Consider the following 56,552-nt stretch of genomic DNA (forward strand, 5'->3'; position numbering starts at 1 on the left):
CGCGGCCCGGAAGCCTTTCCGGAGCCTCGTCCGTGACCGGCCGCGGCCCGGAAGCCCTGCCCGCGCCCCGTGACTGACCGGTCCCTCACGGAGGGGACTCGGCCCAGACCGCGGGGCCGCCGCCCCGCCACTCGATCAGGGGGGAGGCCACGACCTCGTCCGGTCCCAGCTCGAGCCCCACGGAGGCGAGCAGGTCCGCCACGTCGGCCACGCTCTCCGCCAGCCCGAGGATCCTTCCGTCCGCGTGGACGCGACGGCCGCCGGTCGGGGACGGTGGATGGACGACGACGGGCGCGTGGCTGCTCATGGGTCCACTGTGGATCCGTACCGACTCACCCGCATCAGGCTTACTCCGGTCGGCGCAGGGCACACGGGAGGGGCCCCAGCTCCGCACGTCGGCCGAGCTGGGGCGACCCGACCGGCCTACGGTGGCACCATGCGGCTGCTTCTCATGTCCGACACGCATCTGCCGGCCCGCGCCAAGCGCCTGCCCGACGCCTTGTTGGCGGAGGTCGACGAGGCCGACGCCGTCGTCCACGCGGGGGACTGGATCGACGAGGCCACCCTCGACCTGCTGGAGTCCCGGGCCCGGCGGCTCATCGGCGTGTACGGCAACAACGACGGTCCGCCGCTGCGGCGTCGGCTGCCCGAGGTCGCCCGCGCCGAGCTGGGCGGACTGCGGTTCGGTGTCGTCCACGAGACCGGAGCCGCCGCGGGGCGCGAACAGCGCTGTGCCCGGACCTTCCCCGACCTGGACGTCCTCGTCTTCGGGCACAGCCACATCCCGTGGGACTCCACGGCCCCCGGCGGTCTGCGTCTGCTGAACCCCGGCTCCCCGACGGACCGCAGGCGCCAGCCCTTCTGCACGTACATGACGCTGACCGTCGCGGCCGGCGCGTTGGGGGACGTCACCCTGCACCGGCTTCCCCCGAGATCCTGACGCCCGCGCCTGCGCCACGAGGACGTGCTCACCGGCCCGTGACGGGCCGGTGAGCACGGTGAAGGAGCAGGGCGGGGCGGGGGCGGGCCGGGCAGGCGGGACTCTCGCAACCCGCCTTACGGGACCCAGTGGTTGCCGGACGCCGTGATCATGACCTGGAGCTGGATGCTCGCGGAGAAGTAGCTGCCGGTGTCGACGGGGGTGGCCAGCATCTTGTTCCACAGGGCGTCGAGCCACGCCTGGCTGCCCGCGTCGGTCATCGCCGCGACGGCGAACGGGGCGAAGAAGGCGGCCTCGCTGCCCGCCGAGATCTGGGTGCCGTCGAGGCGGTAGCCCATGGCGATCCTGTTCGGGTCGCCGCCGGTCTTCGTCTTGATCCAGTTGTTCAGCTTCCGCGCCGCCGCGAGGGACTTGGCGTCGCCGCTGGTCACCGCGTCGTCCGCGATCCGCCACGGGGTGCGGCAGGCGTTCCACCAGTACGCGCCGTCGTTCGGGTCCTCCAGGACCTGCCCGGGTGCCGGCTTCGGTGAGGTGTCGGTGTTGACGACGAAGTCGGGCAGCAGACCGGTGTTCGGGGCGTACATGGACTGCAGGGAGGCGATCTGCGTCTGGTGCGCGGTGCGGATGGTGTCCCAGGCCGCGTCACCGGTCGCCGCGCGGAAGGCCCGGAAGTGGTCCACCATCCAGTCCGAGGTGCGGGTGATGTAGAAGTACTGGTCGCCGGAGCTGCTCCAGTCGCCCAGCTTCAGCAGGTGGGTCGTCGGGTTGACCTCGTCCTTCTTGATCGCCGCGATGTGCTTGATCGCGAGGTCCTTGTAGTTGTACGTCCCCGCGCTGCCCCACTGCCTGTCCGCGAGCAGCAGGCCGTACGCGACGTCCATGTCGCCGTCGGTCGCCCCGTCGCCGCCGTTGACGCTTCGGCAGTTCACGTCCTGCTCGGCCGCCAGCAGGTTCGGGTTGACGGCGGAGGGGTGGTCGATCTTCCACTTGACCAGACCGTCGAAGATCTTCTTCGCGTCGGGGTCGGCGCCGGCCATCGTCGCGGCGATCACCATGCCGTAGCCCTGCGCCTCGGCGACGTACGGGTGGTCGGCGTCGGGGGAGATGACCTGGTACCAGCCGTTGCCGCAGTTCTGGCGGACGAAGGCCGACTTCCAGCTCCTGTAGTAGTCGACGACCTTCTGGTCGACGGCCGCCTGGCCGCCCGACGGCTTCAGCATGCCGGAGACGTACGGCCTGAGGTGGCTGCCGAAGGGAACGGCGGGGCCCGCGCCGGTCGCGGGCGTGGTGACGGTGAGGGTGCTGCTCGCGGCCGACCGGTTACCGGCCGCGTCGCGGGCCTTCACGGTGTAGCCGTACGGCGTCGAGGCGGTGAGGCCGGTGTCGGTGTGGGACGTTCCGGTGGTGGAGCCGACGAGGGCGCCGCCCCGGTAGACGTCGTAGCCGGTGACGGCGACGTTGTCGGTGGCCGCGTTCCAGGCGAGGGAGACGCTCGTGGAGGACGAGGCGGTCGTGCGGAGGCCGCCCGGAGCGCTCGGCGCGACGGTGTCGGCGCCGCCCGCCGGCGAGCCGTAGACCCCGAACTCCCAGAGGGAGTAGCCGTACGGGGTGCCTCGGCTCGTTCCGTACATCCGTACGTACCGTCCGGTACCGGCCACGGCGAGGTCGTCGGTCGCCCCGTCGCCCGCGCTGGTGGAGTACACGTCGGTCCAGGTCGAACCGTCGGGTGAGGTCTGGATCTTGTACGTCCTGGCGTACGCGGCCTCCCAGTCGAGCTTCACCCGGGAGATCGTGTGGCTGGAGCCGAGGTCGATCCGCACCCACTGCGGGTCGACGCCCTCGGCACTCGCCCACCGGGTGGCGGTGTTCGCGTCGACGGCGAGACCCGCTTCGAATCCGGCCCCTTCGACCGACGAGGTCGCCGTGGCCTTGCCGACCGACACCAGGGTGTCGGCGGCGGCGGCCTGGGGGGCGCCGACCAGCGGCAGGGCCAGGAGGCCCGTCGCGACGAGGAGGGATATGCCTCTTCGGCTCATGGCGAGGGTCGTTCCTTTCCGGACATCTCGAGTCATGACATCTCCAGTGGATCGGGAACTCGGTGAGGATGGGCGGGGCGGACGGGTGCGGGCGTCCGATCGCGTCGGCCGGTGACGCAGGCGGCGTGCTGGTGGGCTTGAGGGGCGCGGACGCGGTGTCGAGGGTTGAGGAGTAGACGGGTGCGACGAGGGGTAGGCCCCGGGGCGACTCAATGGTTAGGAAATCTTCCTAACCATTGGCTCGGGAGCGTAGAGAGAGGCCCGACGTTCGCGCAAGGCCACGGAGAGGGAATTCACGCACCGCGTGCGGCACCCCTCGTCGCGGCCGACGCCCGTCCTTCCTAGGAGACTTGATGCAACGACGCACGTTCCTCGCCGGGGCCCTGTCCGGCGCGGCGATCTCCGCCGTACCCCTCACCGCCCGGCCGGCGGTCGGCGCCGCGGCGGCCACCACGACGGTGACCACCCTGGACGACCTGCGCAGGGCGATCGACCGGGCGGTACCGGGCGACCGGATCGTCGTCGCCGACGGCACCTACACCGTCCCGTCGGGCCAGGCCATCAACGTCTCCGGCAGGCACGGCACCAGCAGCGCGCCGATCACCATCGTCGCGCAGTCGCGCGGCGGGGCCGTGCTCCAGGGCGGCCGGAGCTTCGTCTTCTCCGACTCGAGCGACATCACGGTCAGCGGCTTCGCCTTCCGGCAGAGCACCACCCTGGAGATACCGGCGGGCTGCCCGCGTATCCGGCTGACCCGCAACGACTTCCGGTTCGCCGACACCGCCGGGCTCGACTGGGTGGTCGTGCGCGGCGACGACGCCAAGATCGACCGGAACCACTTCCACGACAAGACCACCGAGGGCATCTTCCTCGTCGTGGACGGCCCCGGCTCGACCGCCATGGCCCAGCGCCTCCACGTCTACAAGAACCACTTCTCCCGCCACAGCTTCGGCGGTGAGAACGGCGGCGAGCCGATCCGGCTCGGCGTCAGCGCCCGGGCCCTGTCCAGCGCCCACGCGCTCGTGGAGGCCAATCTGTTCGAGCGGTGCGACGGCGACCCCGAGGCCATCTCGGTGAAGTCGTCGGACAACACCATCCGGTACAACACGGTCCGCGACAGCCGGGGAGGGATCGTGCTGCGCCACGGCAACCGCTCCACGGTGGACGGCAACCACCTGCTCGACGGCGCCGAGGGCCTGCGTCTCTACGGCAACGACCACGTGGTCGTCAACAACCATCTCGCCGGTCTCACGGGACGGGCCCTGGTGATCGGGAGCGGGACCACCCGCGACCACCACGCCGGCGAGACCGCGGAGGAGCGACGGGGCAACGACGCCTGCGACCGTGCGGTGATCGCGCACAACACCCTGGTGGGCAACGCCCGCACGCTCACGGGCGAGACCAGGACCTACGCGCCGCAGGGCGTGGTCGTCGCCGACAACCTGCTGGTCGGCGACACCGGAAGCCTGGTGGAGATGGAGACGACGACCGGCTTCACCTGGCAGGGCAACATCCTGTGGGGCGCGGCATCGGCCGGCACCATCCCGTCCGGCGGCTACCGGAGGGTCGACCCTCTCCTGCGGCGCGGGACCGACGGGGTGTTCCGGCTGTCGGCCGGCAGCCCGGCGATCGGCGCGGCGACGCTGGTGACCCCGGCCGTTCCGTACGACGCCGACGGGCACGAGCGGGGCGGCTCCCGTGACGTGGGGGCGGACGAGTACGCCACGGCGGCGCCGCTGCGCCGCCCGCTGACCCCGGTGGACGTGGGCCCGAACGCGGTGTGAGGAACCGGCCGTTCACCCCGGGGGACGTGGGCCCGAACGCGGCGTGAGTACACCTGGCCGGCGTCGGCCCCGGCGGGGAGGAGCCGAACGCGGCATCGGCGGGTCGTCGGTGAGCGCCGGCCGGCGCCTTTCCGGGAAGGAGTCCGGGGGCCCGAATCCGACGGGCCCCCGGCGCGTCAGGGGGCGACCGTCTCGCTGGTGATCAGTTCCGCGAGGGCCGCCGGGCCGCCCTCGGCCAGCGCGCGCAGCTGCCGGTCCGCAGGGGTGCCCTCCTGGAGCAGCCGGTGCACCAGCGAGGTCACCTCGCGGGTGTCCCCGGCCTCGTCGAGGGCGTGCGTGACGTGGTCGAGCAGCATGACGAGGACGTCGCCCGCCCGGCGCGCCCGGCCGGCCGGGTCGACCAGCAGACCGCTCAGCCCGTGCCGGGCGGCGTGCCAGTTGGACGCCTGCAGCAGCTCGGGCGAGCACATGGGGAGCGGGGCCCCGGCCTTCTCCTCGCGGATGGCGGTGGCGATCAGGGCGCGGACGAGTCCGGCGAACATGACGGCCGCGTCGGCGCGCAGCTGCACGTCGGCGCAGCGCACCTCGACCGTCGGGTACCGGTCGGACAGGCGGGCCTGCCAGTACAGCTGCCCGGTGTCGGTGATGATGCCGGTGTCGAGCAGCGACTGGACGCGCCTCTCGTGGTCCTCGAGCGAGGTGAAGAGGGGCGGAGGGCCGCTGACCGGCCAGCGGCCGAAGACCACCGTGCGCCAGCTCGCGAACCCCGTGTCGTTGCCGTCCCACAGGGGCGAGTTCGCGGACATCGCCACCAGGACGGGAAGCCAGACCCGGATACGGCTCAGGACGGCGACGCCCGTCTCCCGGTCGGGCACGGCCGCGTGGACGTGCATGCCGTTGACGAGCTGCTCGGCCACCAGCTGCGGGGCCTGGGAGGACATCGCCAGATAGCGGGCCTTGCGGGTGACCGGCACGGGCGCGGTCTCGCGGTAGGGGGCCGTCGCGCAGGCGGCGAGCCGGCACCCGTTCTTCTCCGCCGCCGTGCCGACCGCGTGCCGCAGCCGCAGCAGGTGGCCGCCGACCTCGCCGAGGTCCGCGCAGACGGGCGTGGCGACCTCGACCTGCGCCTGCAACAGCTCCGACTGCACCTCGGCGTCCTCGACGATCGGCTGCAGTCCGGCCGCCGCGCGCACCTCGTCCGCGAGCGGCACCGGCAGGCACGTGTCCGGATCGAGCAGCAGGTACTCTTCCTCGACCCCAATGGTGATCATGTCCCTCCGGTACCCCGTATCGGCGGAGGGAATCGGTCCTGGTCAGGTCGCCGTCCGTGCGTGGCCGCCGGACGGAGGCAGCCGCGGGCGACCGGCTCCCGCCGAGGACCCAGGACGCCGCTCAGGCGCCCAGATGGCGCTGCATCCAGTCGGCGGCGGTGCGGCGGAAGAGCCGCCGGTTGTCCGCCCGCCGGAAGTCGTGGCCCTCGTCGAGCAGCGTGAGCAGCTCGGCCGCCAGCCCCCTGTCCCGGGCGGCCCGCACCATCTGCTCGGACTCGCCGGGCGGCACATTGGTGTCGTGCTCGCCGTGCACCGCGAGGAGCGGTACGCGCAGCTCGTCGACCCGGCTCATCGGGGACAGCGCGCGCAGCAGGTCCCGGTCGCGCACGGGATGGCCGTACTTGTGCGCCGCCGACTCGGCGATCCACGGCTCGGTGCCCTCGAAGAACGTCGCGAAGTCCGACATCCCGCACACCGCCACGCCCGTGCGGAACAGCTGCGGATGCCATACGAGGGAGGCCAGCGTCAGGTACCCGCCGTACGAGCGGCCCATCACCGCGAGCCGCGTCGGGTCGGCGCGGCCGGTCAGCACCACGTGCGCCGCGCAGTCGGCGACGTCGTCGATCGCGGCGAACCGACCCGTGCCCAGGTCGGCGTCCACGAACGACCGGCCCCAGCCGGACGAACCGCGGACGTCGGGTGCGAACACGTCCAGGCCCCGGCCCAGCAGCTCGTGGTACAGCGGGTCGAACACCGGCCGTTCCTGCTCCTCGGGGCCGCCGTGCAGATGGATCACGCACGGGGCCGGCCGGCCGGCGTCGCGGCCCGGGGCGCGGTAGTACCAGCCGCCCAGGTGCAGTCCGTCGCGGGCCACCGGACGCAGGGGCACCGGTCGCACCGGCGGCCTGCCCGGCGGCACGGCGTCCTCGTCCCGCGAGGACCAGGGCGTGCGCGCCGACAGCGCTCCCGGAGGCACCCGCCACACCCCGGGGCGCCGCTGGGAACCCGACAGCGCCAGCACGATTCCGCCGGGCCCCGCCCGGGTGATCCGGGTGACCACCTCGTGCGGCAGCGGCACGTCCCGGGGCGGCGTGGTCCCGGTGGCCGCTCCGCCGGGCACGGCCCCTTCCGGGGGAAGGCGCAGGGTCTGCAGCTCCGTCGCGCCCCGCACGTTCCAGGCGAGCGCGGCCGTGCGGCCGTCCTCGGCGAACGCGAGCAGCTCCAGGTCGCAGTCCTCCCGCTCGGCCAGCACGGACAGCCCGAGGCGGCCGCCGTCCTCGCCGAGCCCCGCGGCGAGCAGGGCGGCGAACTGCCGCTCGTGATCGCTCCGCAGCCACAGGGTGCGGCCGTCCGGCGAGAAACGGCCGATCCACGGGTCACCGTCGCCGACCCGCAGGACGGATCCGGTCCCGAGGTCGGCGGTGCGCACCACCACCGCCTCGCGCCGGCCCCGAGGCCCCCTGCGTACCAGCGCGAACCGCCCGTCCTCGCTGACGTCGCAGACGCGCAGTGTCGCCGCCCCCGACTCGGCGGCGACGAGCACGGGCGACCGGAGTCCGTCGGGATCGACCAGGTAGGCGGTGAGCCGGTCGCGGGGAGCGCCGTCCAGGCCGCTCGCCCCCTGGCCGGCCGGACCGTCCGTCGTCTCACCGGCCGGACCGTCGCCGTCCGGGCTCCACCGCGCCGCCGCCCCGTCCGGTGCGCCCACGGGGAGGACGAACCCGTCCCTCGGGAACAGCCCGCTTCCCCTCCCGTCCGGCCCGGCCGGGGGCACACCGGAGACGGAGGGGCCGACATCGCCCCGGCGGGCGCCGCCGAGCAGGGTGGCCGGGCCGTCGCGTTCCGCCCAGCCGGCGGGGAGGTCCGCGAACACCGCCTCGTGGTCCGGAGCGACGGCCGGGTCCTGCCGGACGGCGGAGTGGCCCGGCACAGGCGGTGGGGGCTCGGCGACCGTGACCGCCACGGCGGATCCGTCGCGCGTCCAGCAGCCGAGATAGGCCGAACTGCCGGCGTCCGCGCCCGCCACGATCCGGCGGCCGGTGCCGTCCGGGCGTACGCACAGGACCCGGGTGAGCTCACCGCCCCCGGGGGCGACCGTGTAGGCGATCCACCGCCCGTCCGGGGACCAGGCCACTTCGGTGACCGGGTCCGGGTCCGCGTCGAGCAGGTGGATCTCCGTGCCGCCCACCGGCCCCGTCCACAACTGCGGAACGCCCGTCCGGTCGCAGATGAACGCCACCTGCTCGCCCGTCGGGTCCGCGGACGGGTACCAGCAACCGTGCGAGATCAACGGCTGGGGCGTGTCACGCAGGCCCGCCGCATCGGCCAGCGGCACCGGCACCGGTGCCGCCGACGTGACTCCGCTCAGTTGATCCCGTGCGTCTGCAGCCATATCTCCAGCAACGCTACGTGCCACAGGGCGTTCGCCCCTCGCTTGGTCCGGTGGTGGTCGGGGGCCGAGAGCAGCTCGGCGACGTACTCGTCGCGGAAGACGCCCCGGGCCCGGGCCTCGGGCGCGGACAGGGCCTGGCGCACCCGTTCGAGGACAGGCCCCGCCATGTGGCGGATCGCCGGCACCGGGAAGTAGCCCTTGGGCCGGTCGACGATCTCACGGGGCAGCAGCGCGCGGCCGGCGTCCTTGACGACGCCCTTGCCGCCCTGCGCCAGCTTCAGCTCCGGAGGGCAGGCGGCGGCCAGCTCGACCAGCTCGTGGTCCAGGAACGGCGTCCGGGCCTCCAGGCCCCAGTCCATGGTCATGTTGTCCACGCGCTTGACCGGGTCGTCGACCAGCATGACGTGCGTGTCGAGCCGCAGCGCCGCGTCCAGCGCGGTCTCGGCGCCCGGCGCGGCCATGTGCTCGCGCACGAACCGGCCGGACTCGTCGTGCCCGGTCAGGAGGTCCGGCTGGAGGATCCGGGCGAAGTCGGCGTGCGGCCGGTCGAAGTACACCTCCGCGTACGTCTCCGGCTCCCGCTCGCGCTCCACGGCGGCCATCTGCGGATACCAGCGGTACCCGGCGAACACCTCGTCGGCGCCCTGGCCGCTCTGGACGACGCTCACCTCCTTGGAGACGAGCTCCGACAGCAGGTGGAACGCGACCACGTCATGGCTGATCATCGGCTCGCTCATGGCCAGGACCGCCCCGTCGAGGGCGGTCGACACCCGGTCCGAGGGAACCATCAGCTGGTGGTGCTCGGTGTCGTAGCGGCGCGCGATCAGGTCGGAGTACGCGAACTCGTCGCCCTCCTCGCCGCCCTCCGCCTCGAAGCCGACGCTGAACGTCGCCAGGTCCCGCTGCCCCTCCTCGGCCAGCAGGGCCACGATCAGCGACGAGTCGAGCCCGCCGGACAGCAGCACGCCGACCGGCACGTCGGCGACCATGCGGCGGCGCACGGCGGTCCGCAGCGCGTCCAGGACGGCGTCGCGCCAGTCGGCCGCGTCCATGCCGGCGTCCTCCGGGCGGCGGGTGTACGACGGCTGCCAGTAGCACCGGTCGCGGTAGGAGCCGTCCGGCTCCACCACGCGGACCGTGGCGGGCGGCAGCTTGCGCACGCCGTTGAGCACGGTCCGCGGCGCGGCCACCGTGGCGTGCCAGCTCAGGTACTGGTGCAGCGCGACGGGGTCGAGCGAGGTGTCGACGCCGCCGCCCGCGAGCAGCGCCGGAAGCGTCGAGGCGAACCGGAGCCGGCCGGGACCGTGCGCCAGGTACAGCGGCTTGATGCCGAGCCGGTCACGGGCCAGGACCACGCGGCCGCTGTCGTTCTCGACGATGACGAAGACGAACATGCCGACGAAGCGGTCGACGCAGTCCGTGCCCCACTGGCGATAGGCCTTGAGGATGACCTCGGTGTCCGAGGTGGAGACGAACCGGTGTCCGAGGGACTGCAGCTCGCGCCGCAGCTCCCGGTAGTTGTAGACACATCCGTTGAAGACGCCCGTCAGCTGGGCCTCGGTGTCGGACATCGGCTGCGCACCGCGCTCGGACAGGTCGATGATCTTCAGCCGGCGGTGTCCCAGTGCCACGGGCCCCTGGGCCCAGATGCCCCGGCCGTCGGGCCCGCGGGGGGCCAGGCGGTCGGTCATGCGCTCCACAGCGGCCACGTCGGGCCGCCGGTCGTCGAAACGTATCTCACCGCTCAAACCGCACATGTCGCACCTGCCAGCCGTGCCACACCCACCCCCGGCACACCGGGAATCTCGCTGTCCTCCTCGACCCCACGCGTATCAATCACGACCACTCCTTGAAGACGGGGAGCGGACGCCCGTGCGCCGTCCTGTTCCTCGGCTCACGGCGACCCGCTCCGCTTCGCGGGTTCCCCGTTGATCGTGGGGCATGCCTCACGAGCGCGCCACCGGCGCGCGGGCCCGGCCGACGGCCCGGCACATGGCGTCCGGCCGGCCCCGGGGCCGGGCCGGTCCCCCGGCCGGTCCCCGGGCCGGCCCGGCGGAGTCCGCGGCCTCCACCATGATCATCCGAGGTTGTTTTTGCCCTGTTCCGCAGGGAACCCGCAGTGCCATGGACCACTCACAGGCACCCGTGCTCGACGCGCTGGCCGCGTACCACACAGAGAACCAGACCCCCTTCACACCGCCCGGGCACAAGCAGGGGCGGGGCGCGGACCCCCGGGTCCGCGCGATCCTCGGCGACGACGTCTTCCACTCCGACGTGCTCGCCACCAGCGGCCTCGACGACCGGACCTCGTCCCACGGGGTGATCACCAGGGCCCAGGAGCTGATGGCCGACGCCGTCGGCGCGGACCACACCTTCTTCTCGACCTGCGGCAGCTCCCTGTCGGTCAAGGCGGCCATGCTGTCCGTCGCCGGGCCGCACGAGAAGCTGCTCGTGGGCCGGGACGCGCACAAATCCGTCGTCTCCGGCCTCGTCCTCGCCGGGATCGTGCCGATCTGGGTGGACCCCCAGTGGGACCCCGAACGGCACCTCGCCCATCCGCCGTCCGCCGACGCCTTCCGCGCCGCCTTCGCCGATCACCCCGATGCCCGGGGCGCCCTGGTGACCACGCCGACGCCGTACGGCACCTGCTCCGACCTGCGCGCCATCGCCGAGACGTGCCATGACCACGGCGTGCCCCTCATCGTCGACGAGGCGTGGGGAGCCCACCTGCCGTTCCACCCGGACCTGCCGACCTGGGCCATGGACGCCGGTGCGGACGTGTGTGTGACCTCGGTCCACAAGATGGGCTCCGGCCTGGAACAGGGGTCCGTCTTCCACCTCCAGGGCGACCTGATCGCACCGGAGGTACTCAAGAACCGCGAGGACCTGCTCGGCACCACCAGCCCCTCCGTGCTCGTCTACGCGGCCCTCGACGGCTGGCGCCGCCAGATGGTCCAGCACGGCCACGCCCTGTACGACGACGCCCTCACCCTGGCCAAGACGGTACGGGCGCAGATCGCCGAGATCGACGGCATGCACGTCCACGGCCGGGACGACTTCTGCGGCCCCGGCCGCGCGGCCGACCTCGACCCCCTGCAGGTCATCGTCGACATCACCGGCCTCGACACCACCGGCTACCGCGTCGCCGACTGGATCCGCGCCCACCATCGCATCAACCTGCACCTGTCCGACCACCGCCGCACCAGCGCCCAGCTCACCCACGCCGACGACACCCGCAGCGCCCGCGCCCTGGTCGCCGCCCTGCGCGACGCGGCCGCCCACGCCGACGAGCTGCGGCCCGCGGCGCGGGTGGAGGTCCCCGACCCGGCCGACCTGCGCCTGGAGCAGGTCATGCTCCCGCGCGACGCCTTCTTCGGGCGCGTCGAGCAGGTGCCGTGGGAGAAGGCGGCCGGCCGGGTCACCGCCGAGATGCTCACGCCCTACCCGCCGGGCATCCCGGCCGCGGTGCCGGGTGAGAGGCTCAACGCCGAGGTCCTCAGCTATCTGCGCAGCGGCGTCGAGGCGGGCATGGTCGTGCCGGACGCCGCCGACACCGAGGTGAAGACCATCCGCGTGACCGTCGAGGACTGACGCCCGGCGCCGCCGGCGGCGGGAACGCCGTCACAGGCCCACGGCGGCCTTCTCACGGAGGCGGGTCCAGGCCCGCTCCGTCACGTCCGGGCGCAGCAGGACGTCCACCGCCGTGCAGGCGAGCGCCTCCGCCGCCGCCAGCATCACCTCCCGGGCCCGGGGCCCGGCGGCCGCCTCCGCGAACGGGGGCGTGTGGTCGGCGCCCTCCGAACCCATGATGGCGACGAACGGGTGGATCGCGGGCACCCGCGTACTGACGTTGCCGATGTCCGACGAACCGAGGTACACGCCCGGCACCGGCTCCGACAGCCGGATCCCCGCGCGGTCCATGTGCCGGGCGAAGAGGCCGGACAGCACGTCGTTGTCCCGGAAGTGCTCGTAGCGCCCGCCCACGCCGGTCACCTCCACCGTCGTACGGGTGGCCAGCGCCACGCCCTGCGCGCAGCTGCGCAACTCCTCCACCAGCTCCTCCAGCGCGGACGTGGTCGACCCGCGCAGGCCGAACATCCCCTCCGCGTACTCGGGGACGATGTTCGTGGCCCGCCCCCCGTCGGTCACGATGCCCTGGATGTGCGAGCCGGGGGCCAGCCGCTTGTGCAGGACGCCCAGCGCGTTGAACAGCTGGATCAGGGCCCCCAGCGCGTCGATCCCCTCCGTGGGGCTGCCGGTCGGGTGCGCGGCCCGGCCGTGGTATCCCACCCGGACCTGCGCGCTGGCCGTCAGCGGCGCCCACGACCAGTCGTAGACGCCCGGGTGGAACATCAGCGCCGCGTCCACCCCTTCGAACAGGCCCGCCTCCACCTCGGCCACCTTGCCGCCCCCGCGTTCCTCCGCCGGAGCCCCGACGGCCAGCAGCGTTCCCCCCACCTCCCCGAGCGCCGCCCGCACGGCGAGGGACGCGCCGAGCCCGGCCGACGCGATCAGGTTGTGCCCGCACGCGTGGCCGAGCAGGGGCAGCGCGTCGTACTCCATCAGCAGGGCCGCACAGGGACCGTCGCCCGGCGTGGCCGCCGTGCCCGTACGCGCGACGAAGGCGGTGGGCAGGCCGGCCACCCCGCGCTCCACGCGGAAGCCCTCCCGTTCGAGCTCGTCCGCGAGCAGACGGGAGGCCCGCCGCTCCTCGTAGGCCGTCTCGGGGTCGCGGTGCAGCGCCAGGCTCACGTCCCAGAGGCGGTCCGCCCGGGCGGCCACCTCCTCCCTGACGCGGGCGTACACGGATTCCGGGGTCTGCGACACGGGGCCTCCTCCGACGTGGGCGGGTGCTTCCATCCCCCTCGTGTTCCACGGACGCGGCGCGCGATGCCCGCGGCGGCCGGCCCCTCCCACCGGAACACGCCGCCCCCGCCCCCGCCACCCCCGGCCGGAGGACGGACACGTACATGTCCGCGTGAGGGGTACGCGGCGAACACGGAAGCGACGAAGGACGGGAGATCCGTGTCCGACAGGACGTCCCAGGCCGCCACCTGGTGGGGGCGCCGCCGACGCTCGGCGTGCGCGTTCGTGAAGGACGCCGTCCGAGGGCCGGGCGAGGCACGCGACGGTGCCCTGCTGCTGGCCAAGGGAACAGCCGCCGCGACGGTCGCCTGGTGCCTGGCCTCCTGGCTGCTGCCCGCGGGTGTCACCGCCTTCGCCCCGTTCACGGCGCTGCTGGCCCTGCAGTCCACGGTCTACCGCTCGCTGTGGGACTCGGCGCAGTACCTGGGAGCCATGGCGATCGGGACGGCGGTGGCGGCCGGATTCGGCAGCACCGTCGGCGTGCACGCCTGGACCCTCGGCGTCCTGGTCTTCATCGCCCTCCTGGTGTCCCGGCTCGACCTGCTCGGCGGCCAGGCAGCCCAGGTCCCGGTCGTGGCCCTCTTCGCCTTCGCCGGAGGCGGGGGGCGGATCGACTACATCGGCCATCTGGTGTCCTCGGCGGTCATCGGCGTGTGCTGCGGCCTCGCCGCCCAGTTCGCGATCGCCCCCTCCCCGCACACGGACACGGCGCGGCGACGCGTCTCCGACCTGGCCGCCCATACCCGGACGCTGCTCCGCGACCTTGCCCGGACCGTCACGGGGGAGGCTTCGGACGAGGACGGGGGAAGGGACTGGGCGCACCGCTGCGAGGAACTGGCCGGACGAGCGGCGCACGCGCGCGGCGCGCTCGACAGGGAACGGGAGAACACCCGGCTCAACCCGCGCCGGCCCTGGAGCAGCGCCGAGGCCGCGCTGCTGCGCTGCCACGAGACGATCAGCGTGGTCGAGCGCGTCGGCACCTACGTCCGCTCCATCGCCCGCGCCCTCGCGTACGAATCCCAGACCCAGGACCCGTCCCGAGAGCCCGGTTCGCCCGCCCCCTCGCGGACGTCCGGAGCGTCCGTGTCCGCGGACTTCCGCGCCTCCTACGCCGGGCTGCTGCACGCCACCGTCGCGGCGCTCGAGTGTCTCGACCCGCCCCACGGGCCGGACGACCCCGACCGGCTCCGCCGCCACGTCGAGGACGCCGAGCGCCGGCACGAGGAGACGAGGGCCATGGCACGCGCCGGGCATCTCGACCACCCGGGGGAGTGGCCCGTGCACGGCACGGCCCTCGTGGAGGCGGCCCGCGTCATCGAGGAGATCAGGCACCTGTCGAACGGTGCCGACCGGGGTCACCGGTGAGCGGGGCCGTCCGGGCGAGACGGAAGCCCACGTCGTCGACCCGGAAGGCCGGATGGCTGCGGCGCCGCGCCGAGGCGCGGCAGCTCCAGTGCTCGTCGAACCAGCCGCCGCCCCGCAGCACCCGGTAGCCGCCGTAGACCTCGGGGTCGTAGACGTCCCAGCACCAGTCCCAGACATTGCCGAGCATGTCGTACAGGCCCCACGCGTTGGGCCGTTTGCCGCCCACCTCCCGCACGCGCTCCCGGGCGTTGTCGCGGTACCAGGCGATGTCGTCGAGGGGCCCGTAGTGCGGCCCGGTCGTGCCGGCCCGGCAGGCGTGCTCCCACTCCGCCTCGGTCGGCAGCCGGTACCCGTCGGCCGCGGTGTCCCATGCGACGTGGCCGCCGTCGTCGGCCGCCGGCCCCGCTCCGGTCGGAGCCTCCCCGCCCGCCTGCGCACCGGTGCCGAAGCGGTAGGCGGGAGTGAGCCCCTCACGCCGGGACAGGGTGTTGCAGAAGCGGACGGCGTCCCACCAGGAGACGCTGTCGACGGGCAGCCGGTCCCCGTCGGCCTCGCCCGGCCGTGCGCCGGTGACGTCCGTGTACAGCGCCCGGGTGACCGGGACCGGCGCCAGGCGGAAGGACGCGACGTCGACCGTCCAGCGACGTCGGGTGCGCCGGTCCGACAGGGTGACCCGGCCGCCGGGGACCGTGATCATGTCCATGAAGCGACCTTATCGCCCCCGCCCCGCGCGGCCCCCTGCCCTCCTCCCGCCCGGTCCGTCCGGCCTCGCGCCCTCGACTCAGTGGTCGCGTCGCGCGCCGAACTCCAGCAGCCGTGGTCTCGCCTCGCCGGACGCGGCGGCGTCCGGCATCCGCCGGTCGGAGGTGACCGGCCCGGTCAGGGTGAAGGGGATGCCGACGCTCTGGCACATCCGGCGGGTGCGGGCGACGGCGCTGAGCGTCGCCGGGGAAGGGGAGTCCGTCGGCAGCTCGAAGACCACCAGGTCGGGACGGTGGGCGGAGACGAGCGCCTCGACCTGGAGCGCGGCCGCGGCGCGATTGGTGACGTTCAGGTCCTGCTGGACGGTCACGCGCAGGGTGCCGTTGTCGATCATGTGGGTGACGAGCATCGTCCACCGCCCTTCCTCGGGGTGCACAGGGGGCGCCGCCGCGCAGCTCGGCGCCCGCGTGCCGTGTCCAGTGTGACGCCAGGGCGTCCGACCGGGCAGAGCGGCGCGCACGACGCACATCGAGAAGGCGGCGGCGATCGTCAGGATTCGCCCCGCGGCCGAAGGGGCCCGCCGAGCGGCGTGGCGTACAGGACCAGGTTGGCGTCGTACGCCCGCTTGTCGGGGTCGTAGTTCCCGGCGCAGGTGACCAGCGCCAGTCGGTGCGCGCCGCTCCGGCCGAACAGCTCCGCCGGAAGGGCCTGTCGGTCGTAGAGGCGCCGGGCGGCGATGACGTACGGATACGTCAGGCCGTTCGCGGCGACGAGCTCCACCCTGGCCCCGGGGGCGAGGCCGTGCAGGGCGGCGAAGGCCCCGGGACCGGAGCCCCGGGTGTCCACATGGCCGGCGATGAGGGTCGTGCCCTCGGCGGCGCCCGCCATGGCCCCGAGCGCCCACCAACCACCGGTACGGGCGTCCTCGGGCAGGGCCAGTGCTCCGTCCCGGCCGGCCGCCACCGGCACCACTACCGCGCGCAGCCCTCGCGCGCCGCGTATCTCCGAAGGCGGCGACGGCGCGGGTGCTCCGACGGCGGCGGACGGCGGCCCCACGGCCGCCGGGGGGAGCGCTCCGCCGTCGGCCGGACCGGCCGGCCGCGCGAGCGCGTACACGCCGGCGGTCACTCCCGCCAGGCCGAGCGCCACCATCGTGGTCGCGCGGCTGTTCAAGGGTGCGGCGTGCCCCGTCGGCGCCCCCGGACGAGCCGGGCGACGCCGAAGCCGGCGAGCTGGCCACCGCCGGCCAGGCCCGCGGCTCCGGCCGGGGACGGGGCGTCGGACCAGGAGCCGGCTAGGACGCCGGCGCCGGAGGCGGCCGGACGACCGGCACCGCCGGCCCGGGCCGAGCCGATCGCCGGCAGGGGAGCCGACAGCGCGGCCGTCCCGACCACCAGCCCGGCGACGCGCGCCGGCCGCATACGCCTCACAACCACTCCCTCCGTGTCCGCCGGCCCGCCACCGGAGGACGATCACGAGGAGGTGCGGCTCCGGGCCGGGTGCCGGGGATCGCCCCGCGTCGGCCCGAATAGCACCTCGCGAGGACATCAGTCCCCGGCGACACGCCGACCGAGGGCGCTATTCGGTACTTTTCACTCGTATGGGTCGCACCGCGTCCGACGGGAGTACGCGAGCGGCCCGCGCGGAAGCGGAGGCGCGGGTGGGCTCCTCCCCGCGGGTCTCAGCGGCGAGCAGGTCGACGGCGGCCAGCAGGTCGTCCTGCGTGGCGGCCGCCCGCAGACGCCGTGCCGCACTGCCGGTCGCCACCGCCCGTGCGACGAGCTCGCGCACCAATTCCCAGTCGCCGTGCTCCTCCAGCGCGGGCCGCAGCCGGCGCAGGAGGGTCTCCATGACCCGCGGGGCGGGAGCCGGGCGGCGGGTCTCCGGATCGACGAGGTCCCCCTCGAGCCCGGACCGCGCCGCGCGCCAGGTCGCCGCGCGCAGCCACTCGTGCCTGCCGTCGCATTCCCGGCGGCCGGGAGGCGCCGTCCGGGCGCAGGCGTCGGTCACCAGGGCGCGGAAGAGCCCCGCGATCATCACCACCGTCTCGGGGCGGGGGCAGGCGTCGCAGATACGCAGCTCCAGGGTCTGCTGATGGGCGGACGGCCGGACGTCGTAGTAGATCATCCCCGCGTCGCTGATCACGCCCGACCGGATGAGGTCCGCCACCGCCTCGTCGTACTCGGCGGCGCCGTCGAAGCAGCCGGCCGGGCCCGCGGTGGGCCAGCGCTGCCACAGCATGGTCCGCCAGCTGGCGTAACCGGTGTCGGAGCCGAGCCAGAACGGTGAACTCGCCGACAGCGCGAGCAGCGGCGGCAGCCACGGCCCCAGCGCGCACAGGACGCGTACCGCGGTGTCGCGGTCGGGGACGTCCACGTGCACCTGGGCGCCGCATATCAGCTGCTCGTCCGCGACGCGGCGATAGGCGTCCGCCATGTTCCGGTAGCGCGGCTCCGGGGTGACGTCCACCGCCTCGACCTGCCCCAGCGGGGCGGTGCCGGCGCCGAGGACGGCGAGGCCGTGGCGCGCGGCAGCCTCGTCCAGGCGACGCCGGGTGCGGAGAAGGTCGTCGTGCAGTCCCCCGAGGGAGGCGTGGACCTCGCTGTTGGTCTCGATGATCGAGCGCGCCATCTCACGCGTGAACGTCCCGCCGGGCAGCTCGTCCAGCAGCACATCGGCGCACGCCACGAGAGATCCGCGCTCCCGGTCGATCACGTGGAACTCTTCCTCAACCCCTACCCGAACGGTCACGACCACTCTCCAGGGATCCGGGGACGGTTCGACCGGCCTCACCCGCTCCCGCCATCGACGGGCTGCGGGTCAGGAGGCCGGTTCTACGACCCGCGAGTGCCCGGATGCGGCCGTCTTAGGCATCACACCTCCGCCCGCCCCGGGCGGGCGCGTCCCCCGCGTCCGCGCTGGGCAGGCGACGATCGCACGGCCGGCCGCGACGGACCTCGGCAGCTCGTACGCCACCGCCGGGGGCGGCGAGGAGCCTCGGACAGCCGTCTTCCCGCCCCGGCGGGTGCGTCGCCGTCGGTGTGCGCCCCGCGTCGGCGCCGGGATGGCGAGCCCTCCCCGCCCGGCGGCGCGTGCGGGGCGTTCCCGGCCGGGGCTGTCCCTACCCGCCCAGGTGTCCTGCGCGGGGGTCCGGGAAGCGTCGCGCGCCCGGGCCCGTCCCGTATCGGTGCAGGTCAGCGGACCTGGACGGATGTGACCAGAGTGTTCAGGTCCGGCCGGAGCTTCTTGTTCGTCTCCGGCAGTACGACCCACAGCACCGAGGGGCGGACCCGCCCGGTGTCGACCACGAGGACCGCGTTCAGGTCCATCGTGGACGGCACCCCGCGCTGGGGGAAGTGGATCTCGCTGACCAGCAGCCAGGCGTCATGTCCGTCGACCTTCAGCGGCTGCGACGTCGACCAGGATCGCCTGGTCGCGGGGGGTACTCGTAGCGCCGCCGCTCGTCCATCACCGCGCCCGCCACGCCCCGCAGCTCCCCGGTGCCGCCGGCCGCGGCCATGATGTCCTCGTCGGACGAGGCCCCGCGCCGGCGGCCCTGGGCAACGATCCGGCTCGGGTGGTCCTGGCCGCCCAGGGACTTCGCCCCGCGGGTGAACGCCCGAGGTGTGCTGTCAACGAAGGGGAACGGCTCCGTCACGGCCTGGGCCTGCACGCGGACGATGAGGCGGGTGTCGCAGGCGGCAGCGGGCCCGTCGTCGAGAGCCGGAGTCGTGGGGGCGCACTCGGCCGAACCGATGGCCACCACCCGGTGATGCACCACAGGTCGATCCCTGCGATCCGCATCGCGAGCGTCCCGAGTCCGCTCCCGCACCGTTCGCGCCGGGCGCGAGGGACCTGAACCGGTTCGAAAATTCGCGCCGGCGAAGTGATCACGCTGCTACGCTCCTTACGCCCGCGCCGGGGGGACCGAGCGGGCGGGACAGCAGCACAGGCCCGGGGAGACCGCCCGGGAGCACGCCCGGGGAATGGGGAGGGAACCACGTGGTTCGTCATGCCCTCGCGCGGAGGGTTTCCATCGCCGCGCTCGGACTCGTCATCGGATCGGGAACGCTGATACCGCTCGCGTCACCGGCCGTGGCCGACGAGCCGGGAGCGCCGCAGGAGCTGGTGATCCCGGCCGCCGTCAAGAAGACGCCAGGCTGGGACCGCGTCTACCGGTACGGACAGGCGGAAGAGGGGGACTCCGACAGCGTCGGAGCCGAAGGCGTCTTCCTCAGCGAGAACGGTCCGAACCCGGTGTGGACGCGCTACCAGGACGGCAAGACCTTCGAGGTCCCCGGTCTCGGCGATGCTCCTGGTGCGGGCCGCGGGACCGGGACCGACGCCCTCGCCTACGTGACGGCGGACCGGGTCGAACTGCGCCACGCCGACGGCGCCGTGGACACCCTGACCCTGGCGGCGGGGCTGAAGGAGCCGAACGTCTACGGGCTGCGCGCCGTCGCCGACGACCCGGTCACGGGCCGCACCCACATCCTGTCCGCCGAAGCCGGCGGCGGCACCGCCGACGTCACCGTCGAGGAGCCGGAGGGCACCGACCTCGGAACCGCGGTGGCGGGCGACGGATCCTCGCTGGTGCTCCAGGGCGCCGCCTCGGGCGGCAAGCGGCGCTACACCCTGGTGGACGCCGCGACCGGCAAGGCCGAGGGCTCCCTGCCGCTCGTGCCCGAGGACTACACCCAGGCCAAGATCTCCCCCACCCACGTCCTCCTCTTCGGCGACTACGACAACAAGACCGTCTTCGTCGCCTCCCGTACGCATCCCTCCGCCCCGCTCGTCGAGGTGCCGGTCGTCGCCATCGGCTCGACCCTGTCCCTCGTCGGCGACTGGATCGTGCACGCCCCGTACGGCAGGATCGAGGCCGTCCCGATCAAGGGGGGCGACCCGGTCGACATCTTCACCGGCCAGACCCGCGGCCTCGCCTCCGGCACCGACGGCACCGCCGTCACCGTCGGCGGCCCCAGCAGCGCCGACTGGGCGGTGCGGCGCATCGCGCCGGGTGCCGACGGCAAGCCGGTGGTCACGACGGTCAAGAAGATCCCCGGTACGACCGTCCCCGTGGAGCGCCTCGCACTCGCCCAAGGGCAGTTGGCGGTCGTCGACCACAGCGACGACGACTCGGCGTACACCCGGGCGTGGAGCCGCGAGCTCAGCACGAGCGGCGCCCTCGCCTACGGCGAGAGGTCCGCCGAGAGCCTCATGGCGGACCCGTGCCCGGCGGCCGACCAGGCGTGTACCGAGTACTGGCCGACGGGCGACGGCCGCTTCCTGACGCACATCGGCGGCAGCGACGGCTACGTCGTCGTCCAGGGCTGGGAGAAGGGCGGATTCCTCTCCGCCCACGCGGGCGGCGCCTCCCGTGTCCGTGACCTGAGCGGGCCGTATCTGGTGATGGACGTCACCACGCGCTCGGGTACCGAGCAGCGCGTCCTGCTGCTGGGGCAGGACCACGAGAAGACGCAGGTGCTCGAGGAGCGCGCCCCCGTCGCGTCCGCCCTGTGGGGTTCCTGGCTGTGGAGTGCCGGCGCCGAGGAGGGCGCGGTGACCGCGAAGGACCTGAAGACCGGAAAGACGGTCGAGGCCCTGAACACGGGTGCCCCGTGCGTGCCCCAGGAGCTCCAGGCCGCCGGACGTCGGCTCTACTGGTCCTGCGGCACGGGCGGTCCCGCCGGCGTCTACGACCGTACGGCGAAGAAGTCCCGGGCCGTCCCGTCCGACGAGGCCCTGCTCGGTGACGGCTATGTCGTCACCCACGACAAGGCCGCCGGCAAGCTCGTCCTCACCGGCACCGACGTCTCCGCGCCGGCCGTCAGCCGTGTCGTCGGCGACCTGCCCGACACCGGCACGTCCCAGCGCCGGGTCCGCTGGTCCGTCGACCGGTTCGGCGGACACCTCGCCTACGCGGACGCCGAAGAACGGATCCACGTCGTCCCCAGCGGCATCGCTCCGCAGCCGCCGACCGTCCTCTCCCGTGAGGACGCCCCGCTCGTACGGGCCCGCGACACCGCGAACCCGACCGTCCTCACGGCGGTGACTCCGTCCCGGCCCCTCGGGGCCTGGACCCTGACGGCCCGCCACCTCCGCACCGGCAAGGTCAGCGAGCTGGCCTCCGGCACCGACGGCCGTTGGCTGAACCCGACCTGGGACGGCAGGGACGAGGCCGGGACGCTGCTGCCCAACGGGGAGTACGCCTGGACGCTTACCACACGGCCCGACGGCGCCGCGGGCGCCGAGGTGAGGCTGACCGGCAGCACCGTCCTGCGCGGCGGCGCCTCCCCGGCGAACAGCTCCTTCACGAGCCTGCCGCCCCGGCGCGTGCTCGACACCCGCTCCGGCACCGGTGCCGCGCAGGGCAAGGTGAGCCCGAAGGGCACGGTCACCGTCGACGTCTCGGACGTCCCGGGCGTGAACGTGTACACCACCACGTCGGTGGCGCTGCACGTCACCGCGACCAACGCGACGGCGGCCACGTTCGTCTCCGCGTACGCGGACGGCGCCCCCCGCTCCTCCGCGTCGAACCTCAACGTGCCCGCCGGGAAGACCGTCTCCAACCTGGTGATCGTCCCGGTCGAGCGCGGCAAGGCGACCTTCTACAACCACGCGGGTACGGTCGACCTCATCGCCGACGTCGCCGGTGCCCACACGCGGTGGGACGACTCGGGCTCCCTGTACCAGCCGATGGCTCCCTGGCGTGCCCTCGACACCCGTGCGGGCCTCGGCGCTCCCCGGGCCAAGGTGAAGGGCGGCGCCCGGGCGCACCTGTCCCTCCAGGGCACCGCCGCGGGCGGCGCCGACGTGACGGCCGTCGTCCTCAACGTGACGGCGACCAACGTGACGGCCGGCACCTTCGTCGCGGCCCTGCCGGCCGGCGCGCCGGTGGTCGGCTCGCACCTCAACCCGGGCGCCGGCGAGACCCGTTCGAACCTGGTGGTCGTGCCCGTCGAGAACGGCGGCGTCGACCTGTACAACCACGCCGGCGAGGTCGATCTGATCGCCGACGTGGCCGGCTACTACAGCGGTGCGAACGTGGGGTCGCTCTACGAGCCGCTGGCACCGGCCCGGCTCATGGACACCCGCGGCGGCATCGGCGTCGCCAAGGCGACGGTGGGGCCGGGCGGGACGGTCACCCTGACCGTCGCCGGCAAGGACGGGATCCCCGCAACCGGCGCCACCGCCGTCGTGCTCAACGTGACGGCGACCAACACCACGGCGAGCACGTACGTCACGGCCTACCCGTACGGCACCACCCGTACGAGCGCGTCGAACCTGAACGTGCCGGCCGGGACGACCGTCTCCAACCTCGTCGTCGTCCCCGTCAAGGACGGCAAGGTCACCTTCTACAACCACGCCGGGTCGGCGGACCTGATCGCCGACGTGCAGGGCTTCTACGCCGAGTGACCTGACGCGGAGACAGGGCGAAGGCCACCCGGTGACTCCCGGGTGGCCTTCGTCGTCCGAGAACCGGTACGCACCGCGGGGGGCGCCCACCGCCCGGGCGTGCGCCGTGCCCGTCGGCAGCGCGCACCCGCCGGGCAGCGCCCTGGGTCGTGTCCGGAACGTCTCGCCGGCCCCCGGCCTTGGGCCGGACGCCGATACCTTCCGGACCCTCCCTAGGAGCTGTCGTCAAAGTGTCAGGCCCACATCAGGAGTGATGCGAGGGTGACGGGTGCCTCGTAGGACTGGGCGGTCTTCTCGTAGCAGGTGATGCCGCGCCACTGTTTCAAGCGATTGAAGCACCGCAGGCCGGGCCGTCCGAGGCTCTTCCCGGGTAGGTGTCACGCCACGGAGGGCGGGGAATGGGACGGGTATCCGGATTCGGTCTCGTCCCCCTCCCTTCCCCGCGGGTCTTCATGCCTTTTACGATCTTCGACATGTCGAACCCGTCGCTCGTACCTGTCCTGCGTGGCTCCCGCGGAACCGTGCTCCAGTTCACCGGTGATGCGCTGACATGGCGTCGGGACGCCGAGGAGGTGACCATCCCCCTCCAGGCGGTCGCGCGCGTCCGCCTGGAGGGGCGCGCTGTCACGGTCGAGCTCCGCGCCCCGGCCGGAACCGCTCCCGCCGTGCACCGCGTCGACGGCGTGAGCCAGGCCGCCGCGGCGCTGTTCGTCCCGGCGGTCACCGCGGCCCTGCCCGAGCGTACCGAGGAGAGCGGGACGGTCGACGGCTCGACACTGGTGTCCACGTACACAGAGCCCGCGCCCGAAAGCGATCCGCTCAGGAACCCGGCGATCGGCATCGGTGTACTGTCGGCCGCCTCCGCCCTGGTCGCCTGGATCGTGGGTGACCTGCCCAGCGCGATTGTGGCGCTGGTGGGTGCTCCCATCGGCCTCGGGATCACGTGGTTCGGTGCTTTCGCCTGGTACTTCGTGTTCCTGCAGTGGCATTTGCCCCGGTCTGGCATCACCGTCGAGGCGACGGTGGTCACGGAGTACCTCAGGACCGCGACCTACGCCTACACGGAGCTGGACGGCGCGAGGCGCGATATCCACGACAAGAAGGTCCAGGGGAATCCCTACGTCGCCTATGCCGCGGCCGATCCGGACAGAAGGACGCTGTGCTACTCGCCGCTCAAGATCGCCGGGGACGCGGTCTTCGCCTTGCTGGTTCTTCTCGTCGGTCTCGGCGTGATGGCCTTCGTCGTCTTCCTGGTCGTGATCATGAACCTGCCCTAGGAGTTATCGTCAAAAAGTCAGGCCCACATCAGGAGTGATGCGAGGGTGACGGCTGCTTCGTAGGACTGGGCGGTCTTGTCGTAGCGGGTGGCAATGCCTCGCCACTGCTTGAGGCGGTTGAAGTACCGCTCCACGACGTTGCGGTGCTTGTAGACGTCCTTGTCGAAGGCCGGAGGGCGGCCTCCGAGGGCGCCCTTCCGGGCACGGTTGCGCACCTGGTCGGCCCGCTCGGGGATGGTGTGCCTGATGCCGCGGCGCCGTAGCCAGGTGCGGATCGCCTTCGAGCTGTAGCCCCTGTCGCCGATGACGTGATCGGGCCTGGTCCGGGGTCGGCCCAGTCGAGTCCGGGGCACCCGGATGGCGTCCATCACCGCGGTGAACTGAGTGCAGTCGCTGGTGTTCCCGCCGGTCAGGACGAACGCGAGCGGGCGGCCGATCGCGTCGCAGGCGAGGTGGACCTTGCTGGTCAGGCCGCCCCGGGACCGGCCGAGGGCCGGGCTTTGGTGCCCCCTTCGGGCCCCGGCGGCGTGCTGGTGGGCGCGAACGATGGTCGAGTCGACCGACACCAGCCGGTCGATATCGCCCGCGGCGTCCGCCTTCGCCTGCGCAGCCCGCAGCATCCGGTCGAACGTGCCGTCCGCCGCCCAGCGGCGGAAACGCGTGTGGAGGCTGGCCCACGGACCGTATCGCTCGGGCACGTCCCGCCAGGGGACACCAGTGCGGAACTTCCACACGATCCCGTTCAGGACCATCCGGTCGTCCAGCCGGGGCCGCCCCAGCGCAGGCCGGGGCAGCAACGGGCGTATCAGATCCCACTCGGCATCGGATAGTTCATGACGACGCATCACCACACCATGATCCACAATCCGAGATCACTTTGACGACAGCTCCTAGTCGAGCGTGTCGGGGTCCGGCCCCGTCCGCAGGCCCCGGTCGAGGGCGCTGATCGCGGTCATCTCGTCGGCCGTCAGCGTGAGGTCGAAGACGTCGATGTTCTCGCGGATCCGGGCCGGCGTGACGGACTTGGGGATGACGACGTTCCCGAGCTGGAGGTGCCAGCGCAGCACCACCTGCGCCGGTGACCTGCCGTGGCGGGCGGCGATCTCCCGCAGGGCGGCCTCGCCCAGGACGGCGCCCTGGGCGAGCGGGCTCCAGGCCTCGGTGGTGATGCCGAACCGGGCGTGGTGCTGGCGCAGCTCGCTCTGCTGCAGGGCGGGGTGCAGCTCGACCTGGTTGACGGCCGGCACGAGCGTGGCGTCGGCCAGGAGCCGGTCGAGGTGCGCGGGCGTGAAGTTGGAGACCCCGGCGGCCCGGACGCGGCCGTCGGCGACCAGCTTCTCGATGGCCCGCCAGGTCTCCTGGTACAGGCCCCGGCCGGGGGCCGGCCAGTGGATCAGATAGAGGTCGACGTGGTCGAGGCCGAGCTTGGCGAGGCTGTCGTCGAACGCCCGCAGCGTGGCGTCGTAGCCCTGGTCGGCGTTCCACACCTTCGTGGTGACGAACAGCTCGTCGCGGCCGAGGCCGGACGCGGCCAGCGCCCGGCCGACGCCGGACTCGTTGCCGTAGATCGCGGCGGTGTCCACGGAGCGGTAGCCCGCCTCCAGGGCGGCGGTGACGGCGGCGGTGGTCTCCTCGTCGGAGACCTGGAAGACGCCGAAGCCGAGCTGCGGGATCTCCACGCCGTTGTTGAGGGTGACGGTGGGGACGAGGGCCATGACGTGCCCGAACCTTTCGTGGGGGAGGGGACAGCCGAGAACACGCTCGTTGCGTACACCGGCTGAAGGCGTACACAATAATTGCACACGCTGGTTATATGTCGACGCCCTCCGGTCTGCGGTTCCGGGTCCTGGAACCCCGCGTTTGCAATTAAAGCGCGTCTGCAAGTATTGTCGGCGCAAGTAAAGCGCTCGCGCAATCACGTGGAAGGTGCTCTTCAATGCCACTCGCGCTTCTCGCCCTCGCGATCGGGGCCTTCGGGATCGGCACGACCGAGTTCGTGATCATGGGCCTGCTGCCCGATGTCGCGGCCGGCTTCGGTGTCTCCATCCCCACGGCGGGCCTGCTGGTCACCGGTTACGCCCTCGGCGTCGTCGTCGGCGCCCCGCTCATGACCGTGCTGGGCACCAAGGTGACCCGCAAGCGGATGCTGATGGTCCTCATGGGGCTCTTCGTCCTCGGCAACCTCCTGTCGGCCGTCGCGCCGAGCTTCGGGGTCATGGTGGCCGGCCGGATCGTCGCCTCCCTCGCCCACGGCGCGTTCTTCGGCATCGGCTCCGTCGTCGCGGCGGAGCTGGTCGCACCCGAGAGGAAGGCCGGAGCCATCGCCATGATGTTCACCGGCCTGACCGTCGCCAACGTGGTCGGCGTCCCCGGCGGCACGCTCATCGGCCAGGCCGTCGGCTGGCGCACCACCTTCGTCATCGTGGCCGCGCTCGGTGTCCTGGGCCTGCTCGGCATCGCCAGGCTCGTCCCCGACATGCCGAAGCCCGCGGGGGTGCGGGTACGGCACGAACTGGCCGTCTTCGGGAACGCCCAGGTGCTCCTCGCCATGGCCATGACCGTGCTCGGCTTCGGCGGGGTCTTCGCCGCCCTCACCTACATCGCCCCGATGATGACCGAGGTCGCCGGATACGCCGACTCCTCCGTCACCTGGCTCCTGGTCCTCTTCGGACTCGGCATGGTCGCCGGCAACCTGGTCGGCGGCGCCTACGCCGACCGCCGCCTCATGCCCCTCCTCTTCGTCTCCCTCGGCGGCCTCGCGGTCGTCCTCGCCCTCTTCACCGTGACGGCGCACGACAAGGTCCTGGCGGCGATCTCCGTCGCCCTCATCGGCGCCCTCGGATTCGCCACCGTGCCCCCGCTCCAGAAGCGCGTCCTCGACCACGCCCACGGTGCCCCGACCCTCGCCTCCGCCGTGAACATCGGCGCCTTCAACCTCGGCAACGCGCTCGCCGCCTGGCTGGGTGGGCTGGTGATCGCCGGCGGCCTCGGCTACACCGCCCCCAACTGGGTCGGCGCCCTCCTCGCCGCGGCCGCCCTGCTCCTCGCGTTCCTCTCCGCGGGGCTCGAGCGCCGTGACCGGGCCGCCGGCCGGGCCGTCCCCGCCGACGCGCACGTCGTCGCCGGCTCCGCCGCCCCGCGGGTCCGGGGCGATGCCGCCGATCGCCCGGCCGCCTCGGCGCTCCACTGACCGACCCGCGAGCCCGGCACCCTTCTCGGACGTCCGGTACGGCGCGTCGTCGGCCGAAAACCGGCCCCCCGCCCCTCCCGTGCCGAAGAGTGCGGGGAATCGCCGCGGAAGAACCGCGGTCCCGCGGGCGCTACGGGGAAGCAGCGGTAGAAGCGGCTCGCACCGGACGGAAGGAACGGGCGCAGGTCATGAAGATCGATCTCACCGACACCAACTCAAGCAAGATCAACAAGGCGATCCTGTCAGGACGCAGGTCGCTCGGTATGCCGGCGGTCGGGATGGTGCTCACCCTCGTCATCGTGACCGACGAGGAGAACGCCTACGACTCGCTCAAGGCGGCCAACGAGGCGTCCCGCGAGCACCCCTCGCGCACCCTCGTGGTGATCAAGCGCCACGCCCGCTCGCCGCGCGAGCGCCTCGCGCCCCGCCTGGACGCGGAGGTGCGCGTGGGCAGCGACGCCGGCGCCGGGGAGACCGTCGTGCTCCGGCTGCACGGAGAGCTCGGCGCGCGCGCCGACTCCGTCGTCCTGCCCCTGCTCCTGCCCGACGCCCCCGTCGTCGTCTGGTGGCCGGTCGACGCCCCCGAGGTGCCGTCCAAGGACCCGCTGGGCGCCCTCGCCCAGCGCCGCATCACCGACGCCTACGCCGTCGAGGACCCGCCGGCCGCGCTCGCGGCCCGCGCGGCGTCGTACGCCCCCGGCGACACGGACCTGGCCTGGACCAGGCTCACCCCCTGGCGCTCGATGCTCGCGGCGGCGCTGGACCAGGCCCGTACGACCGTCGTCTCGGCCGTCGTGGAGAGCGAGGCCGACAATCCCAGCGCCGAACTCCTGGCCCGCTGGTTCGTCGACCGGCTGAACGTCCCGGTCGAGCAGGTCGTGACCGACGGCCCGGTCGTCACCGCCGTCCGACTGGGCACGCCCGACGGCGAGATCCGCATCGACCGGCCCGAGGGACCGGTGGCGAGGCTCGCCATCCCCGGCCAGCCGAGCCGGGTCCTCGCCCTGAAGGTGCGGACCACGGCCGAACTGATCGCGGAGGAGCTGCGCCGGCTCGACCCGGACGAGATCTACGCGGCGGCGCTGCGTGCCCAGTTGACGCCCCCGCCCCCGACCTCGGCCCCGTCCCCGGCCGCGCCGCCGGCTCCGTCCCCTGACCGGTCGGCGGCCGCCTCCTGAGGGGAGCCGCTGCGGTACGCCGGCCTCGTCACCGGGGTTCCAGCGGCAACCCCACGTAGTTCTCGGCCAGTTCCGCGCCGGCGTGGGGGGAACTCGCGATCCGTTCCAGCTGTGACAGTTGCAGGCGGGTGTCGAACGGGGACTGGCCGGGGTCGGTGTGCAGCGTGGTGGTCATGAAGTTCGAGAAGTGCTCGGCACGCCAGACCCGGCGCAGGCAGGTGTCGGAGTACGCGTCGAGGAGTTCGTCGGAGCCGGTGGAGGCCCGGTGGGCGAGCGCCCGGGCGAGCACGACGACGTCGGCGGCGGCGAGGTTGAGGCCCTTGGCGCCGGTCGGCGGGACGATGTGCGCCGCGTCCCCGGCGAGGAGGACCCGGCCCCAGCGCATCGGCTCCGTCACCGCGCTGCGCATCGGCAGCACCGACTTCTGGACGACCGGGCCCCGCTTCAGGCGCCATCCGGGCTCCGCGTGGAGCGCGAGCCGGGCGTCGAGTTCGTCCCAGATCCGGCCGTCGGACCAGTCGGCGGGGTCGGTGCCGTTCGGCACCTGGAGGTAGAGCCGGCTCACGGCCGGAGAGCGCATGCTGGCCAGCGCGAAGCCCCGCTCCGAGTGGGCGTAGATCAGCTCGTCGTAGACGGGCGGGGCCTCGGCCAGGATGCCGAGCCAGGAGTACGGATAGGTCCGCTCGTACGTCGTCCGGGCGCCCGCCGGAACCGCCGTGCGGGTCACTCCGTGGAAGCCGTCGCAGCCCACCACGTAGTCGCAGGTCAGCGTCTGCTCGCGGCCCTCGTGGGTGTAGTGGATCACCGGACGGCCGGTGTCGGCGCCCTCCACCGCCCGCACCTCGGCCTCGAAGAGCAGCGGCCCGCCCTCCGCCCGCTGGAGGGCGACGAGGTCCTTGACCACCTCGGTCTGCGCGTAGACCCAGACCCGCCGGCCGTCCGCCGACCCGGGCAGGTCCACGCGGTGGGCGCGTCCGGCGAAACGCAGCTCGATCCCGTCGTGCGGCAGGCCCTCGGCGTCGAGGCGGGCCCCCGCCCCGGCGGCCCGCAGCGCGTCGACCGTGGCCTGCTCCAGGATGCCGGCGCGCTGCCGCCGCTCGACGTAGCTGCGGTCCCTGCTCTCCAGGACCACGCTGTCGACGCCGGCGAGGTGCAGAAGACGTGCCAGGAGCAGCCCGGAGGGGCCGCCGCCGACGATCCCGACGGTGGTGTGCACGGTGCCTCCCGAGTGTTCGTATAGTGAAAGAAACTTCACCCATTGATTGGCAGAGTGTGCGCCCGGTGCCGCCCGCTGTCAACGGTCGGTCCGGGCCCCGCCGCCGACGGCCGCCCGGGCCGGACGCGGACCGGGCCGAGGGTCCGGCCCGCGCCCCGTCCGTCCTCTACGGTGTCCCCAAGATCCGTCAGGGAGAGTCCATGTCACCCACCGATACCGCGACGGCGCCGAGTGACGAGGCGCCGGACACCCCGGCCCCGCCGGAAGCCGTCGCGCCGCTGATTCGCGGCCTCACCGTGCTGCGGGGACTCACCGACGCCGACGGGGTCCTCAGCCTCAGCGAGCTGGAGCGCGCCACCGGCCTGGCCCGCTCGACCGTCGACCGGGTCACCGGCACGCTCGCCCGCATGGGATACGTACGCCTCGACGGCCGCGACGTCTTCCTCGCTCCCCGGCTGATGGAACTGGGCAACGCCTATCTGGCCGCCCTGCGTCTTCCCGGCCTGCTCGGCCGCCACGCCGACGCCCTCGCCGACGAGCTGGACGAGTCGGTCTCGCTCGCGGTGGGCGACGGCGACGGCATCCGCTTCGTCCACCAGGCCACGCGCCGGCGTGCGATGTCCCTCAGCTTCCGCATCGGCGATCTGCTGCCCGCCGAACGCACCGCCCCCGGAGCCCTCTTCGCCGCCGCATGGACGGAGAGCGAGTGGGAGAGCTGGCGCGCGCGCCGGCGCGCCGATCCCCGGGACGCCGGCTTCACCGCCGTCCCTCCGGAAGTCGCGGCGGGCGGCGGCGGAGCGCCGGACGGACCCGGCGGCGGGGACTTCGCCGCCCGGGCGGCCCTGGCGGGGGAGCGCGGCTGGGCCCTGGACGACCAGCTCATCGAGCCCGGTCTGGTCGCGCTCGCCCTGCCCGTACGGGGGCCCGACGGCGGCCTCGCCTGCGTGGCGAGCGTGGTGAGCCACACCAGCCGCCACACCGCCGTGTCTCTGCGGGACGCGATGCTGCCCCGGCTGCGGGCGGCGGTGACGGCCTGGGAGGAGTCGCTGCGGCGGCCACCGGCCCCCGAGGCCGCGGTCGCGCCGCCCGAGGGCCTCGCGGCCTGGACGCACGCCTCGAAACAGGAACTCGGCCGCGGTTTCGTCGAATCGCTCGCCCGCGGCCTCACGGTCCTGACCGCCTTCGGCGAGGGGCGCGGCGCCCTGTCCCTGAGCGCGGTCGCCGAGGCCACCGGACTCGCCCGTGCCACCGCCCGCCGTGCCCTGATCACGCTGGAGCACCTCGGATACGTCCACGCCGAGGGCCGGCTCTTCCGCCCCACGCCCCGGGTGCTCGCCCTCGGTTTCCCGTGCCTCTCGCGCATGCCGCTGCCGCAGATGGCCGCGCCGCACCTCGGCGAGCTGTCCCGGCGGGTGCACGACTCGGCCTCCCTGGCCGTCCTCGACGGCGCGGACATCCGCTACACGGCCCGGGTCGCCACCCGGCGCGTCATGAGCGTCCACATCACGGTCGGCACCCGCTTCCCCGCCCACGCCACGTCCATGGGCCGGGTGATGCTCGCCGACCTCCCCTCCGACGAGCGCCGGGCGTGGCTCTTCGGCGCCGAGCCGCGCGCTCTCACCCCGCGCACGGTCACCGGGCGCGCGGAACTCGCCGCGTTGCTCGACCGGGTGCGGGAGCAGGGGTACGCCCTCGTCGACGAGGAGCTGGAGCAGGGGCTGAGGTCGATCGCCGTACCGGTGCGCGACCGTGCGGGGGTCGTCGTGGCGGCGGTCAACGTGGCCATGCACAGCAGCCGTCGCACCGTCGAGGAGTGTGTCCGGGACGTGCTCCCCGAACTGCGCGCCGCCGCGGCCGGGATCGAGGAGGACCTTCGCGTCGCGGGACGGTTCGCGACGGTGCTCGCGGTCTGACCGTCCCGCCGGGCGGTTCTCCCGGCGCTCCCGGGCCTCAGGCGGAGGCCGCCGGCTCCGCGGGGGCGCGCAGTCGCTCCGCGGCGTCCGACACCCGCAGCAGCAGGTCCATGAACTGCGTCCGCTCCTCGTCCGAGAGCGGCGCGAGGAAGACCTGGTTCATCCGGGCCGTCCGCTGGGTCAGCCTCCGGTGCGTCCGTTCCCCCTCGGCGGTCACGTGCAGCAGGAACCGGCGGCCGTCGCCCGGGTCGCGCACCTTGTCGAGCAGGCCGCGGCGGATGAGCCGGGTGATCACTTCGGCGATGGTGGAGCGGTCGAGGCCGACGCGCTCGCCGACGGTCCGCTGATCGAGCCCGGGTTCGGCCGTCAGCGCGTTGAGGACACCGAACTGGGGGGAGGTGATCTCCTCCGAGACCATGGTGTTCCACAGCAGGTGGTGCGCCTGCTGGAGCCGCCGGGCGAGGTGCCCGGGATGGGTGGTCAGATCCACTGCGGCCATGGTGGTCACTCCCGCTTCACGCCTGATTCGTCGGTGTACTGAGTAAAATGGAACCATACCGTCCAGGCCGCGCTCCGCCTAGCAACCCATTGACGTGCGAAAAATTGAGTGCCAGCATGACCGCGTCGTGAGGAAATGCTCAGTGCACTGACGAATTTCGGAGGCGTCGGGATATGGACAAGGTGGTCGCCACAGCCGCCGAGGCGGTGGTCGATGTCCGGGACGGGGCCTCGCTCGCCGTCGGCGGCTTCGGTCTCAGCGGTGTGCCCGACACGTTGATCGACGCGGTGTACGCGGGGGGCGCGCGGAACCTGCGGGTCGTGTCGAACAACTGCGGAGCCATGGAATCCGGCCTCGCCGTACTGCTGGCGGCGGGCCGGATCGCGCGGGTGACGGGGTCGTACATCGGCGCGAACAAGGAGTTCGCCCGGCAGTACCTGGCCGGTGAGCTGGAGGTGGAGCTGATCCCGCAGGGCACCCTCGCCGAGCGGCTGCGGGCCGGCGGCTGCGGCATCCCCGCCTTCTACACCCCGGCAGGCGTCGGCACCCAGGTCGCGGAGGGCGGGCTGCCCTGGCGCTACGACGGCCGGGGCGGGGTCGCGCTGGCCTCGCCGGCGAGGGAGGTCCGGGAGTTCGACGGGGCCGAGTACGTCCTGGAGCGCGGCATCCGCACGGACTTCGCGCTCGTGCGGGCGGCGCAGGGCGACCGCCACGGAAACCTCGTCTTCAACCGGTCCAGCCGCAACTTCAACCCGCTGGCGGCGATGGCGGGGAGGATCGCGATCGCCGAGGTCGAACGACTCGTGGAGCCGGGGGAGATCGACCCCGACGCCGTCCACCTGCCCGGGATCTTCGTCCAGCGGGTGGTGGAACTGACGCCCGAGCAGGCGGCGGACAAGCGGATCGAGAAGAGGACCGTCCGATGAGCTGGACCCGTGAACAGATGGCCGCCCGGGCCGCGCGCGAGCTGAAGGACGGCCAGTACGTCAACCTCGGCATCGGACTGCCGACCCTCATACCCAACCACCTCCCGGACGGCGTGGAAGTGGTGCTGGAGTCGGAGAACGGCATCCTGGGCACCGGCCCCTACCCGACGCCGGACCAGGTCGACCCCGACCTCGTCAACGCGGGCAAGGAGACCGTCACGGTCCTCCCGGGCGCCTCCTTCTTCGACTCGGCCCTCTCCTTCGGCATGATCCGCGGCGGCCACATCGACGTCGCCGTCCTCGGGGCCATGCAGGTCTCCGCCCGGGGCGACCTCGCCAACTGGGCGGTGCCGGGCAAGCTGGTCACCGGCATCGGCGGGGCGATGGACCTGGTCCACGGCGCGCGCTCGGTCCTCGTGATCACGGCCCACACCGCCAAGGACGGCTCGCCGAAGATCGTGGAGAACTGTGATCTACCGCTGACGGGCCGGCGTTGCGTGAACCGGATCATCACGGACCTCGGTGTCCTCGACGTCACCGACGAGGGCCTCGTGCTGGTCGAGACGGCCCCCGGTGTCGGCACCGACGAGATCCTCGCCAGGACCGCCGCCGACGTCCGTCTGCCCGAGGCCGGACCCGCGCGCTGACCCGGACCACGTCCCGCGCGGCGCAGCACCCCGGCTCCGTACCGCGCAGGCCACCACCGCGCCCCCGTACCGCGCGGGCGAGCGCCGCACCGCGCCCCCGTTCGGCGCACGCCACCACCGCGCCCCCGTTCCGCGCGGGCGAGCGCCGCACCCCGGCGCCCCGCATCCAGACCCGCACCAGACCTCCGGGACATCCTCATGGCTCTCACCCAGTCGGACATAGACACCGAGATCGACGACCTGCAGAAGGCGTACGACAAGCAGCTGGCCGCCGGCGCGCCCGCGCGCAGCCACCCGGCCCGCGACTACGCCCCCTACCGCAGCTCCCTCCTGCGCCACCCCCACCGCCCGCTCGTCGCCGTCAACGGAGGGGACCCCGAGACGGTCGAGCTCTCCGGGCCGGTCTTCGGACCCACCGACGTCACCGACGCCGACAACGACCTGACCCGCCGGCATGCCGGGGAGCCCCTCGGCGAGCGGATCACCGTCTCCGGACGCCTCCTCGACCGGGACGGCCGCCCCGTGCGCGGCCAGCTCATCGAGCTGTGGCAGGCCAACGCCTCGGGACGGTACGCCCATCTTCGCGACCGCCACCCCGCCCCGCTGGACCCCAACTTCACGGGCGTGGGCCGTACGCTCACCGACGACCGGGGGCGGTACCACTTCACCACCATCAAGCCCGGCGCCTACCCGTGGCGCAACCACACCAACGCCTGGCGCCCCGCCCACCTCCACTTCTCGCTCTTCGGCACGGCGTTCGCCCAGCGGCTCGTGACCCAGATGTACTTCCCGGGCGACCCCCTGTTCGCATACGACCCGATCCTGCGCTCGGTCACCGACCGCGCCGCCCGCGAACGGCTCGTCGCCACCTACCGCCACGACCTCTCGCAGCCCGAGTTCTCGCTCGGGTACGCCTGGGACATCGTCCTCGACGGTCCCTGCGCCACCTGGATCGAGGAAGGACGCTGACCGTGCCCGAGACGACGCCGCCGTTGCCCACGCCCTCCCACACCGTCGGACCGTTCTACGGCTACGCCCTGCCCTTTCCCGACGGGGAGCGGGTCGCGCCCGCGGGCCACCCGGAGCGGATCACCGTGCACGGTCACGTGCGCGACGGCGAGGGCGCCCCCGTCCCCGACGCCGTCCTGGAGTTCTGGCAGGCGGCCCCCGACGGCTCCCTCGCGGGCGCCCCGGGATCGATGCGCCGCGACCCCGTGACCGGCGGGTTCCTCGGCCGCAACGGCACCGACTTCACCGGCTTCGGCCGGGTCGCCACGGACGCCGACGGCCACTACGCCCTCCACACGCTGCCGCCCGGCAACGCGGGGGCGCCCTACATCAGCGTCTGCGTGTTCGCGCGCGGACTGCTGCACCACCTCTTCACCCGGGTCTATCTGCAAGACGGCCCGGACCCGCTGCTGGACGCGCTCCCGGCCGGGCGCCGCGCCACGCTGGTCGCGCGACCGGAGGAGAACCGCACGTACCGGTTCGACGTCCGCCTCCAGGGCGAGGACGAGACGGTCTTCCTGGAGTTCCGGTGACAGACGCGCTCTTCGACGCCGGACTGCTCGCCCCGGGACGCGCGGGCGCCCCGGCCGAGTCGGCCACCTCCGACACCGCGTTCCTCCAGGCCCTGCTCGACGCGGAGGCCGCGCTCGCCCGCGCCCAGGCGGCCGTCGGCCGGATCCCCGCCGGGGCCGCCCACGCCGTCACGGCCGCCGCCGACGCGAGCCGCTTCGACGTGCGCGACCTGGCCCTGCGGGCCCGCGGCGGAGGCAACCCCGTCATCCCGCTCGTCGCCGACCTCACGGCCGCCGTGCCGGGGGAGTGGCGGCCCTACGTCCACCGGGGCGCGACCAGCCAGGACATCATGGACACCGCGACGATGCTGGTCGCGGCCCGCACCCTGGGCCCGGTCCTCGCCGACCTCGACCGCACGGCACGGGCCCTGGCCGTCCTGGCCGCCGCTCACCGGGACACGGCGATGCCCGCCCGCACGCTCACCCAGCACGCCGTGCCCACCACCTTCGGTCTGAAGGTGGCGGGCTGGCGCTCGCTCGTCCTCGACGCGCGCGACCGCGTCCGGACCGTCCGGGACTCACTGCCGGCACAACTCGGAGGCGCGGCGGGCACCCTGGCCGCGTTCCACGACTACGGCGGCGACCCGACCGGATCCGGCGGGACGCGCCCGGGCTCGCATGACACCCGCCCCAGTGGCCCCGCTGCGACGCGACCTGGTGACCCCCGCGGGGCTGTCGCCGGTGCCGGCGGCCCGGCAGCGACGCCCCCTGCCGCCACCGACGCCGGCTCGGCCGGCCCCGGGACGACCGGCCCCGCCCCGGCCCGCCCCGGGGCGGACGCCGCCGCGTTCTCCGCCGAGCGGCTCGTCGCCGCCTTCGCCCACGAGACCGGACTCGCCTTGCCCACGCTGCCCTGGCACACCCTGCGCACCCCAATCGCCGACCTCGCCGGCGCGCTCGCCTTCACGGCCGGTGCGCTCGGGAAGACGGCGGTCGACGTGCTCACCCTCTCCCGTACCGAGATCGCCGAGGTGACCGAGGGCGCGGGCGGCGGATCCTCCGCCATGCCGCACAAGGCCAACCCCGTCCGTGCCACCCTCGTGGCGTCCGCCGCCCGGCGCGCCCCGCACCTCGCCGCCGCCCTCCACTGCTCGCTCGCGGCGGAGGACGAACGCCCGGCCGGCGCCTGGCACGCCGAGTGGGAGCCGCTGCGCGAGCTGCTCCGCCTCGTCGGCGGAGCGGCCCACGACGCCGCCGCGCTCGCCCGAGACCTGCGCGTCCACCCGGACGCCATGCGCGCGAACCTCCGGCTCACCGGCGGGCTGATCGTCTCCGAGCGGCTGGCCGCCGCCCTGGCCCCGCTCCTCGGACGGGACCGCGCCACACGGCTCCTCACCGACCTCGCCCGCAGGGCCCGCGCCGAGGGGCGGACGCTGCGCGAACTCCTCGCGGAGACCGACGAGGCGCGGGCGCTCGACCTGGACGAGCTGACCGACCCCACGCGCTGCACCGGATCCGCGGCAGCCCTCACCGACCGCGCCCTGGAGCGACGATGACCCCCACCCCGCCGTACGATCCACCGCTCCACCACCGGGCCGAGGGACCCGCGTCGGGACCGGTCCTCCTCCTGGGCCCCTCCCTCGGCACCTCCACCGCCCTGTGGGACGCGGTCGCCCCCGAGCTCTCAGCCACCCACCGGGTCGTGCGCTGGGACCTCCCCGGCCACGGCGGCTCCCCGGCCTCCCTCATCGGCCCCGGAGCGACCGTCGCCGACCTGGCCGGGCTCGTCCTGGCCCTCGCGGACCGCCTCGGCGTCGACCGCTTCTCGTACGCCGGGGTGTCCCTCGGCGGAGCCGTCGGTCTCCATCTCGCCGCCCACCACCCGGAGCGGATCGACCGCCTGGCCGTGCTGTGCTCCTCCGCCCACTTCGGCGAACCGACGAGGTGGCGCGAGCGGGCGGCCTCCGTGCGCCGGGAGGGACTCGCCGCGCTCGCCGAGAGCGCCGGCTCCCGGTGGTTCACGCCCGGCTTCACCGTCCCCCGCCTCGTCGAGGACCACCGCACGGCCGACCCGGAGGCGTACGCCGCCTGCTGCGACGCGCTCGCCGCCTTCGACCTGCGCGACCGGCTGCCGTCGATCACCGCGCCGACCCTCCTCCTCGCAGGCCGGGAGGACCCGGCGACCCCGCCCGCCCACCTGCGGGAGATCGCCGACGCCGTGCCGGGGGCGGCGCTCACCGAGATCCCCGGCGCCTCCCACCTGGCGCCGGCCGAACGGCCCGAGGCCGTCCTCGGCGCGCTGACCGCCCACTTCGGGCGCCACGCCCCGCGCGGCATGGCGGTGCGGCGCGAGGTGCTCGGCGACGCGCACGTGGACCGCGCCCAGGCCGGCCAGAGCGCGTTCTCGGCCCGCTACCAGGACTTCATCTCCCGCTACGCCTGGGGGGAGATCTGGACCGACCCCACCCTCACGCGCCGGGAGCGGAGCCTCGTCACCCTCACGGCCCTGGTCGCCCACGGCCATCTCGACGAACTGGCCCTGCACCTCCGCGCCGCGCGCCGCAACGGCCTCACCGTGGACGAGATCGGCGCCGCGCTGCTCCAGACCGCCGTGTACTGCGGCGTCCCGGCGGCCAACGCGGCCTTCACCGTCGCCGGGCGCGTCCTGGCCGAAGAGCCGGCGGACGCCGGACCCGACCGCTGAACGGCCCGCCCGGCCGGGCCCTCGGCGTGCGCGCGCCCCGGAGAGGGCGGAGCATGAACGTGGGAGAGAAGCGGTAAGCGGGGGCGGTGACCCAGGAGGGTGCCATGCCCGTCCCGGTAGGCGGTGACGCGCTTGTCGTGCTGAGCGGCGTCGACAAGCACTTCGGCGCGCTCCATGTGCTCCAGTCCATCGACCTGACCGTCGGGCGCGGCGAGGTCGTCGTCGTCATCGGCCCCTCCGGCGGAGGGAAGTCGACCCTCTGCCGGGCCATCAACCGGCTGGAGACCATCGACTCCGGCGAGATCGTCATCGACGGCAAGCCCCTGCCCGCCGAGGGCCGCGAGCTCGCCGCACTGCGTGCCGACGTCGGCATGGTGTTCCAGTCCTTCAACCTCTTCGCCCACAAGACCGTGCTCGAGAACGTCACCCTGGGCCAGATCAAGGTCCGCAAGAAGGACAAGAAGGAGGCCGAACGACGGGCCCGGGAACTCCTCGACCGGGTCGGGGTCGCCTCGCAGGCCGACAAGTACCCCGCCCAGCTCTCCGGCGGCCAGCAGCAGCGCGTGGCGATCGCGCGCGCCCTGGCCATGGAGCCGAAGGTGATGCTCTTCGACGAGCCCACCTCGGCCCTCGACCCCGAGATGATCAACGAGGTGCTGGAGGTCATGCAGCAACTCGCCCGTGACGGGATGACCATGGTCGTCGTCACCCACGAGATGGGCTTCGCCCGCTCCGCCGCGAACCGTGTGGTGTTCATGGCGGACGGCCGGATCGTGGAGGAGACGACGCCGGACCAGTTCTTCAGCAACCCGCGCAGCGACCGTGCCAAGGACTTCCTGTCGAAGATCCTGCACCACTGAGCCACGGCCGCCGCGCGCACAGGAGCACCCAGGGGTGTGAAGGCCATGAACCCGCGCAAGCTCAGCAAGGCAGCCCTCGCCGCCGCGGCGGCGGTCGTCCTCTCCGTCACCGCCGTCGGCTGCGGCGACGACGGCGGCGGGAACGGCGGATCCGCCGCCGCCGACGACGACAAGATCACCATCGGCATCAAGTACGACCAGCCCGGCATCGGGCTGAAGACGCCGGACGGCACCTACACCGGCTTCGACGTCGACGTGGCCACCTACGTGGCCAAGCAGCTCGGCCACGAGCCCGCTGACATCGAGTGGAAGGAGGCGAAGAGCGCCGACCGCGAGACGCTGCTGCAGCGCGGCGACGTGGACTTCATCGCGGCCTCCTACTCGATCAACGACGAGCGCGCCCAGAAGGTCGACTTCGCCGGCCCGTACCTCCTGGCCCATCAGGACGTGCTGATCCGCGCGGACGACGACTCGATCACCAAGCCGTCGGACCTGAACAACAAGAAGCTGTGCTCGGTCACCGGCTCCACCTCCGCCCAGAACGTCAAGACGAAGCTCGCCCCGCAGGCGCAGCTGCAGGAGTACGGCGGCTACTCCGAGTGCCTGACCGGCCTGGAGAACGGCGTCATCGACGCCCTGACCACGGACGACTCGATCCTCGCCGGATACGCGGCGCAGGACGAGTTCAAGGGCAAGTTCAAGCTCGCCGGCTTCAAGATGAGCAACGAGAACTACGGCATCGGCGTCCAGAAGGGCAGCGAACTCAAGGCGCAGATCAACACCGCCCTGGAGAAGATGGTCGCCGACGGCTCCTGGGACGCGGCCGTGAAGAAGAACTTCGGCCCGGCCGGCTATCAGAACGAACCCGCCCCGCAGATCGGCGTCATCGTCAAGTGAGCAGGCCGACGTGTTCGACTTCCTCGAAGGGTACGACCTGTGGGGAGCCTTCTGGGTGACGGTGCAGCTCACCGTCTACTCGGCGATCGGCTCCCTGATCTGGGGGACGCTGCTGGCCGCGATGCGCGTCAGCCCCGTCCCCCTGATGCGGGGCTTCGGTACCGCCTACGTCAACATCGTCCGCAACATCCCCCTCACCGTCATCATCGTCTTCACCTCGCTGGGCCTCTTCCAGACCCTCGGCGTCGACATGGGCGCCAAGGACTTCACCACCATCAACTTCCGGCTCGCGGTGCTCGGGCTGATCGCCTACACCTCCGCCTTCGTCTGCGAGGCGCTGCGGTCCGGCATCAACACCGTGCCCGTCGGCCAGGTCGAGGCGGCCCGCGCCATCGGGCTCGGGTTTCCGCAGGTGCTGCGGCTGATCGTGCTGCCCCAGGCCTTCCGCTCGGTCGTCGGGCCGCTCGCCAACGTGCTGATCGCCCTGACCAAGAACACCACCGTGGCCGCCGCCATCGGTGTCGCCGAGGCGGCCCTGCTGATGCGGGAGATGATCGAGAACGAGGCCCAGCTGATCCTCATCTCGGTGATCTTCGCGGGCGGCTTCATCTGCCTCACCCTCCCCACCGGACTCTTCATGGGCTGGCTGGCCAAGAAGGTGGCGGTGAAGCGATGAAACCCGGCACCCCCGTCCTCTACGACGTGCCCGGACCCCGCGCCCGACGGCGCAACGTCCTCTACACCGTGCTCTTCCTGCTGGCCGTCGCCGGGCTGGTCTGGTGGGTGGTCAGTGCCCTCGCCGAGAAGAACCAGCTGACCGGGGCCAAGTGGGAGCCCTTCTTCACGGACCCCCGCACCTGGACGACGTACCTCCTGCCCGCCCTGAAGAACACCCTCATCGCGGCGGCACTCGCCATGGTCATCGCCCTGCCCCTGGGAGCCCTGTTCGGCATCGGCCGGCTCTCCGACCACCGCTGGGTGCGGGGCGTGTCCGGCACGGTCGTGGAGTTCTTCCGCGCCATCCCGGTCCTCATCCTGATGCTCTTCGCCAACGCGGCCTACTCCGAGTTCACCGACGTCAGCCCGGAGACGCGCCCCCTGTACGCCGTCGTCACCGGACTCGTCCTCTACAACGCCTCCGTCCTCGCCGAGGTCGTCCGGGCGGGGATCCTCGCCCTGCCCCGCGGCCAGACCGACGCCGCCCAGGCCATCGGCATGCGCAAGGGCCAGACGATGACGTACGTCCTGCTGCCGCAGTCGGTCACCGCGATGCTTCCCGCCCTGGTCAGTCAGCTCGTCGTCATCGTGAAGGACACCGCGCTCGGCGGGGCCATGCTCGGCTTCTCCGAACTGCTCGCCTCCGTCCGGCCCATGAGCGCGAACTACGGCGCCAACACCATCGCGAGCTTCACGATCGTCGCCGTCGTCTTCGTGATCCTCAACTTCGCGCTCACCACCTTCGCCGGGCGGCTGGAGCGCAGGCTGCGGCGCGCCAAGCGGTCGACGGGCGCGGTCGTCGGTGCCGAGGCGGTGGACGAACTGGCCCGGCCCGGCGAGCACATCGGACCGGCCGACGGCCCGAAGTGACACGTCCTCCCGGGTGAATCGGCCCATCCGCGAGGGCCGCGGTGCCGAAGGGAAGGACATGACCCCTTCCGGATCCCCGCGCGAGCCCTCGTCCCAGCCCACGCCCGACGCGACGCGCGGGCCGACCGCGCCACCCCCGCCCGGGACGGCGCGCGAGCCCACCCGCACCGACCGTCTCCTGGCCGCCCTCGGCGGGCTCCTCGCCGGATACGTCTCCCTCGCCGTCGCCGAACTGGCCGCCGCCGCGGTCCGTCCCGAAGCCGGACCCGTCACGGCGGTCGGAGGCGCCGCCATCGACCTCACCCCGGCGGCGGTCAAGAACTGGGCCATCGTCGCCTTCGGCGAGAGCGACAAGATCGTCCTTCTGCTCGGCATCCTCGTCGTGCTCGCCGTCCTCGCCGTCGCCCTGGGCCTGCTGGCCCTGCGCCACCGCCGGGCCGGCGCGGCCGGGGTGCTCGCCTTCGGCGTGGTCGGCGCGCTCGCCGCCGTGAGCCGCCCGGACTCCGACTCCGCGACGGACGCGCTGCCCTCACTGGCCGGAGCCGTGGCGGGCGCGCTCCTGCTGTACGTCCTGATCGGCCGGCTGCTGGGGCCCCGCCCCTCGGCCGCGCCGGAGGCGGCCGTCGGCGCCGCGCGCCGCAGCTTCCTCGTGGTCGCCGCAGGCAGCGCCGTCGCCGCGACCGGAGCGGCCGCGCTCGGCCGCACCCTCGGCGGCACCCGCGCGCAGGACGCGGTGGCCTCCCGCACGGCGCTGCGGCTGCCCCCTCCCGCGTCCCCGGCGCCCGCCGTGCCCCCGGGAGCGCAGCTTCCCGTCCCGGGCATCAGTCCCTTCACCACCCCGAACAGGGACTTCTACCGCGTCGACACCGCTCTCGTCGTCCCCAAGGTCGACGCCGGCGGCTGGCGGCTGCGCGTCCACGGCCTGGGCGTGACCCGCGAACTGCGCCTCACCCTCGACGACCTGCTCGGCCGCGAGGTGGTCGAGCGGGACATCACCCTCGCGTGCGTCTCCAACGAGGTCGGCGGGCCGTACGTCGGCAACGCCCGCTGGCTCGGCGTCCGACTGGCGGACCTCCTGCGCGAGGCCGGGGTGACGCCGCCCTCCGCCGGGGGACCCGCCGACCAGCTCGTCGCCCGCTCGGTGGACGGCATGACGATCGGGACCCCGGTCGAGCAGGTGATGGACGGCCGGGACGCCCTCCTCGCCTTCGGGATGAACGGCGAGCCGCTCCCCTTCGACCACGGTTTCCCGGTCCGTATGCTCGTTCCCGGTCTGTACGGCTACGTCTCCGCCTGCAAGTGGATCGAGGAGATCGAGCTCACCACCTTCGACTCCTACGACGCCTACTGGGTGCCGCGCGGCTGGGCGGCCGAGGCGCCCGTCAAGACGCAGTCCAGGATCGACACCCCGCGGTCGTTCGCCCGGCCGAAGCCGGGCGCCGTGATGGTCGCCGGAGTGGCCTGGGCGCAGCACCGGGGCATCGAGCGGGTCGAGGTACGGATCGACGAGGGCCCGTGGCGGGACGCCCGGCTGGGGACCGAGGACAGCCGGGACACCTGGCGCCAGTGGTCGTACCCCTGGGAGGCGACGTCCGGCCGCCACACCCTCACGGTCCGCGCCACCGACGGTACGGGCCAGGTGCAGACCGAGCGCCGGACGGACACCATGCCCGACGGCGCGAGCGGGTGGCACTCGGTCGTCGTGACGGTCGACTGACGGGCGCACGGGCGCACGGGCCGACGGAGACGGACGCGGCGCGCGCACGAACGGGTGGCGGGAGGCGGCCGGAGCCGCCACCCGCCACCCGCCGGGGCGTCACGCGTGGACCGCGAGTGGGCCGTGCCTACTTCAGATACGGCCCCGCCACCCCGATCCGGCCGGGTCCGTCGAGGACGAACACCCGCAGGTTGCCCTTGCCCGGCGCGGCGGCGGTCAGCGTGCCGTCGGTGACGGTCCGCCGCTCGCCGGTGACGGCGTCGGTGTAGGTGCCGTTCGGGATGCCGGTGAAGGTGGCGCCCCCCGAGACGGTGACGAGGGCGAAGCTGTCCGTCGCGCCGCTGGTGTAGCGGCGCTTGAACGCCATCCCGCCCTGGACGCCCGCGGTCGAGTACTGGCCCGTCTGCAGGGCCGGGATCGCCCTGCGGATCTGATTGAGGCGCTGGACGTGCTTGACCAGGGGCTGCTGCAGCGTGGTGGCGACGGCGCCGGTGGCCGAGTCGACCCGGGAGAAGTCGGACGCCGTGACGTCGCCCGCCACGTGGTCGCCGTAGTAGGCGCGACCGGTGGTCGCCAGCGGGCAGGTGGGCCCGCAGTCGATCTTCTTGCCCTTCTGGAACTCGATCTCGGAGCCGTAGTAGAGGGTCGGGATGCCGCGGAAGGTCCACATCAGCGACATGTTCTCGGCCCAGGCGTCGGTACCGCCCGCGTACCGCTCGTGGCCCTTGTTGGGACCGTAGTCGTGGCTGTCGACGTAGACGACGTTGTAGGTGGCGTCGTTGTAGCTGTCGTCGGAGTCCTTGCCGTTGTGGAAGGCGTTGTCCGCGTCGCCGAAGTTCATGTGCATGCGCATGTCGATGACGTGCATCCCGGAGAACCTGCTGTGGTCCGGGGCGTGGTAGGTGTTGCCGTTGAGGAAGGCGTTGGTGGACGTCGGCTGGTTCGCCGTGCCCTGCTGCTGCTCGTAGTCGTACATCTCGAGCGCGGCCTTGGTGTCGTCGGCGTCGTACTCCTTGCGCTCCTTCCACGTGAAGAACTGGGCGGAGTGGTTGACCGAGCCGCGGTTCCACTTGTCGTTGACGAAGGAGGCGACCTCTCCGAAGACGAAGAAGTTCCTCGCCGCCTCGGCGCCGTGCCGCTGGGTGACGCGTTCCTGGATGGCGGGCAGGAAGCGGCGGTTCCAGGTGGTGCGCGGGATGTGGACGGCGGTGTCGACGCGGAAGCCGTCGACCCCCATGTCGATGTACTTGTCGTACGCGCCGATCAGGTAGTTCTGCACCTGGGCGTTCTCGGTGTTGAAGTCGGCGAGGTCGTCGTGCAGCCAGCAGGAACGGGAGTCCTCGCCCTCCCAGTTGCCGATCCAGCAGTTGTGGTAGAGCGACTTCGGGAACATGCCGGAGGTGGGGCTGGGCCACTGGCAGTTGTAGATGCGGTAGCCCTCCGGGGAGGTGTACTGCGTCGGGGCGCCCCAGTTGACGCAGGTGTTCCCGGTCGGCTCGGCCGTCGACCACAGGTCGCCGTTGTAGTACGACTTCCCCGACTTCGGCTCGACGGTCAGGCCGTCGTACTCGAAGGACGCGGAGGGCTCGTCGTAGTGCCAGCTCCACTGGCTGTCACGGACGCCGTACACCTTCGGGGTGAACAGGCCCTTGGCTCCCCAGCGCGAGGAGTGGTTGTAGACGACGTCCTGGTAGATCTTCATGCCCTTGGCATGGGCCGCGTTGATCAGGTCCTGGTAGGAGGCGCCGGCCGACTCCAGGCGGGGGTCGACCTTGTAGAAGTCCCAGCCGTGGTAGCCGTGGTAGTCGTAGTCCGACCGGTTGAGGACCACGGGCGTGATCCACACGGCGGAGAAGCCGAGCCCCTTGATGTAGTCCAGCTTCTTCACCAGACCCTTGAAGTCGCCGCGGAACATCGGGTCGTCGTTGGCGGCGTTGCCCGACTTCTGGTGCTGGCTCCCGCCGCGGTTGTTCGTCGCGTCGCCGTCGCTGAAGCGGGCGGTCAGGACGAAGTAGATCGGGTCCTTGCGCGGGTCGGTGCCCAGCGGCTTGCCGGGGGTGGCCGCGGGCGGCTTCGCGCCCGTGGTCGCCGTCGCCGAGGCGGAGGCCGCGGAGACGTTCCCGGCCGCGTCGACGGCCTTCACCGTGTAGGTGTAGGCCGTCCGCTCCTCCAGCCCGGCGTCGGAGAACACGGTCGAGCCGACGTCGCTCACGAAGATGCCGCGGGTGCCGCCGGTGCGGGTCACCTGGTACCGGGTGACCGCCCTGTCGTCGGTGGACGGCTCCCAGGTGAGCACCACCGACACGCCGTCCGCCTTGGCGGTGACGCCGGCCGGCACGGTGGGCGCCCGGGTGTCGGGCACCTCGGCCGCGCACGGGTCGGCGGCGTTCCTGGTGACGACCCGGTCCTTGACCGTGCTCGTACCGGCGGACAGGGCGTAGTCGGCGCCGTTGTTGTTGTCCCAGACGCCGTTGCCGTTGTTGAAGACGGCGGTCAGCGCCGTGGCCACGCCCAGGTCGACGGTCCGCTTCCACCAGCCGGTGCAGGCGGCCTCCATGCCGATGCCGGGGACGGTGGTCCACACCCCGCCGACGGGCCGGTAGTGGAGGTTGGCGGTCGTCCAGCCGAGGGCGGCGGTGGAGTAGTAGACGGTCGCCTTGTTGCCGGGGGCCGGCGGCTCGGCGGGCTCGGTGGCACAGGGGTCGGAGTGGGCGATCACGCCGTCCTTGACGGTGACGTTCCCGGTGCCCAGGTCGTAGTTCCGCCCGCCGTTGTTGTCCCAGGTGCCGGCGGCGTCGGTGAAGGTGGCCTGGAGTCCGTCGGCCGCGCCCAGGGTGACGGTCGTCTTCACCCAGTCCGTGCAGGCCGCCTCCATGCGCAGGCCGGGGACCGTGGTCCAGGATCCGCCGTCGGGCGCGTAGTGCAGGTGGTAGGCCGACCAGTTCTTCGTCTTCGTCGAGTAGAAGACGGTCGCGGTGTTCGTCTCCGCCGCGACCGGCGCCGCCCGGGCGGCCGTCGACCCGGTGGGCGGGGGCACCGCCGTGAGCAGTCCGATGAGGCAGCCGGCCGCGACGGCCGCGGCCGGGGCGCGTCCGGTCAGCCGGAAGGGAGTGGATCGCATGCGTCTCTTCTCCGGAAACAGGGCCACGGCGATGACGGGGCCGTGGCGGACAGGGCCCGTCCGGCCCGACGCGCCTCGGACCGGAACGGGAGAGACCGCCGCAGGTTGCTGCAACGACAGTCGGCAACTTGCTGCAAACTCTTGCGAGTCGGGAAGTTACCCGCACATGACAGAGGCGTAAAGGGGCCGCGCACGCGGAATCCGGTGAAGGGGCGGCGTGCGGACCCGAGCCTTTGCCGCTCCGGCCGGCGCGGCGGCGATCGCCTAGAGTCGGACCGGTCCGGGCGCCGCCGCCCGGCCTTACTCCGTGACCGCGACCCACCCCGAGGAGCACCCCGTGACCGACCCGGCGTCCATCGCCACGCAGCAGCAGATCGCCCGGGAACTGGAGGTTTCCGAGTCCTTCGACCCGAGCGCGGAGATCGAGCGCCGGGTGGCCTTCCTCGCCGAGCGCCTCACCGCCACGGGGCTGCGCTGCCTCGTGCTGGGGATCAGTGGCGGCGTGGACTCCACCACCGCGGGCCGGCTCTGCCAGCTGGCCGTCGAGCGGGCGCGGGCCGCCGGCCACGAGGCGACCTTCTACGCCATGCGACTGCCCTACGGAGTCCAGGCCGACGAGCAGGACGCCCAGCTGGCCCTCGGCTTCATCGCCGCCGACCAGGTCCTCACCGTGGACATCAAGCCCGCGGCCGACGCCGCGCTGGAGGCCTGTGTCGCCGGGGGAGTGGCGTTCCGCGACGCCCACCACCAGGACTTCGTCCAGGGCAACATCAAGGCCCGGCAGCGCATGATCGCGCAGTACGCCGTCGCGGGCGCCCACGACGGCCTGGTCGTCGGCACCGACCACGCCGCCGAGGCCGTCTCCGGCTTCTTCACCAAGTACGGCGACGGCGCCGCGGACGTCGTCCCGCTGACCGGCCTGACCAAGCGCCGGGTCCGGGCGGTCGCCGAGGCCCTGGGTGCCCCGTCCACGCTGGTCTGGAAGACCCCGACGGCCGACCTGGAGACCCTGGACCCGGGCAAGCCCGACGAGGACGCGCTCGGCGTGACGTACGACGACATCGACGACTTCCTGGAGGGCAAGCCGGTCGGCGACGCCGCTTTCGCCTCGATCGTCCGCCGTTACGAACTCACCGACCACAAGCGCAGGCTTCCCCTGGCACCCTGAGCGCGCCCCCGCCGCCGGGCATGGTGGACGGGTGATGTGGCGCGACCATCCGGGCCCCTCCGCGTGGCGCGGGTCCGGGTGGCCGGCCCGGTGGTGTGCCCTGAGGGGACGACTCACGGCGCCATCCCCGGAAGGAAGACCTCCATGCTCGGACAGTCGGCCGCGTTCAGCGGCTTCTCGGTGAACGACCTCGGCGAGGCCCGGCGTTTCTACGCCGACACGCTGGGCCTCCCGGTCGAGGAGACCGGCGAGGGGGACATGCGGATGCTCACCCTCAGTCTCGGCAGCGGCGCCAAGGTGATGGTGTACCCGAAGGACGACCACACGCCCGCGACCTTCACGATCCTCAACTTCCCCGTGGACGACGTCGAGGCCGTCGTCGACGAGCTCGTCCGCCGCGGGGTGACCTTCGAGAAGTACCCCCAGTTCGACGCGGACGAGAAGGGCATCGTGCGGGCCGGGGGCGGGCCGACGATCGCCTGGTTCACCGACCCCGCCGGAAACGTCCTCTCCGTCCTGCGCGACAGCTGACGTCCTTCGGGAAGGGCCTCGACGGATCGCCCCGGTGGAGCGCGGCTGCTGTTACCCTCATCCGCACCTAGTCAACTAGTTGCTTATGGGGTGGGTCCGCATGCATCCGTTCCGCCAGGCCGTCGAGGCCGACGACCACGCCGCCATCGAGGCCCTGCTCGCCGAGGAGGTCGTCTTCACCAGTCCGGTGGCCTTCAAGCCGTACGCGGGCAAGGCGATCACCGCCGCGATCATCCGCGGGGTCGGCCGGGTCTTCACCGACTTCCGCTACGTCCGCGAGATCGCCGGGGCCGACGGGCGCGACCACGCCCTCGTCTTCACGGCGAAGGTCGGGGACAAGGAGATCAACGGCTGCGACTTCCTGCACATCGACGAGGAGGGCCGGATCGACGACTTCGTCGTCATGGTCCGGCCGCTCTCCGCGGCCACCGCCCTGGCCGAGGCGATGGGGGCGCAGTTCGACCGGATCGCACGCGAGGCGGCGCAGGCGTCCCCGGCCGGGTGAAGCGCCGGCCCCGGGTCCCTCAGAGGGAGGCGCGCAGCGCCGGGAGGAGCTCCCGCTCCGCCCACTCGATGTACGGCTCCTGGTGCTCCCCGCCGATCTGGACGAGCGCGACGTCGGTGAACCCCGCCTCGGTGTAGGGCCGGACCGCCTCGACGAAGGCGTCGACATCCGAGCCGCAGGGGATCGACTCGGCCACGTCCTCGGGGCGTACGAACTGGGTGGCACCGGCGAAGCCCTCGGGGCCGGGCAGCTCGGAGTTCACCTTCCAGCCGCCGCCGAACCAGCGGAACTGGTCGTGAGCGCGCTTGATCGCCGCGTCCCGGTCGGTGTCGTAGCAGACGGGCAGCTGGCCGACCCGCGGCTTGCCCGCCCCGCCGTGCCGGTCGTAGGCGTCGAGGAGTTCACTCTTCGGCTCCACGGCGATCACGAGGTCGGCGAGCCGCCCGGCGATCTCGCAGGACCGGTCGCCCGACACCGCCACCCCGATCGGCGGCGGCTCGTCGGGCAGGTCCCAGAGCCGGGCGTTCTCCACATCGAAGTGGGCGCCGTGACGGCTCACGTTCCCGCCCTCGAAGAGCGACCGGATGATGTCGAGGGCCTCCTCCAGCATCTCCAGCCGGACGTGGGCGGCGGGCCATCCCGCGCCCACCACGTGCTCGTTGAGGTTCTCGCCCGAGCCCAGCCCCAGCCGGAACCGCCCCTCGCTGAGCAGCTGCATCGTCGCGGCCTTCTGGGCCACGACCGCCGGGTGGTACCGGACGGTGGGACACGTCACGTACGTCATGAGGGGGATCCGGGAGGTGGCCTGCGCGGCCGCGCCGAGCACACTCCAGGCGTACGGCGCGTGGCCCTGGCTCTCCAGCCAGGGGAAGTAGTGGTCCGAGGTCACGGAGAAGTCGAATCCCGCCTCCTCCGCCCGCACCACGTGCGCCACCAGGTCCCGGGGGCCGGCCTGCTCGGTCATCATCGTGTATCCGAAGTTCGCCATGTCCCGCGCGTTGCCGGTGGCCGAGGGGGAGAAACATCCCCGGGGAGCCGTCCGGTGGTTTCCCCCCCGTACGCCAGGGGAAGCCGCCGCGTGAGGAGGTGCGAGGTGACAGGACGCGAGGACGGGACGCGCGATCACGCCACGCGCGAGGGCGAGGGCGCGCACGCGCGCGCCCGCTACGAGCGCGACAAGGCCGAGAACCTGCTCCAGCGGGCACGCGGGAGCGCCGACCCCGAGGAGGCCGCGCGCCTGCGCGACCAGGGGGAACAGCTCAAGGAGGGCAGCGAGCGCGCCCTGCGCGAGGAACCGGGGCCGCCCGCCGACGACCTTCACGAGGAGTACCCCGGCTGACGCGCGTCCGGCCCGGCGGTGAGGAGGTCTGCGCATGAGCGGCACCACCGGGGGCGGCGGTCGGGAGTACGGCGCCACGCCCTACCTGCCCGCGCGAGGCGGTCTGACGGCACATCGACGGGCCGCCGCAGACTGTCGCGGCTGCCCGCTCTTCGAGGAGGCCGCCGCGACGGTCTTCGGCCGGGGCGATCCCGCCGCTCGCGTCCTCCTCGTGGGGGAGCAGCCCGGCGACCAGGAGGACGGAAGGGCGAGCCCTTCGTCGGGCCGGCCGGCCGGTTGCTCTCCGCGGCGCTGCGGGACGCCGGGATCGACGAGGCGGAGGCGTACCTCACCAACGCCGTCAAGCACTTCACGTTCACGCGCTCGGGACCGGGGAAGCGCCGCATCCACAAGGCGCCGAGCCTGCGCGAGACGACCGCCCGCCACCCGTGGCTGGAGGCCGAGCTGCGGCTGGTCGACCCCGACGTGGTCGTCGTCCTCGGAGCCACGGCCGGCAAGGCGGTCCTCGGCCGCTCCTTCCGCGTGAGCGCCGACCGCGGCGCCGTGCTCTCCCTGCCCGGCACGGACGGGCAAGGCCCGCGGACGGTGGCGACGCTGCACCCGTCGGCCGTCCTGCGCGCGGACGACCGGGACACGGCGTACGCCGGGCCTCGTCGCCGACCTGCGGGTGGCGGCCGGCGCACTGTGAGCACCCGGCCGTCGGTTGATCCCCGTCCTTCCGGATGACCCCCCGGGCCCCCGGCGAACGGGTGAAATCGGCCGTGCCTTCGGGTGGCCCGGCTGCCCGTACGCGTGTTCCGCCGTGGAAAGGGCACCCGGGCCCCATGGCCCCCATGACACTCGACAGCACCGCCGCCCTGCTCCTCAAGGGGTACGCCTGGCTGCCCGACCGGCGCCGCCGCAACGGCGGAGCCCCCGTGCGCACCCGGCTTCTCGGGCGGCCCGCCGTCGCCCTGCACGGCCCCGACGCGGTGCGCTTCTTCTACGACGAGGAGCACGTCCGGCGGCACGACGCCCTGCCCGGGCCCGTCCTGGACACGCTCTTCGGCCGAGGCGCCGTCCACACCCTCGACGGCGAGGACCACCGGGCGCGCAAGGCGCTCTTCCTGACCGAGCTGACCGGGCCCGCGGCCGTCGCGGAACTGGTCGACATGGTCCGGGCGGAGTGGCAGCGCGCCTTCGCCCCGCCGCACGGCCGCCACACCGTCCTCTTCGACGAGGCCGCGCTGGTCCTGGCCCGCGCCGTCTGCGCCTGGACCGGCCTACCGCTGACCGACGAGCAGATCCGGATCATGGCCCGGGACTGCGTCGCCATGGTCGACGGCTTCGCCACCCCGGGACCGCGCCATCTCCGGGCCCGGCGCGCCCGCGCACGGCAGGAAGAGGTCCTGGCGGACCTGGTGGAGGAGACCCGGGCCGGTGCGACCCGTGCGCCCGCGACGCCGTTCGACGCGATCGTCCGTCACCACGACGCCGACGGCACGGTCCTCGACCCGCACACCGCGGCCGTCGAATTGCTCAACATCGTCCGGCCCACCGTCGCCATCGCCTGGTTCGTCACCTTCGCCGCCCACGCCCTGCACCGATGGCCCGAGCAGCGCTACCTGCTCCGCGAGGACGACGGTTCGTACGCGGAGCCCTACACCGAGACCTATGCCGAGCCCTTCGCCCACGAGGTCCGGCGTTTCTACCCCTTCGCGCCCTTCGTCGGGGGCCTCGCCGCCACCGACCTCAGGCTCGACGGCGCCGACATCCCCGCCGGCACCCTCGTCCTGCTCGACGTCTACGGCCAGAACCACGACCCCGCGCTCTTCGAGGACCCCTACCGCTTCGACCCGGAGCGGTTCCTCCGCCGGCCGCCGCACCGCGACGAACTGATCCCGCAGGGCGGGGGCGACGCCAAGAGCGGTCACCGGTGCCCCGGCGAGGACATCACCGTCGCCGTGCTCGCCGCCCTCTCGACCGAGCTGGCCCGGCTCGACTACACGGTTCCCGAGCAGGACCTGCGGATCCCCCTCCACCGCGTGCCCACCCGCCCCCGCAGCGGATTCCTGATCGTTCCCCACCCCGCCTGAGGGACCGGGGAGCGCCGGGCGGCCCCGAACGGCCCGGTCCCGCGTGCGGCCGCGCGGGGCCCGGCCTGGAATGGGGTGATGACCGCGCCTCCCGACGACTGCCTCGCGCGCAACGAGTGGATCTGCGGCGCCTATCTGTCCTCGCGGCGAGAGATCCTCACCGACGCCGTCGTCCAGCACCTCCAGCTGACCTCGGTGTCCATCGCCCTCGGCGTGCTGCTCGCCGTGCCCCTCGCCGTCGCCGCCCGCCGCTGGCGCTGGAGCGCCGGTCCCGTGCTCGGCGTGACGACGGTCCTCTACACGATCCCCTCCCTCGCGATGTTCTCGCTGCTCCTGCCCCTCTACGGGCTGAGCGCCTCCCTCGTCGTCGCCGGGCTCGTCCTGTACTCGCTCACCCTGCTCGTACGGAACATCCTCGCCGGGCTCCGCGCCGTCCCCGAGGACATCCGCCAGGCCGCCCGCGGCATGGGCTACGGCCCCGTGCGCCTGCTGCTCGCCGTCGAGCTCCCCCTCGCCCTGCCCGCCGCCATGGCGGGCCTGCGCATCGCCACCGTCTCAGCCGTCTCCCTGGTCACCATCGGCGCGATCGTCGGCCACGGCGGCCTCGGCAACCTCATCTACTCCGGAATGAACACCTACTTCAAGGCGCAGGTCCTCACCGCCTCCGTCCTCTGCGTGCTCATCGCCGTCGTCGCCGACCTGCTCCTCCTCGGCCTGCAACGGCTCCTGACCCCGTGGACGGCGCCGGCCCGCGGGCGGGCCGCGTGAACACGCTCGCCGCCACCTGGGACTGGCTGACCGACGCCGCGAACTGGTCCGGCGAGAACGGCGTCAGCCGCCGCCTCGTCGAGCACCTGCTCCTCACCGTGGTCTGCCTCGCGCTCAGCTGCGTCCTCGCGCTGCCCGTCGCCCTGGTCCTCGGACACCTCGGCAAGGGAGGGGCGCTCGCCGTCAACCTCTCCAATGTCGGCCGCGCGGTGCCCACCTTCGCCGTCCTGGTTCTGCTGCTGCTCAGCCCGGTCGGGGCGTACGGCTGGTGGCCCACGATCATCGCCCTGGTGCTCTTCGCCGTACCTCCTCTGCTGACCAACGCGTACGTGGGGATGCGCGGTGTCGACGCCGACGTGGTCCGGGCCGCGCGAGGCATGGGGATGACCGGGAGCCAGACGCTGTTCCGGGTCGAGCTTCCGCTCGCCCTGCCCCTCGTCCTCACCGGAGTCCGCGTCGCCGCCGTCCAGCTCGTCGCCACCGCGACCGTCGCCGCGCTGGCCGGCGGCGGGGGGCTCGGCCGCGTCATCACCGCGGGATTCAACCTCGCGTCCACCCCGCAGGTCGTCGCCGGAGCCGTCCTGGTCGCGCTCCTCGCGCTCGCCGTCGAGGGCGTCTTCGAAGCGACCCGTCGGTGGCTCGCCCCCGCCCAGACGCGGAGGAGCACCGGATGAGGCCGCACCGGACGGCCTGCGTCCTCGCCGTCATCCTCGCCCTCGGCGGCTGCGCCACCGGACCGTCCCTGGAGGACCGGGGCGCCCTCACCGCCCCGCCCGGAGACAGCCGACGGCTCACGATCGGCACGGCGGGCTTCACCGAGAGCGAGCTGCTCGCCCGGATGTACGCGCTGCTCCTGGAGCACGCCGGCTACGACACCGAGATCCTGTCCGTCACCAACCGGGAGCTGTACGAACCGGCCCTGGAGAGCGGTCAGGTCGACGTCGTTCCTGAGTACGCGGCGACGTTCGCGGACTGGCTCAACGCCAAGGCCAACGGCCCTGGGGCGCCGACCGTCGGCTCGCCCGACCTCGCCGCCACGATGACCGCCCTGCGCCGCCTCGCCGGCCCGCGCGGACTGACCGTCCTCGACCCCGGCCGGGCCGTCGACCAGAACGCCTTCGCCGTCACCTCCGCCTTCGCCGGCCGCCACCGGCTGAGGACGCTCAGCGACCTGGGGGCGGCGAAGCTGCCCGTACGGCTCGCGGCGGGCGACGAGTGCGTGCGACGGCCCTATTGCGCGCCCGGGCTGAGGGAGACGTACGGGATCGACGTCACGGCCGTCGACCCGAAGGGCGTGGGCACCACCCAGGCCAAGCAGGCGGTGCAGAGCGGTCAGGACCAGATGGTCCTGACGACGACCACGGACGCGACCCTGGACGACTTCGGGCTCGTCCTGCTGGAGGACGACCGGCGTCTGCAGAACGCCGACCACATCGTCCCGGTCGTCAACCGCTCCCAAGCGGGCGGCGAGGGGGTCACCCGGGCCCTCGGCCGCCTGAACACGGTGCTCACCACGGCCGATCTGGCCCGCATGAACGAAGAGGTGGACAGCTGGCGCCGGCTTCCCGAGGACGTGGCGAGGAGCTACCTGGTCGGAAAGGAGCTTCTTCCGGCCGGTGGCTGACCGGCGGTGAAGCGGCGGCCGGCCCCGTCGGCGGTGTGCCTCCCGCGGACGCGGCCCTCAGGCGTCGGCGATCGAGTCGAACTCGACCTCGTCGCGCCCGACGCCCCGCACGTCCGCGTCGACGGAACGGCGCAGCGCCTCATGGAGTCCCGCCGGGGTCAGGACGCCGAGGAAGCGCGGGCCGTCGAGGACGGCCACCCAGCCCGCGTCGTGCTGGAGCATCTCGCCGAAGGCCCGCTTCAGCGGCGCGCCGACCGGCACCCACGCCTCCATCCGGCGCGCCAGGTCGCCGACCGTGCCCTCCTCGCCGGCGAGGGCCAGCGCCTCGGCCGCCACCCAGCCGTGCAGCTCCCCGCCCTTTCCGAGGACCACCGCCCACCGTGCTCCGTCGGCCCGCAGCCGGGCCGCGGCGGCGGAGGCCGCCTCGTCCAGGCGGGCGACCGGCGGCTGGTCGAGGTCGTCCGGCTCGATCGCGGTCACCGAGAGCCGCTTGAGGCCGCGGTCCGTGCCGACGAACTCGGCGACGTACGGGCTGGCGGGGGCGCCGAGGACGGCCCCCGGCGTGTCGAACTGCTCGATACGCCCCTGTCCGTACACGGCGATCCGGTCGCCCATCCGGACGGCCTCCTCGATGTCGTGGGTGACCAGGAGGACCGTCTTGCGGACGGTGGCCTGGAGGTTCAGGAACTCGTTCTGCAACCGTTCGCGGACCACCGGGTCCACCGCCCCGAACGGTTCGTCCATGAGCAGGACGGGCGGGTCGGCGGCCAGCGCCCGGGCCACCCCGACCCGCTGGCGCTGTCCGCCGGAGAGCTGGGCCGGGTACCGCCCGCCGTACGTCCCGGGGTCGAGACCGACGAGGTCGAGGAGTTCGGCGGCGCGGGCCCGGGCTCTCGACCTCTTCCACCCGAGGAGGGCCGGCACGGTCGCGGCGTTCTCGAGGACGGTGCGGTGCGGGAAGAGGCCGCCCTGCTGGATGACGAAGCCGATGCTCCTGCGGAGCCTGACCGGGTCGACCGTGGAGACGTCCTCGCCGTTGACCAGGATGCGGCCCGAGGTGGGTTCGATGAGCCGGTTGACCATCATCATCGTGGTCGTCTTGCCGCATCCGGACGGACCGACCAGGGTGACCAGTTCGCCCTCGGCGACCTCGAAGGAGAGGCCGTCGACGGCCGTGGTGCCGTCCGCGTACACCTTGCCGACCTGCTCGAACCGGATCATGGATCCACGCTAGGAGCGGTGCGTGCGCCGCGCACGGGGACCGGGGCCGTCCGGGACGCTCCGAGCGGCGGGACCAGGGCGGACCGGGGCAGAGCCGGGGGCGGACGGAAGCGGCCGGGGGACAGCCCGCTGAACACCGTCTGTTGTCATGACCCTTGCGACGCCGTCGTTCCGGCTGCTATCCATTGGTTAGGAAACTTTCCTTCCAATCCATCGTTCCGTGGAGACCCCCATGACATCGGCACGATCGGCTCGTCCCCGCCTCCGCTCCCTCGGCGCCGCCGGCGCGGCCGTGGCCGCCCTGCTCCTCGGCCTCGCCGCCTCACCGCACCAGACCGCGGCCGCCGCCCCCGCCCCCGTCACCGGCGAACCCGCGGCGGCCGCCGTGCCGGTGGGAAGCCCGGCCGCGGTCAACGGCCAGCTCAAGGTGTGCGGCACCAAGCTCTGCAACCGGTACGGCAAGCCCATCCAGCTGCGCGGCATGTCCAGCCACGGCACGCAGTGGTACAGCCAGTGCCTCACCGGCGGCTCCCTCGACGCGCTCGCCAAGGACTGGAAGGCGGACGTCCTGCGCGTCTCCACCTACGTCCAGGAGGAGGGGTACGAGACCGACCCGCGCAAGTACACCGACCTGGCCCACGCGCTCATCGAACAGGCCACGGCCCGTGGGATGTACGTGATCGTCGACTGGCACATGCTCGACCCGGGCGACCCCCACCACAACCTCGCCCGCGCGAAGACCTTCTTCACCGAGATCGCCCAGCGCCACGGCGCCAAGACCAACCTCCTCTACGAGATCGCCAACGAGCCCAGCGGCGTCTCCTGGTCCCGCGTCAGGAGCTACGCCGAGCGGCTCATCCCCGTGATCCGCGCCAAGGACGCCGAGACCCCGGTCCTCGTCGGCACGCGCGCGTGGTCCTCGCTCGGCGTGTCCGAGGGCGCGAACGAGTCCGAGGTGGTCGCCGACCCGGTGAGGGCCTCCAACGTCATGTACACCTTCCACTTCTACGCGTACTCGCACCGCGACGAGTACCTGAACACCCTCTCCCGCGCCGCCGACAGGCTGCCCGTCTTCGTCACCGAGTTCGGCACCCAGAACTACGCCGGTGAAGGCACCGACGACTTCGCCATGACCCAGCGCTACCTCGACCTCATGGCCGCCAAGAAGATCAGCTGGGTCAACTGGAACTTCTCCGACGACCACCGCAGCGGCGCCGTCTTCCGCACCGGCACCTGCGACCGCAACGGCCCCTGGACCGGGACCTCCGCGCTCAAGCCCGCCGGCGTGTGGATCCGG

49 protein-coding genes and 1 pseudogene (1 of these 50 cut by a window edge) are annotated in these 56,552 nt (G+C 73.2%); 30 read left to right on the forward strand and 20 right to left on the reverse strand.

Features of this window, described 5'->3' with window-relative positions:
• Nucleotides 1-85: 85 nt before the first annotated feature.
• The gene (locus AB0K65_RS11740; RefSeq protein ID WP_365715629.1) at nucleotides 86-307 is read right to left on the reverse strand and encodes a hypothetical protein; all 222 of its coding nucleotides are present in this window, start codon (nucleotides 305-307) and stop codon (nucleotides 86-88) included.
• Between the two features lie 129 nt (nucleotides 308-436).
• Between AB0K65_RS11740 and AB0K65_RS11745 the strand changes: the two genes are divergently transcribed.
• Nucleotides 437-940 (forward strand): metallophosphoesterase, encoded by a 504-nt coding sequence (locus AB0K65_RS11745; protein ID WP_365715630.1) that lies wholly within the window; start codon nucleotides 437-439, stop codon nucleotides 938-940.
• Nucleotides 941-1,056: 116 nt separating this feature from the next.
• Here AB0K65_RS11745 and AB0K65_RS11750 read toward each other — a convergent pair whose 3' ends face one another.
• A complete protein-coding gene (locus AB0K65_RS11750; protein WP_365715631.1) occupies nucleotides 1,057-2,976 on the reverse strand; it encodes a glycosyl hydrolase family 8 in 1,920 nt (639 codons plus the stop codon).
• 353 nt (nucleotides 2,977-3,329) lie between these two features.
• Here AB0K65_RS11750 and AB0K65_RS11755 point away from each other — a divergent pair, with 353 nt between their 5' ends.
• Nucleotides 3,330-4,760 (forward strand): polysaccharide lyase 6 family protein, encoded by a 1,431-nt coding sequence (locus tag AB0K65_RS11755; protein ID WP_365715632.1) that lies wholly within the window; start codon nucleotides 3,330-3,332, stop codon nucleotides 4,758-4,760.
• A gap of 176 nt (nucleotides 4,761-4,936) precedes the next feature.
• Here the strand turns inward: AB0K65_RS11755 and AB0K65_RS11760 are convergent, their stop codons facing one another.
• From AB0K65_RS11760 to AB0K65_RS11770, 3 genes are all read right to left on the reverse strand, one after another.
• Complete coding sequence (locus tag AB0K65_RS11760) at nucleotides 4,937-6,031, reverse strand: glutamate--cysteine ligase (RefSeq protein ID WP_365715633.1); 1,095 nt, start codon at nucleotides 6,029-6,031, stop codon at nucleotides 4,937-4,939.
• 121 nt (nucleotides 6,032-6,152) lie between these two features.
• Nucleotides 6,153-8,423: a prolyl oligopeptidase family serine peptidase gene (locus AB0K65_RS11765; protein WP_365715634.1), complete on the reverse strand. Its 2,271-nt coding sequence runs from the start codon at nucleotides 8,421-8,423 to the stop codon at nucleotides 6,153-6,155.
• Entirely contained in the window at nucleotides 8,396-10,180 is a 1,785-nt protein-coding gene (locus AB0K65_RS11770) for an N-acetylglutaminylglutamine amidotransferase (RefSeq protein WP_365715635.1), read from the reverse strand. Before AB0K65_RS11770 ends, AB0K65_RS11765 begins: the two co-directional genes overlap by 28 nt.
• 367 nt (nucleotides 10,181-10,547) lie before the next feature.
• On the opposite strand from AB0K65_RS11770, the gene AB0K65_RS11775 reads away from it, so the two are divergent.
• Nucleotides 10,548-12,014, forward strand: coding sequence for an ornithine decarboxylase (locus tag AB0K65_RS11775; RefSeq protein ID WP_365715636.1), 1,467 nt, complete (start codon nucleotides 10,548-10,550; stop codon nucleotides 12,012-12,014).
• Between the two features lie 30 nt (nucleotides 12,015-12,044).
• Here AB0K65_RS11775 and AB0K65_RS11780 read toward each other — a convergent pair whose 3' ends face one another.
• Nucleotides 12,045-13,250: an amidohydrolase gene (locus AB0K65_RS11780; protein WP_365715637.1), complete on the reverse strand. Its 1,206-nt coding sequence runs from the start codon at nucleotides 13,248-13,250 to the stop codon at nucleotides 12,045-12,047.
• A 198-nt stretch (nucleotides 13,251-13,448) separates the two neighbouring features.
• On the opposite strand from AB0K65_RS11780, the gene AB0K65_RS11785 reads away from it, so the two are divergent.
• Complete coding sequence (locus AB0K65_RS11785; RefSeq protein ID WP_365715638.1) at nucleotides 13,449-14,654, forward strand: aromatic acid exporter family protein; 1,206 nt, start codon at nucleotides 13,449-13,451, stop codon at nucleotides 14,652-14,654.
• Here AB0K65_RS11785 and AB0K65_RS11790 read toward each other — a convergent pair.
• The 7 genes from AB0K65_RS11790 to AB0K65_RS11820 all read right to left on the reverse strand — a co-directional run bounded on the left by AB0K65_RS11790 (nucleotide 14,614) and on the right by AB0K65_RS11820 (nucleotide 19,137).
• The gene (locus AB0K65_RS11790; RefSeq protein ID WP_365715786.1) at nucleotides 14,614-15,351 is read right to left on the reverse strand and encodes an SUMF1/EgtB/PvdO family nonheme iron enzyme; all 738 of its coding nucleotides are present in this window, start codon (nucleotides 15,349-15,351) and stop codon (nucleotides 14,614-14,616) included. The two genes, AB0K65_RS11785 and AB0K65_RS11790, sit on opposite strands and share 41 nt — an antisense overlap.
• 84 nt (nucleotides 15,352-15,435) lie before the next feature.
• On the reverse strand, nucleotides 15,436-15,765 hold the full coding sequence (locus AB0K65_RS11795) for a hypothetical protein (protein ID WP_365715639.1): 330 nt from the start codon (nucleotides 15,763-15,765) through the stop codon (nucleotides 15,436-15,438).
• 140 nt (nucleotides 15,766-15,905) lie between these two features.
• Nucleotides 15,906-16,529 carry a class F sortase gene (locus AB0K65_RS11800; RefSeq protein ID WP_365715640.1) on the reverse strand — a complete coding sequence of 208 codons (624 nt, stop codon included), beginning with the start codon at nucleotides 16,527-16,529 and terminating at the stop codon, nucleotides 15,906-15,908.
• Nucleotides 16,526-16,786: a hypothetical protein gene (locus AB0K65_RS11805; RefSeq protein ID WP_365715641.1), complete on the reverse strand. Its 261-nt coding sequence runs from the start codon at nucleotides 16,784-16,786 to the stop codon at nucleotides 16,526-16,528. The genes AB0K65_RS11800 and AB0K65_RS11805 overlap by 4 nt, the downstream gene beginning before the upstream one ends.
• Before the next feature lie 148 nt (nucleotides 16,787-16,934).
• Nucleotides 16,935-18,107: a glutamate--cysteine ligase gene (locus tag AB0K65_RS11810; RefSeq protein ID WP_365715642.1), complete on the reverse strand. Its 1,173-nt coding sequence runs from the start codon at nucleotides 18,105-18,107 to the stop codon at nucleotides 16,935-16,937.
• 443 nt (nucleotides 18,108-18,550) lie between these two features.
• Nucleotides 18,551-18,685, reverse strand: a complete 135-nt coding sequence (locus AB0K65_RS11815) for a hypothetical protein (RefSeq protein WP_365715643.1) — start codon at nucleotides 18,683-18,685, stop codon at nucleotides 18,551-18,553.
• A gap of 71 nt (nucleotides 18,686-18,756) precedes the next feature.
• Entirely contained in the window at nucleotides 18,757-19,137 is a 381-nt protein-coding gene (locus tag AB0K65_RS11820) for a hypothetical protein (RefSeq protein WP_365715644.1), read from the reverse strand.
• Between the two features lie 221 nt (nucleotides 19,138-19,358).
• Here AB0K65_RS11820 and AB0K65_RS11825 point away from each other — a divergent pair, with 221 nt between their 5' ends.
• On the forward strand, nucleotides 19,359-22,772 hold the full coding sequence (locus AB0K65_RS11825; protein WP_365715645.1) for a hypothetical protein: 3,414 nt from the start codon (nucleotides 19,359-19,361) through the stop codon (nucleotides 22,770-22,772).
• A gap of 521 nt (nucleotides 22,773-23,293) precedes the next feature.
• Nucleotides 23,294-24,049 carry a hypothetical protein gene (locus tag AB0K65_RS11830; RefSeq protein WP_365715646.1) on the forward strand — a complete coding sequence of 252 codons (756 nt, stop codon included), beginning with the start codon at nucleotides 23,294-23,296 and terminating at the stop codon, nucleotides 24,047-24,049.
• Between the two features lie 17 nt (nucleotides 24,050-24,066).
• On the opposite strand, the gene AB0K65_RS11835 is transcribed toward AB0K65_RS11830, so the two are convergent.
• Nucleotides 24,067-24,894, reverse strand: coding sequence for an IS5 family transposase (locus AB0K65_RS11835; RefSeq protein ID WP_365715647.1), 828 nt, complete (start codon nucleotides 24,892-24,894; stop codon nucleotides 24,067-24,069).
• Nucleotides 24,895-24,939: 45 nt separating this feature from the next.
• Nucleotides 24,940-25,764, reverse strand: coding sequence for an aldo/keto reductase (locus AB0K65_RS11840; RefSeq protein ID WP_365715648.1), 825 nt, complete (start codon nucleotides 25,762-25,764; stop codon nucleotides 24,940-24,942).
• Nucleotides 25,765-25,985: 221 nt separating this feature from the next.
• Between AB0K65_RS11840 and AB0K65_RS11845 the strand changes: the two genes are divergently transcribed.
• Together AB0K65_RS11845 and opcA are read left to right on the forward strand one after the other, a co-directional pair.
• On the forward strand, nucleotides 25,986-27,239 hold the full coding sequence (locus AB0K65_RS11845) for an MFS transporter (RefSeq protein ID WP_365715649.1): 1,254 nt from the start codon (nucleotides 25,986-25,988) through the stop codon (nucleotides 27,237-27,239).
• Between the two features lie 188 nt (nucleotides 27,240-27,427).
• Nucleotides 27,428-28,417, forward strand: coding sequence for a glucose-6-phosphate dehydrogenase assembly protein OpcA (opcA, locus tag AB0K65_RS11850; RefSeq protein ID WP_365715650.1), 990 nt, complete (start codon nucleotides 27,428-27,430; stop codon nucleotides 28,415-28,417).
• Nucleotides 28,418-28,445: 28 nt separating this feature from the next.
• Here the strand turns inward: opcA and AB0K65_RS11855 are convergent, their stop codons facing one another.
• On the reverse strand, nucleotides 28,446-29,633 hold the full coding sequence (locus AB0K65_RS11855) for a 4-hydroxybenzoate 3-monooxygenase (protein WP_365715651.1): 1,188 nt from the start codon (nucleotides 29,631-29,633) through the stop codon (nucleotides 28,446-28,448).
• Between the two features lie 200 nt (nucleotides 29,634-29,833).
• Here AB0K65_RS11855 and AB0K65_RS11860 point away from each other — a divergent pair, with 200 nt between their 5' ends.
• On the forward strand, nucleotides 29,834-31,546 hold the full coding sequence (locus AB0K65_RS11860; protein WP_365715652.1) for an IclR family transcriptional regulator C-terminal domain-containing protein: 1,713 nt from the start codon (nucleotides 29,834-29,836) through the stop codon (nucleotides 31,544-31,546).
• 37 nt (nucleotides 31,547-31,583) lie between these two features.
• Here AB0K65_RS11860 and AB0K65_RS11865 read toward each other — a convergent pair whose 3' ends face one another.
• Nucleotides 31,584-32,045 carry a MarR family transcriptional regulator gene (locus tag AB0K65_RS11865; protein WP_365715653.1) on the reverse strand — a complete coding sequence of 154 codons (462 nt, stop codon included), beginning with the start codon at nucleotides 32,043-32,045 and terminating at the stop codon, nucleotides 31,584-31,586.
• Between the two features lie 173 nt (nucleotides 32,046-32,218).
• Between AB0K65_RS11865 and AB0K65_RS11870 the strand changes: the two genes are divergently transcribed.
• From AB0K65_RS11870 to AB0K65_RS11920, 11 genes are all read left to right on the forward strand, one after another.
• Nucleotides 32,219-32,971 carry a CoA transferase subunit A gene (locus AB0K65_RS11870; RefSeq protein ID WP_365715654.1) on the forward strand — a complete coding sequence of 251 codons (753 nt, stop codon included), beginning with the start codon at nucleotides 32,219-32,221 and terminating at the stop codon, nucleotides 32,969-32,971.
• A complete protein-coding gene (locus AB0K65_RS11875) occupies nucleotides 32,968-33,618 on the forward strand; it encodes a CoA transferase subunit B (RefSeq protein WP_365715655.1) in 651 nt (216 codons plus the stop codon). The genes AB0K65_RS11870 and AB0K65_RS11875 overlap by 4 nt, the downstream gene beginning before the upstream one ends.
• A gap of 198 nt (nucleotides 33,619-33,816) precedes the next feature.
• Nucleotides 33,817-34,587 carry a protocatechuate 3,4-dioxygenase subunit beta gene (pcaH, locus tag AB0K65_RS11880; protein WP_365715656.1) on the forward strand — a complete coding sequence of 257 codons (771 nt, stop codon included), beginning with the start codon at nucleotides 33,817-33,819 and terminating at the stop codon, nucleotides 34,585-34,587.
• Nucleotides 34,588-34,589: 2 nt separating this feature from the next.
• Nucleotides 34,590-35,159: a protocatechuate 3,4-dioxygenase subunit alpha gene (gene pcaG, locus AB0K65_RS11885; RefSeq protein ID WP_365715657.1), complete on the forward strand. Its 570-nt coding sequence runs from the start codon at nucleotides 34,590-34,592 to the stop codon at nucleotides 35,157-35,159.
• Complete coding sequence (locus AB0K65_RS11890) at nucleotides 35,156-36,694, forward strand: lyase family protein (RefSeq protein ID WP_365715658.1); 1,539 nt, start codon at nucleotides 35,156-35,158, stop codon at nucleotides 36,692-36,694. The genes pcaG and AB0K65_RS11890 overlap by 4 nt, the downstream gene beginning before the upstream one ends.
• Entirely contained in the window at nucleotides 36,691-37,842 is a 1,152-nt protein-coding gene (gene pcaD / locus AB0K65_RS11895) for a 3-oxoadipate enol-lactonase (RefSeq protein WP_365715659.1), read from the forward strand. Before AB0K65_RS11890 ends, pcaD begins: the two co-directional genes overlap by 4 nt.
• Nucleotides 37,843-37,946: 104 nt before the next feature.
• Nucleotides 37,947-38,702 carry an amino acid ABC transporter ATP-binding protein gene (locus AB0K65_RS11900; RefSeq protein ID WP_365715660.1) on the forward strand — a complete coding sequence of 252 codons (756 nt, stop codon included), beginning with the start codon at nucleotides 37,947-37,949 and terminating at the stop codon, nucleotides 38,700-38,702.
• A 45-nt stretch (nucleotides 38,703-38,747) separates the two neighbouring features.
• The gene (locus tag AB0K65_RS11905; protein ID WP_365715787.1) at nucleotides 38,748-39,599 is read left to right on the forward strand and encodes a glutamate ABC transporter substrate-binding protein; all 852 of its coding nucleotides are present in this window, start codon (nucleotides 38,748-38,750) and stop codon (nucleotides 39,597-39,599) included.
• A gap of 10 nt (nucleotides 39,600-39,609) precedes the next feature.
• Nucleotides 39,610-40,275: an amino acid ABC transporter permease gene (locus AB0K65_RS11910; RefSeq protein WP_365715661.1), complete on the forward strand. Its 666-nt coding sequence runs from the start codon at nucleotides 39,610-39,612 to the stop codon at nucleotides 40,273-40,275.
• A complete protein-coding gene (locus tag AB0K65_RS11915) occupies nucleotides 40,272-41,186 on the forward strand; it encodes an amino acid ABC transporter permease (RefSeq protein ID WP_365715662.1) in 915 nt (304 codons plus the stop codon). Before AB0K65_RS11910 ends, AB0K65_RS11915 begins: the two co-directional genes overlap by 4 nt.
• A 58-nt stretch (nucleotides 41,187-41,244) precedes the next feature.
• Nucleotides 41,245-42,903, forward strand: a complete 1,659-nt coding sequence (locus tag AB0K65_RS11920; protein WP_365715663.1) for a molybdopterin-dependent oxidoreductase — start codon at nucleotides 41,245-41,247, stop codon at nucleotides 42,901-42,903.
• A gap of 127 nt (nucleotides 42,904-43,030) precedes the next feature.
• Here AB0K65_RS11920 and AB0K65_RS11925 read toward each other — a convergent pair whose 3' ends face one another.
• Nucleotides 43,031-46,024 (reverse strand): carbohydrate binding domain-containing protein, encoded by a 2,994-nt coding sequence (locus tag AB0K65_RS11925; RefSeq protein WP_365715664.1) that lies wholly within the window; start codon nucleotides 46,022-46,024, stop codon nucleotides 43,031-43,033.
• 337 nt (nucleotides 46,025-46,361) lie between these two features.
• Between AB0K65_RS11925 and nadE the strand changes: the two genes are divergently transcribed.
• The 3 genes from nadE (at nucleotide 46,362) to AB0K65_RS11940 (ending at nucleotide 48,228) form a co-directional block, all read left to right on the forward strand.
• Nucleotides 46,362-47,192, forward strand: a complete 831-nt coding sequence (gene nadE, locus AB0K65_RS11930; protein WP_365715665.1) for an ammonia-dependent NAD(+) synthetase — start codon at nucleotides 46,362-46,364, stop codon at nucleotides 47,190-47,192.
• A 144-nt stretch (nucleotides 47,193-47,336) separates the two neighbouring features.
• On the forward strand, nucleotides 47,337-47,723 hold the full coding sequence (locus AB0K65_RS11935; protein ID WP_365715666.1) for a VOC family protein: 387 nt from the start codon (nucleotides 47,337-47,339) through the stop codon (nucleotides 47,721-47,723).
• Between the two features lie 100 nt (nucleotides 47,724-47,823).
• The gene (locus tag AB0K65_RS11940; protein WP_365715667.1) at nucleotides 47,824-48,228 is read left to right on the forward strand and encodes a nuclear transport factor 2 family protein; all 405 of its coding nucleotides are present in this window, start codon (nucleotides 47,824-47,826) and stop codon (nucleotides 48,226-48,228) included.
• A gap of 19 nt (nucleotides 48,229-48,247) precedes the next feature.
• Here the strand turns inward: AB0K65_RS11940 and AB0K65_RS11945 are convergent, their stop codons facing one another.
• A complete protein-coding gene (locus tag AB0K65_RS11945) occupies nucleotides 48,248-49,216 on the reverse strand; it encodes an LLM class F420-dependent oxidoreductase (RefSeq protein ID WP_365715668.1) in 969 nt (322 codons plus the stop codon).
• Between the two features lie 105 nt (nucleotides 49,217-49,321).
• On the opposite strand from AB0K65_RS11945, the gene AB0K65_RS11950 reads away from it, so the two are divergent.
• From AB0K65_RS11950 to AB0K65_RS11975, 6 genes and pseudogenes are all read left to right on the forward strand, one after another.
• Nucleotides 49,322-49,567: a DUF6381 family protein gene (locus AB0K65_RS11950; protein ID WP_365715669.1), complete on the forward strand. Its 246-nt coding sequence runs from the start codon at nucleotides 49,322-49,324 to the stop codon at nucleotides 49,565-49,567.
• A 34-nt stretch (nucleotides 49,568-49,601) separates the two neighbouring features.
• Nucleotides 49,602-50,255 (forward strand): annotated as a pseudogene (locus AB0K65_RS11955) (UdgX family uracil-DNA binding protein).
• A gap of 136 nt (nucleotides 50,256-50,391) precedes the next feature.
• Entirely contained in the window at nucleotides 50,392-51,642 is a 1,251-nt protein-coding gene (locus AB0K65_RS11960; RefSeq protein WP_365715670.1) for a cytochrome P450, read from the forward strand.
• A 78-nt stretch (nucleotides 51,643-51,720) separates the two neighbouring features.
• Entirely contained in the window at nucleotides 51,721-52,410 is a 690-nt protein-coding gene (locus tag AB0K65_RS11965) for an ABC transporter permease (protein WP_365715671.1), read from the forward strand.
• Nucleotides 52,407-53,084 (forward strand): ABC transporter permease subunit, encoded by a 678-nt coding sequence (locus AB0K65_RS11970; protein WP_365715672.1) that lies wholly within the window; start codon nucleotides 52,407-52,409, stop codon nucleotides 53,082-53,084. The genes AB0K65_RS11965 and AB0K65_RS11970 overlap by 4 nt, the downstream gene beginning before the upstream one ends.
• Nucleotides 53,081-54,034, forward strand: coding sequence for an ABC transporter substrate-binding protein (locus AB0K65_RS11975; protein ID WP_365715673.1), 954 nt, complete (start codon nucleotides 53,081-53,083; stop codon nucleotides 54,032-54,034). The genes AB0K65_RS11970 and AB0K65_RS11975 overlap by 4 nt, the downstream gene beginning before the upstream one ends.
• A gap of 57 nt (nucleotides 54,035-54,091) precedes the next feature.
• On the opposite strand, the gene AB0K65_RS11980 is transcribed toward AB0K65_RS11975, so the two are convergent.
• The gene (locus AB0K65_RS11980; protein WP_365715674.1) at nucleotides 54,092-55,255 is read right to left on the reverse strand and encodes an ATP-binding cassette domain-containing protein; all 1,164 of its coding nucleotides are present in this window, start codon (nucleotides 55,253-55,255) and stop codon (nucleotides 54,092-54,094) included.
• A gap of 232 nt (nucleotides 55,256-55,487) precedes the next feature.
• Between AB0K65_RS11980 and AB0K65_RS11985 the strand changes: the two genes are divergently transcribed.
• On the forward strand, nucleotides 55,488-56,552 hold the 5' portion of the coding sequence (locus tag AB0K65_RS11985; RefSeq protein WP_365715675.1) for a glycoside hydrolase family 5 protein. The gene runs 39 nt beyond the window's last position; 1,065 of the gene's 1,104 nt are visible here — the first part of the coding sequence; it begins with the start codon at nucleotides 55,488-55,490; its stop codon lies off the right edge, out of view.

It is taken from the genome of Streptomyces sp. NPDC053755, assembly GCF_040677675.1.
Classification (GTDB): domain Bacteria; phylum Actinomycetota; class Actinomycetes; order Streptomycetales; family Streptomycetaceae; genus Streptomyces.

What these genes read in the sequence shown, in the direction of transcription:
- pcaH (WP_365715656.1), top strand. Translation starts at nt 33,817, where the DNA reads ATGGCTCTCACCCAGTCGGACATAGACACCGAGATCGACGACCTGCAG.
- AB0K65_RS11740 (WP_365715629.1), bottom strand. Translation starts at nt 307, where the DNA reads ATGAGCAGCCACGCGCCCGTCGTCGTCCATCCACCGTCCCCGACCGGC.
- AB0K65_RS11945 (WP_365715668.1), bottom strand. Translation starts at nt 49,216, where the DNA reads ATGGCGAACTTCGGATACACGATGATGACCGAGCAGGCCGGCCCCCGG.
- AB0K65_RS11965 (WP_365715671.1), top strand. Translation starts at nt 51,721, where the DNA reads ATGACCGCGCCTCCCGACGACTGCCTCGCGCGCAACGAGTGGATCTGC.
- AB0K65_RS11760 (WP_365715633.1), bottom strand. Translation starts at nt 6,031, where the DNA reads ATGATCACCATTGGGGTCGAGGAAGAGTACCTGCTGCTCGATCCGGAC.
- AB0K65_RS11905 (WP_365715787.1), top strand. Translation starts at nt 38,748, where the DNA reads ATGAACCCGCGCAAGCTCAGCAAGGCAGCCCTCGCCGCCGCGGCGGCG.
- AB0K65_RS11940 (WP_365715667.1), top strand. Translation starts at nt 47,824, where the DNA reads ATGCATCCGTTCCGCCAGGCCGTCGAGGCCGACGACCACGCCGCCATC.
- AB0K65_RS11860 (WP_365715652.1), top strand. Translation starts at nt 29,834, where the DNA reads ATGTCACCCACCGATACCGCGACGGCGCCGAGTGACGAGGCGCCGGAC.
- AB0K65_RS11935 (WP_365715666.1), top strand. Translation starts at nt 47,337, where the DNA reads ATGCTCGGACAGTCGGCCGCGTTCAGCGGCTTCTCGGTGAACGACCTC.
- AB0K65_RS11750 (WP_365715631.1), bottom strand. Translation starts at nt 2,976, where the DNA reads ATGAGCCGAAGAGGCATATCCCTCCTCGTCGCGACGGGCCTCCTGGCC.
- AB0K65_RS11795 (WP_365715639.1), bottom strand. Translation starts at nt 15,765, where the DNA reads ATGCTCGTCACCCACATGATCGACAACGGCACCCTGCGCGTGACCGTC.
- AB0K65_RS11920 (WP_365715663.1), top strand. Translation starts at nt 41,245, where the DNA reads ATGACCCCTTCCGGATCCCCGCGCGAGCCCTCGTCCCAGCCCACGCCC.
- opcA (WP_365715650.1), top strand. Translation starts at nt 27,428, where the DNA reads ATGAAGATCGATCTCACCGACACCAACTCAAGCAAGATCAACAAGGCG.
- AB0K65_RS11865 (WP_365715653.1), bottom strand. Translation starts at nt 32,045, where the DNA reads ATGGCCGCAGTGGATCTGACCACCCATCCCGGGCACCTCGCCCGGCGG.
- AB0K65_RS11870 (WP_365715654.1), top strand. Translation starts at nt 32,219, where the DNA reads ATGGACAAGGTGGTCGCCACAGCCGCCGAGGCGGTGGTCGATGTCCGG.
- AB0K65_RS11745 (WP_365715630.1), top strand. Translation starts at nt 437, where the DNA reads ATGCGGCTGCTTCTCATGTCCGACACGCATCTGCCGGCCCGCGCCAAG.
- AB0K65_RS11980 (WP_365715674.1), bottom strand. Translation starts at nt 55,255, where the DNA reads ATGATCCGGTTCGAGCAGGTCGGCAAGGTGTACGCGGACGGCACCACG.
- AB0K65_RS11960 (WP_365715670.1), top strand. Translation starts at nt 50,392, where the DNA reads ATGGCCCCCATGACACTCGACAGCACCGCCGCCCTGCTCCTCAAGGGG.
- AB0K65_RS11790 (WP_365715786.1), bottom strand. Translation starts at nt 15,351, where the DNA reads ATGATCACGGTCCCCGGCGGCCGGGTCACCCTGTCGGACCGGCGCACC.
- AB0K65_RS11840 (WP_365715648.1), bottom strand. Translation starts at nt 25,764, where the DNA reads ATGGCCCTCGTCCCCACCGTCACCCTCAACAACGGCGTGGAGATCCCG.
- pcaD (WP_365715659.1), top strand. Translation starts at nt 36,691, where the DNA reads ATGACCCCCACCCCGCCGTACGATCCACCGCTCCACCACCGGGCCGAG.
- AB0K65_RS11775 (WP_365715636.1), top strand. Translation starts at nt 10,548, where the DNA reads ATGGACCACTCACAGGCACCCGTGCTCGACGCGCTGGCCGCGTACCAC.
- AB0K65_RS11755 (WP_365715632.1), top strand. Translation starts at nt 3,330, where the DNA reads ATGCAACGACGCACGTTCCTCGCCGGGGCCCTGTCCGGCGCGGCGATC.
- AB0K65_RS11815 (WP_365715643.1), bottom strand. Translation starts at nt 18,685, where the DNA reads ATGGACCTGAACGCGGTCCTCGTGGTCGACACCGGGCGGGTCCGCCCC.
- AB0K65_RS11925 (WP_365715664.1), bottom strand. Translation starts at nt 46,024, where the DNA reads ATGCGATCCACTCCCTTCCGGCTGACCGGACGCGCCCCGGCCGCGGCC.
- AB0K65_RS11845 (WP_365715649.1), top strand. Translation starts at nt 25,986, where the DNA reads ATGCCACTCGCGCTTCTCGCCCTCGCGATCGGGGCCTTCGGGATCGGC.
- AB0K65_RS11875 (WP_365715655.1), top strand. Translation starts at nt 32,968, where the DNA reads ATGAGCTGGACCCGTGAACAGATGGCCGCCCGGGCCGCGCGCGAGCTG.
- AB0K65_RS11915 (WP_365715662.1), top strand. Translation starts at nt 40,272, where the DNA reads ATGAAACCCGGCACCCCCGTCCTCTACGACGTGCCCGGACCCCGCGCC.
- AB0K65_RS11975 (WP_365715673.1), top strand. Translation starts at nt 53,081, where the DNA reads ATGAGGCCGCACCGGACGGCCTGCGTCCTCGCCGTCATCCTCGCCCTC.
- AB0K65_RS11765 (WP_365715634.1), bottom strand. Translation starts at nt 8,423, where the DNA reads ATGGCTGCAGACGCACGGGATCAACTGAGCGGAGTCACGTCGGCGGCA.
- AB0K65_RS11835 (WP_365715647.1), bottom strand. Translation starts at nt 24,894, where the DNA reads ATGCGTCGTCATGAACTATCCGATGCCGAGTGGGATCTGATACGCCCG.
- AB0K65_RS11770 (WP_365715635.1), bottom strand. Translation starts at nt 10,180, where the DNA reads ATGTGCGGTTTGAGCGGTGAGATACGTTTCGACGACCGGCGGCCCGAC.
- AB0K65_RS11900 (WP_365715660.1), top strand. Translation starts at nt 37,947, where the DNA reads ATGCCCGTCCCGGTAGGCGGTGACGCGCTTGTCGTGCTGAGCGGCGTC.